Source organism: Corynebacterium minutissimum (genome assembly GCF_000805675.1).
Lineage (GTDB): Bacteria > Actinomycetota > Actinomycetes > Mycobacteriales > Mycobacteriaceae > Corynebacterium > Corynebacterium minutissimum.
Window position 1 is genome coordinate 55698 of the sequence record NZ_JSEF01000008.1, and the last position, 45122, is coordinate 100819.

The 45122-nt window shown below is 58.9% G+C and carries 43 protein-coding genes and 1 tRNA gene (1 of these 44 only partly in view); 21 read left to right on the plus strand and 23 right to left on the minus strand.

Annotated elements, in window-relative coordinates:
* Nucleotides 1-243, minus strand: partial view of an NAD-dependent epimerase/dehydratase family protein gene (locus NX84_RS05330; RefSeq protein ID WP_039674594.1) — the start only. 981 nt of this gene lie to the left of the window's left edge; the window shows 243 of its 1224 coding nt (coding positions 1-243); its start codon is at nucleotides 241-243; its stop codon lies beyond the left edge, outside the window.
* Nucleotides 244-444: 201 nt separating this feature from the next.
* Here NX84_RS05330 and NX84_RS05335 point away from each other — a divergent pair, with 201 nt between their 5' ends.
* Entirely contained in the window at nucleotides 445-1101 is a 657-nt protein-coding gene (locus NX84_RS05335; protein ID WP_039674596.1) for a sulfite exporter TauE/SafE family protein, read from the plus strand.
* A gap of 45 nt (nucleotides 1102-1146) precedes the next feature.
* Here NX84_RS05335 and NX84_RS05340 read toward each other — a convergent pair whose 3' ends face one another.
* A complete protein-coding gene (locus NX84_RS05340; protein WP_039674598.1) occupies nucleotides 1147-1692 on the minus strand; it encodes a gamma carbonic anhydrase family protein in 546 nt (181 codons plus the stop codon).
* Between the two features lie 4 nt (nucleotides 1693-1696).
* Nucleotides 1697-2092, minus strand: a complete 396-nt coding sequence (locus NX84_RS05345) for a hypothetical protein (RefSeq protein ID WP_039674599.1) — start codon at nucleotides 2090-2092, stop codon at nucleotides 1697-1699.
* A gap of 35 nt (nucleotides 2093-2127) precedes the next feature.
* Between NX84_RS05345 and NX84_RS05350 the strand changes: the two genes are divergently transcribed.
* Together NX84_RS05350 and NX84_RS05355 are read left to right on the plus strand one after the other, a co-directional pair.
* Nucleotides 2128-2997: a patatin-like phospholipase family protein gene (locus NX84_RS05350; RefSeq protein WP_039674602.1), complete on the plus strand. Its 870-nt coding sequence runs from the start codon at nucleotides 2128-2130 to the stop codon at nucleotides 2995-2997.
* A gap of 180 nt (nucleotides 2998-3177) precedes the next feature.
* Entirely contained in the window at nucleotides 3178-4743 is a 1566-nt protein-coding gene (locus NX84_RS05355) for an aspartate-alanine antiporter-like transporter (protein WP_039674604.1), read from the plus strand.
* A 14-nt stretch (nucleotides 4744-4757) separates the two neighbouring features.
* Here the strand turns inward: NX84_RS05355 and NX84_RS05360 are convergent, their stop codons facing one another.
* Genes NX84_RS05360 through pth (NX84_RS05370) form a run of 3 tightly spaced genes read right to left on the minus strand, consistent with a single transcriptional unit; the run spans nucleotide 4758 to nucleotide 7976 of the window.
* Nucleotides 4758-6401, minus strand: a complete 1644-nt coding sequence (locus NX84_RS05360) for a peptide chain release factor 3 (protein WP_039674605.1) — start codon at nucleotides 6399-6401, stop codon at nucleotides 4758-4760.
* Between the two features lie 24 nt (nucleotides 6402-6425).
* The gene (locus tag NX84_RS05365) at nucleotides 6426-7271 is read right to left on the minus strand and encodes an SDR family NAD(P)-dependent oxidoreductase (RefSeq protein WP_039674606.1); all 846 of its coding nucleotides are present in this window, start codon (nucleotides 7269-7271) and stop codon (nucleotides 6426-6428) included.
* 39 nt (nucleotides 7272-7310) lie between these two features.
* Complete coding sequence (pth, locus tag NX84_RS05370; protein ID WP_039674607.1) at nucleotides 7311-7976, minus strand: aminoacyl-tRNA hydrolase; 666 nt, start codon at nucleotides 7974-7976, stop codon at nucleotides 7311-7313.
* 37 nt (nucleotides 7977-8013) lie between these two features.
* On the opposite strand from pth (NX84_RS05370), the gene NX84_RS05375 reads away from it, so the two are divergent.
* The gene (locus NX84_RS05375; protein ID WP_039674608.1) at nucleotides 8014-8997 is read left to right on the plus strand and encodes a nitronate monooxygenase; all 984 of its coding nucleotides are present in this window, start codon (nucleotides 8014-8016) and stop codon (nucleotides 8995-8997) included.
* Between the two features lie 65 nt (nucleotides 8998-9062).
* A complete protein-coding gene (locus NX84_RS05380) occupies nucleotides 9063-10517 on the plus strand; it encodes a glyceraldehyde-3-phosphate dehydrogenase (RefSeq protein WP_039674609.1) in 1455 nt (484 codons plus the stop codon).
* Nucleotides 10518-10684: 167 nt separating this feature from the next.
* On the opposite strand, the gene NX84_RS05385 is transcribed toward NX84_RS05380, so the two are convergent.
* The 12 genes from NX84_RS05385 to NX84_RS05440 form a co-directional block, all read right to left on the minus strand.
* The gene (locus tag NX84_RS05385; protein ID WP_039674610.1) at nucleotides 10685-12208 is read right to left on the minus strand and encodes an ABC-2 family transporter permease; all 1524 of its coding nucleotides are present in this window, start codon (nucleotides 12206-12208) and stop codon (nucleotides 10685-10687) included.
* The gene (locus tag NX84_RS05390) at nucleotides 12201-12944 is read right to left on the minus strand and encodes an ATP-binding cassette domain-containing protein (protein ID WP_039674612.1); all 744 of its coding nucleotides are present in this window, start codon (nucleotides 12942-12944) and stop codon (nucleotides 12201-12203) included. Before NX84_RS05390 ends, NX84_RS05385 begins: the two co-directional genes overlap by 8 nt.
* Nucleotides 12945-13030: 86 nt before the next feature.
* Nucleotides 13031-13702 (minus strand): response regulator, encoded by a 672-nt coding sequence (locus NX84_RS05395; protein ID WP_039674614.1) that lies wholly within the window; start codon nucleotides 13700-13702, stop codon nucleotides 13031-13033.
* Nucleotides 13683-14888, minus strand: a complete 1206-nt coding sequence (locus tag NX84_RS05400) for a sensor histidine kinase (protein ID WP_039674616.1) — start codon at nucleotides 14886-14888, stop codon at nucleotides 13683-13685. The genes NX84_RS05395 and NX84_RS05400 overlap by 20 nt, the downstream gene beginning before the upstream one ends.
* Nucleotides 14889-14918: 30 nt before the next feature.
* Nucleotides 14919-15815: a polyphosphate kinase 2 gene (gene ppk2, locus NX84_RS05405; protein WP_039674619.1), complete on the minus strand. Its 897-nt coding sequence runs from the start codon at nucleotides 15813-15815 to the stop codon at nucleotides 14919-14921.
* A gap of 48 nt (nucleotides 15816-15863) precedes the next feature.
* The gene (locus tag NX84_RS05410) at nucleotides 15864-16286 is read right to left on the minus strand and encodes a PepSY domain-containing protein (protein WP_231913691.1); all 423 of its coding nucleotides are present in this window, start codon (nucleotides 16284-16286) and stop codon (nucleotides 15864-15866) included.
* 84 nt (nucleotides 16287-16370) lie between these two features.
* Entirely contained in the window at nucleotides 16371-17246 is an 876-nt protein-coding gene (locus tag NX84_RS05415; RefSeq protein WP_039674621.1) for a fumarylacetoacetate hydrolase family protein, read from the minus strand.
* Nucleotides 17247-17251: 5 nt separating this feature from the next.
* Nucleotides 17252-17791, minus strand: a complete 540-nt coding sequence (gene pth / locus NX84_RS05420; protein ID WP_111689397.1) for an aminoacyl-tRNA hydrolase — start codon at nucleotides 17789-17791, stop codon at nucleotides 17252-17254.
* Nucleotides 17792-17896: 105 nt separating this feature from the next.
* Nucleotides 17897-18556: a 50S ribosomal protein L25/general stress protein Ctc gene (locus NX84_RS05425; protein WP_039674625.1), complete on the minus strand. Its 660-nt coding sequence runs from the start codon at nucleotides 18554-18556 to the stop codon at nucleotides 17897-17899.
* A 209-nt stretch (nucleotides 18557-18765) separates the two neighbouring features.
* The gene (locus tag NX84_RS05430) at nucleotides 18766-19740 is read right to left on the minus strand and encodes a ribose-phosphate diphosphokinase (RefSeq protein ID WP_039674627.1); all 975 of its coding nucleotides are present in this window, start codon (nucleotides 19738-19740) and stop codon (nucleotides 18766-18768) included.
* 24 nt (nucleotides 19741-19764) lie between these two features.
* Nucleotides 19765-21228: a bifunctional UDP-N-acetylglucosamine diphosphorylase/glucosamine-1-phosphate N-acetyltransferase GlmU gene (glmU, locus tag NX84_RS05435; protein ID WP_039674629.1), complete on the minus strand. Its 1464-nt coding sequence runs from the start codon at nucleotides 21226-21228 to the stop codon at nucleotides 19765-19767.
* Between the two features lie 65 nt (nucleotides 21229-21293).
* Nucleotides 21294-22526 carry an MFS transporter gene (locus tag NX84_RS05440; RefSeq protein WP_039674631.1) on the minus strand — a complete coding sequence of 411 codons (1233 nt, stop codon included), beginning with the start codon at nucleotides 22524-22526 and terminating at the stop codon, nucleotides 21294-21296.
* A gap of 70 nt (nucleotides 22527-22596) precedes the next feature.
* Here NX84_RS05440 and NX84_RS05445 point away from each other — a divergent pair, with 70 nt between their 5' ends.
* From NX84_RS05445 to NX84_RS05465, 5 genes are all read left to right on the plus strand, one after another.
* A complete protein-coding gene (locus NX84_RS05445; protein WP_039674633.1) occupies nucleotides 22597-24213 on the plus strand; it encodes a multicopper oxidase family protein in 1617 nt (538 codons plus the stop codon).
* 273 nt (nucleotides 24214-24486) lie between these two features.
* On the plus strand, nucleotides 24487-25236 hold the full coding sequence (locus NX84_RS05450) for a trimeric intracellular cation channel family protein (RefSeq protein ID WP_231913918.1): 750 nt from the start codon (nucleotides 24487-24489) through the stop codon (nucleotides 25234-25236).
* 163 nt (nucleotides 25237-25399) lie between these two features.
* Nucleotides 25400-26008 (plus strand): TetR/AcrR family transcriptional regulator, encoded by a 609-nt coding sequence (locus NX84_RS05455; protein ID WP_039674638.1) that lies wholly within the window; start codon nucleotides 25400-25402, stop codon nucleotides 26006-26008.
* A 12-nt stretch (nucleotides 26009-26020) separates the two neighbouring features.
* Nucleotides 26021-29659: a transcription-repair coupling factor gene (mfd, locus tag NX84_RS05460; protein ID WP_039674640.1), complete on the plus strand. Its 3639-nt coding sequence runs from the start codon at nucleotides 26021-26023 to the stop codon at nucleotides 29657-29659.
* Entirely contained in the window at nucleotides 29659-30141 is a 483-nt protein-coding gene (locus NX84_RS05465; protein ID WP_039674642.1) for a hypothetical protein, read from the plus strand. Before mfd ends, NX84_RS05465 begins: the two co-directional genes overlap by 1 nt.
* Here NX84_RS05465 and NX84_RS05470 read toward each other — a convergent pair.
* Nucleotides 30138-31625 carry an amino acid permease gene (locus tag NX84_RS05470; RefSeq protein WP_039674644.1) on the minus strand — a complete coding sequence of 496 codons (1488 nt, stop codon included), beginning with the start codon at nucleotides 31623-31625 and terminating at the stop codon, nucleotides 30138-30140. The genes NX84_RS05465 and NX84_RS05470 overlap by 4 nt on opposite strands.
* Nucleotides 31626-31706: 81 nt before the next feature.
* Between NX84_RS05470 and NX84_RS05475 the strand changes: the two genes are divergently transcribed.
* Nucleotides 31707-32321 (plus strand): MazG nucleotide pyrophosphohydrolase domain-containing protein, encoded by a 615-nt coding sequence (locus tag NX84_RS05475; RefSeq protein WP_039674686.1) that lies wholly within the window; start codon nucleotides 31707-31709, stop codon nucleotides 32319-32321.
* 8 nt (nucleotides 32322-32329) lie between these two features.
* Here the strand turns inward: NX84_RS05475 and NX84_RS05480 are convergent, their stop codons facing one another.
* Nucleotides 32330-32752, minus strand: a complete 423-nt coding sequence (locus tag NX84_RS05480; protein WP_039674646.1) for a hypothetical protein — start codon at nucleotides 32750-32752, stop codon at nucleotides 32330-32332.
* Between the two features lie 167 nt (nucleotides 32753-32919).
* On the opposite strand from NX84_RS05480, the gene NX84_RS05485 reads away from it, so the two are divergent.
* From NX84_RS05485 to NX84_RS05530, 10 genes are all read left to right on the plus strand, one after another.
* Entirely contained in the window at nucleotides 32920-33711 is a 792-nt protein-coding gene (locus tag NX84_RS05485; RefSeq protein ID WP_039674648.1) for a lysozyme family protein, read from the plus strand.
* 131 nt (nucleotides 33712-33842) lie between these two features.
* Nucleotides 33843-35120: a phosphopyruvate hydratase gene (gene eno / locus NX84_RS05490; protein WP_039674650.1), complete on the plus strand. Its 1278-nt coding sequence runs from the start codon at nucleotides 33843-33845 to the stop codon at nucleotides 35118-35120.
* 156 nt (nucleotides 35121-35276) lie between these two features.
* Nucleotides 35277-35747, plus strand: coding sequence for a septum formation initiator family protein (locus tag NX84_RS05495; RefSeq protein WP_039674652.1), 471 nt, complete (start codon nucleotides 35277-35279; stop codon nucleotides 35745-35747).
* Nucleotides 35748-35781: 34 nt separating this feature from the next.
* Nucleotides 35782-36330 (plus strand): DUF501 domain-containing protein, encoded by a 549-nt coding sequence (locus tag NX84_RS05500; protein ID WP_039674688.1) that lies wholly within the window; start codon nucleotides 35782-35784, stop codon nucleotides 36328-36330.
* Nucleotides 36331-36346: 16 nt separating this feature from the next.
* Nucleotides 36347-37300, plus strand: coding sequence for a Ppx/GppA phosphatase family protein (locus NX84_RS05505; protein WP_039674654.1), 954 nt, complete (start codon nucleotides 36347-36349; stop codon nucleotides 37298-37300).
* 53 nt (nucleotides 37301-37353) lie between these two features.
* A tRNA-Leu gene (locus NX84_RS05510) sits at nucleotides 37354-37430 on the plus strand.
* 320 nt (nucleotides 37431-37750) lie between these two features.
* Nucleotides 37751-38557: a Bax inhibitor-1/YccA family protein gene (locus tag NX84_RS05515; protein ID WP_039674656.1), complete on the plus strand. Its 807-nt coding sequence runs from the start codon at nucleotides 37751-37753 to the stop codon at nucleotides 38555-38557.
* A 272-nt stretch (nucleotides 38558-38829) separates the two neighbouring features.
* A complete protein-coding gene (locus NX84_RS05520; RefSeq protein WP_039674658.1) occupies nucleotides 38830-40125 on the plus strand; it encodes an HNH endonuclease signature motif containing protein in 1296 nt (431 codons plus the stop codon).
* Between the two features lie 947 nt (nucleotides 40126-41072).
* Nucleotides 41073-41732, plus strand: a complete 660-nt coding sequence (locus NX84_RS05525; RefSeq protein WP_039674660.1) for a DUF3558 domain-containing protein — start codon at nucleotides 41073-41075, stop codon at nucleotides 41730-41732.
* A 276-nt stretch (nucleotides 41733-42008) separates the two neighbouring features.
* Nucleotides 42009-43553: a hypothetical protein gene (locus NX84_RS05530; RefSeq protein WP_231913690.1), complete on the plus strand. Its 1545-nt coding sequence runs from the start codon at nucleotides 42009-42011 to the stop codon at nucleotides 43551-43553.
* 63 nt (nucleotides 43554-43616) lie between these two features.
* On the opposite strand, the gene NX84_RS05535 is transcribed toward NX84_RS05530, so the two are convergent.
* From NX84_RS05535 to NX84_RS05545, 3 genes are all read right to left on the minus strand, one after another.
* A complete protein-coding gene (locus NX84_RS05535) occupies nucleotides 43617-43850 on the minus strand; it encodes a hypothetical protein (RefSeq protein WP_039674664.1) in 234 nt (77 codons plus the stop codon).
* Between the two features lie 47 nt (nucleotides 43851-43897).
* Nucleotides 43898-44419, minus strand: coding sequence for a transcription elongation factor GreA (gene greA / locus NX84_RS05540; protein ID WP_039674666.1), 522 nt, complete (start codon nucleotides 44417-44419; stop codon nucleotides 43898-43900).
* A 103-nt stretch (nucleotides 44420-44522) separates the two neighbouring features.
* Nucleotides 44523-45014, minus strand: coding sequence for a DUF4307 domain-containing protein (locus NX84_RS05545; RefSeq protein ID WP_039674669.1), 492 nt, complete (start codon nucleotides 45012-45014; stop codon nucleotides 44523-44525).
* Nucleotides 45015-45122: the final 108 nt, after the last annotated feature.

Here is a 45122-nt window from a genome sequence, read left to right on the forward strand (position 1 = left end):
GCCGTCATAGTCCTGAGCTACGTCGAGGTTGCGGAAGCCGATAGTCTTGCCGGAGACCTCAGTCCATGCGGCCAAGCGCTCTTCGACGGACACGATGGGAGTGAGCGACTCTGCACCGAGTTCCTCATCGATAGCGCGGCGAGAGAGATTGTCCACGATGATGACCTCGTGGCCCTGATCGGAGAGATAAAGTGAGGCTGGCCAGCCGCAGAAACCATCGCCGCCGAGAATCGCTACCTTCATGTTTTTCTCTCCACATCATGATTGGGGGCATTACCTATGGTGCCGCCGTCGACGGAAAGTTCCGGCGCGGCGGCACACACTTTTATCTACCTTACCGTTGACAGTGCTTACACGGAGGGCGTGCTGGGTAAACAGTGAGTGAATGTTTCCTAAGGCTGCACGATGAAGTTGCATTGAGAAGACGCTAGTAAACTAGCCCGCATGCTTGAAGCCGTGCTCAATGCCTTTGCCGATTCTGTCAACGCCCTGCTCATCGGCATCCTCGTGGCCATTGGCATCATGCTTCCGCGAGGTAGTTACCGCAAGATTGCTGCGCTTGTCATCGTCGGCGATTGGTTCGGTGTGCTCACCGCTGCCGCCGTGGTCATGTTCGTTTTTGTGGGGATTCAAGACAAGGTGGCCGCCGCCTTGGAGTCTCCGGCGATTGGCTGGGGCCTCATCGTCATAGGCGTGGGCCTCGGTGTTCTGGCGTGGCGCTCGAAGGGCGAGCCTAACGATATGGTGCACAAGCTCCTCGGCCCGCTGCGCACGCCCTCACCTAAGACCGTTGCGGTGGGCTTCCTTATGGGAGTCATCCAGTCGCTGACCTCCGTGCCCTTCTTCTATGGCCTTATGCACCTAGCAGCCGGGGATTTCAGTAATACCGTGAAATACGGCGGCCTTTTCTTCTATGCCAGCTTCGCACTCTCCTTGCCTACCGTGTGCGGGCTCTTCATTGCGCTCGTGCGTGCCAAACCTCATTCCTGGGCTGGTCGCGCCTTCGCGTGGGCGCGGGAGAACTCAGCCGCCGTTGCGCTGTGGAGCGGCTATGGCGTGGCGGCCTTCCTCGTCATTATGGGTATCGTCGCGCTGCTCTAGCAGTAGTGCGAAACACACGCGTATGGGCGCAGCGCGAAGGCTCATCTAGTCATACAGAACGGACTCAAGAGAGAGTTCGTTTTCTATCTGCGCTTGGCTTTTGGAGAGCTCAACATAACCTGCCGCATGGGGGATGAATGCGGCTGATTCTTCGTCACTGAGCTCACGGCGTATCTTCGCGGGTACTCCGGCCGCCAAACAGCCTCCGGGAATTTCCTGGCCCTCCAGCACGACGGCGCCAGCAGCAATAAGCGAGCCTGCGCCTACGGTGGAGCCGGACAACAGCGTTGCCTTCATGCCTACCAGCGTGCCGGCACCTACCTGTGTTCCGTGCAGCATAGCCATGTGTCCAACCGTGACGTCGTCCTCCAATATGCACGGGTTTGTTGACTCCACGTGGATAACGCAATTGTCCTGGACATTAACGCGTGCCCCGAGTCGGATAGTTCCCACATCACCGCGAAGCACACAGCCATAGAAGACGGAGGAGTCTGGGCCAATAGTCACATCACCGATGATGGTGGCATTCGGCGCAATCCAGGCGCTGCGGTGAATGCGCGGGGTCTTGCCTTGAAAGGGGAGGATAAGCATGGTTTTAGACTCCTTCAATCGCTATGGCCAGGGCCGTTGAGATTTCATAATCTCCAGGCTCCGTGCTGAGGTTTTCAAGAAGAGCGAGTTCTTCAGGCGAGAGTGGGATAACCCAGCCCTTCTGCGGATCATGCACTGGGCGTTCTTGCGCAGTCGTGGGGGACAGGTACACGGTAGTCTGTGCGCCAGTCCTTGGGCCGCGCAGTTGGGCGGCTTCGCCAGCCCGAGCCACTTCCGCCAGCACCTTAGCGCCGGATGGGGACGTCTCCACGATGATGAGTCCGTCCGCCGTGTGCACGGCAAGGCGGTCCAGCTCAACTTCAACGGCATGCGGATCGGGGGAGGCTAAACGCGCGCCGGGGGAGCCGACGAGATTCTTCAGTGCAGAAAAGAGACCCATGGCGCGATCCTAGCCTGCGGGTACCATCGGGCACTGTGATTGACGCGAAAGATACAGCACTCGTCATTGAAGGTGGCGGCATGCGCAATTCCTATACTGCGGCATGCATCGTCAAACTACTTCAGGAGGAGGTGGAATTCGGCTGGGTCGGTGGTGTTTCCGCAGGCTCGTCACACACCGTTAATTTCCTCTCGCGCGACGTGATTCGCTCCGAAGAATCCTTCGTAGATTTTGCCAAGAACCCCAGTTTCGGTGGCCTGGGGTCGCTTTTGCGCGGCAATGGCTATTTCAACGCTGAATATATCTATGAGAAATCAGCCGACAAAGATATGCCCTTCGATTGGGAGGCCTTCGAAGCTAATCCAGCCCAAATGCGTATCTCGGCCGCTCGGGCGGACACCGGTGAGAGCGTGTATTGGGGCCGCGAAGACATTGAGACCCAAGAGGATCTGATGGTGCGCGTTCGTGCGTCGTCGACCCTTCCCCTCATCATGCCCATGCGTGTCATTGATGGCGCACCTTATGTGGATGGAGCCATGGGCGAATCTGGCGGCATTCTTATTGACCAAGCAGAAAAGGCTGGGTTTGAGAAGTTCCTCTTTCTCGGCTCCAAGCCACGCGGCTATGTACGCCCCTCAGTCAGCCGCCCCACGGCGCTGCGCCGCGTCTTCCGCAAGTACCCGGCCGTGGCTGAAGCCATGATTGCCCGCCCACCGAAGTACAACCGCTCAAAAGACCGACTCCTGGAACTGGAGAAAGAGGGGCGCGCCCAGCTCTTCTTCCCCGAGGACATGCAGGTGACGTCTACCGAACACGATGTGGCCAAGTTGCGCGCAAACTTTGAGGCTGGTCGTGCTCAGACCTACGCGGAGTGGCCGGCCTGGAGGGAATTCCTCACCGCCTAGTTACCTAGCAGCAGCTTCCGGTGTTGATCACCGAGCACCTGCAGGTGTGAGACGTGCCTCGTTTGCGGCCACGGCAACATCATGGAAAAGCCGGTGCGCTGCATGGATGCAGTTACTGGGTGATCGCAGCACATGTCGGCCACATGGCTTTTTCTGTGCAGTTTCCTAGAATGACAGACCGTGTTGGCACTATTTGATGGAAATATTTGGCTGAGCATCTTCTTCATTGCATTGCTCGGCACACTGTTTGGCATGATTCCCTTCGGCCCGCTGCGCTTTGGTGCGGCGGGTACCTTGTTCGTTGGTTTGGCTTTCGGCGCCTTCATTGAGCTCGATGGCACAATCCTCAGCAGCTTGCAGGAGATGGGCCTTGGTCTCTTCATCTACATGCAAGGTTTGTCTGCCGGTGAGCGATTCTTCAAGGGATTCTCCGAACAGCTCAAGCACATGATCACCGCGGCGATCGCCGTGATTGCGGCCGCGGCTGTGGCACTGCTCGCAGGCGGTTGGCTTGGGCTGTCACCTTTGGCCTCTGTTGGCGTGTTCTCGGGTGCGACGACCTCGACCGCGTCACTGGCCGTTGCCCAGCAGCAGACAGGTGAAGAGCTGCCAGCCGTGGGCTATTCCCTGGGATATCCGGTCGGCGTTGCCGTCGCCATTCTGCTCGTGGCGGTACTGCTGAAACAGTCCTGGCCGGGGTCGAAAGACAAGGACAATTCTGCCGAGGAAATCTTCCGCTCCCGTACTATTCGCGTGACGAAGAACATCACCTACGACGAGTTATTGGAACGCTTCGAGGACCAATTCGTCATCGCCACGATTCGCCGCGGGAATACGAGGACTGTAGCCGGTGACCACCCGGAGATTCGCAAAGGCGATATCCTTCGCGTCCTCGTGACGAAGGCGAAGAAACATGAGCTTACGGCTGCCCTAGGTAAGCGCCAGCCGCAGGTTCCCTTCATCGATAAGCGTCTTGTCATTGAGAACGTCGTGGTATCGAACTCAGATATTGCCGGGCGCACCATCGAGGAACTTGACCTGTTTAAACGCTATGGTGGCCGCATTATCCGTATCCACCGCGGTGATGAGGAGTTCCTCGCCAGCTTTGATACACACCTCGATTCCGGCGACCGTATCGACATCATTGTGGACCAGGACCATCTGGGCGATATCCGCAACTATTTTGGCAACTCGGTTCAGGGCTATTCGGAGCTGAACTGGATCGCTGTGGGCGGCGGCCTGTTCTTGGGCTACCTTTTGGCACTCGTCGTTGTCCCGATGCCGGGCGGCGCGTCCTTTGAATTGGGCTTCGCGCTTGGCCCACTCATTACCGGTCTCATTCTTGGCGCACTGCACCGCACCCGTCGCGTGCCGTGGAAGGTTCCGGCCTCCATCAACACTGCCTTCCAGCAGTGGGGCCTCGTTATCTTCCTGGCCTCAGTGGGCCTTGCCTCCAGTGATGCTTTCCTCTCCACCGCATTCTCGTGGATGGGTGTGAAGTGCATGCTGCTGGCCGCCATCATCACTGTGGTTGCCATCGCGATTTTCGCCGTGGCGAACCGCTTCCTTGGCCAGTCGGAGACCCGCACCGCTGGTGGTATCTCGGGCATGTTCGGCCAGCCAGCCGTGGTCAACTACGCCACGGGGGTGAGCTCTGACTCCCGCATCATGACCGGCTACGCAGCGACCATCGTGGTGGCGCAGATAGTCAAGATTGCGGTCATCCCCATCATGCTGACTATCTAGTTAGCTATGGGCATTTAGTCCGCCACGAGCGTTTCGATGGTGAGCTCCGGGTGCTCCTTCTCAATGAAGGCCAGCTTCCACTTATCGCCAAACAGGGCGATGAGCTCACCGTCGGTGCGGGTGAAGATCTCTACGCCGCGCTGGCGGCCCAGCTCTGGTGCGGACTCGGCATCGGTGCGGCGCGCCACGGAGTAGGGGATGGGCTCCGTGACGGTCTCCACGTTGTATTCGACCTCCATGCGTGCTTGCATGACCTCAAACTGCATGGGGCCCACGGCAGCCATGACGGGGGCGGCGTCACCGCGGGTATCGTTGCGCAAGATTTGGACAACGCCCTCGGCCGCAAGCTGGTCCAAGCCCTTGCGGAAGGCCTTGTAATCACCCAAAGACTTTGCGCGCAGAATCTGGAATGACTCAGGGGCGAACTGCGGCATGGGCTTGAACTGGACCTTCTTGCCCGTATAGATGGTGTCACCCGGTGCCAAGGAACCGGCGTTGACCAAACCCACGATGTCACCCGGGAAGGCGGAGTCCACGGTGTCGCGGGTACGGCCAAAGACCGTCAAGGCGTATTTCGTGGAGAAGCTGCGCCCAGACTGGGCGTGGTGGACCTGCATGCCGCGTTCAAACTCACCGGAGACGACGCGCATGAAAGCCAGGTTATCGCGGTGCTTGCGGTCCATGCCTGCCTGCACCTTGAAGATGACGCCGGAGAATTCATCAGTAACCTCACGGACCTCATCGATGGCAGCCGCACCACCGGAGCCGGCAGCTTCGATGGCTTGAGGATCTGAATCGCGCGAGCGCGGAGCCGGGGCAATGGCGCACAGCGTATCGAGGATTTGGTGCACGCCGAAGTTCAGCATGGCGGAGGCGAAAATGAGCGGGGAGGTCACGCACTGCTCAAAGAGCTCTTGGTCGTGCAGGGCCCCGTCGGCGGCCAGCAATTCGGCTTCCTCCACGGCCGTTTCCCAGGCGTCTTCTTCCTTCTCCGCGGCTGCATCAGGCGCGTAGTGTTCTTCTGGGGCAATGGTGGAGCCACCTGCCGTGCGCAGGAAGTGGATATACTCGTCCACCTCACCATCGTCGGACACGTGGGCGAGACCGCGGAAGTCACCGGCAATGCCGACCGGCCAGTACAGCGGGGTGGGCTGCAGCTGGATTTCGTTGACGATTTCGTCGACAAGCTCCAGCGGTTCGCGGCCGACGCGGTCCCACTTGTTGATCACCGTAACAATCGGCAGGCCACGGGCCTTACACACGCGGAAGAGCTTGAGGGTCTGCGGCTCGAGGCCCTTGGCGGCGTCGATAAGCATCACAGCAGCATCCACTGCCGTGAGCACACGATAGGTATCCTCCGAGAAGTCCGCGTGGCCAGGCGTATCAACGAGGTTGATCATGTAGGGCTGGCCCTCATGGCCCTCCGGAGCGTACTCAAACTGCAGGGCCGAGGAGGCCACGGAAATACCGCGGTCCTTTTCCATCTCCATCCAGTCAGACACCGTGGACTTGCGGTTACCCTTACCGTGCACCGCGCCGGCCTCATTAATGACGTGGGCATGCAGTGCCAGCGCCTCCGTCAGCGTGGACTTACCAGCATCCGGGTGGGCGATGACGGCGAATGTGCGGCGGCGGGAAGCTTCGGAGGCAATACTCATGCGGGTTAGTTTAGCCGCTGGGTGCTACCACTCCACATCGAGCTGTCGGCCCAGATCATCAAAGATGCGCCGCGCCACCGAGAGCTTTTTTGCAATTGGGCGCCGCAATCCCGGCTTGCGCTTGTTGTTGTAGTACTCGCCGGACTCGAAATGGATGCCCGGGGTGCCAGTGAGGAAGAAAGCGAGGTTTTCGCCGCCCTGATCCGCCGTGCCAAAGCGCTTGCCCAGGGCGCTGGAGTATAGCGCGTTTGTTGTGCTCGTCGAGGTCTTCGCAAAATTCGTCTTGAGCACGCCTGGGTGGAAAGCCACGGCGGTCAGACCATGGGAGTCGAAGTAGCGGGTAAGCAGAATATCGCCGAGCTTGGCATTGCCATAGGCGCGCTCCGCGGTGAATTTCTCAAAAGTGTTCGGGTCACCAGGATCAAAGGAGGACATGAGCATGTTTGCTACCGAGGAAGTCTGCACCACCGTTGCATCGCTATCCCGCAAGATATCGCGCAACAAGGACGTCAGCAGGAATGGGGCCACCACATTGACCTGCCAGGTGCGCTCAAAGCCATCGGCGGTGGCAAAGGGGCCATCAAAAATTCCGCCGGCATTGTTGCCCAAGGCATGGATGTGTTCGTACTGGCGTAGTTCCTCCGCGAGGCGACGCACCTGACCCAAAGATTCGAAGTCCGCCACGTGGTAGTGCGCATCGATTTCTTCAGCCACTGCGTGTGTCTTCTGCGGGTTGCGGCCAACGAGTACGAGCGTGTCTTGCGGGCGGCGCTTGTGCAGAATGCGGGCGGCGGAGGCCCCCACTCCGTCTGAGGCGCCGGTAATGACGATGGTCCGTGGATCCTGGTTCGATGACAAGGCGTGGCTCATACTCCGCTAGTTTAGGGCGATCCACGCGGGCGCGCGGGTTTACTTCCCGCGCGAATGGATCTCGTTCTGTGCCTTGGGCATTCCTTCGGCCACGATGAGGCGTGCGGCTTCCGCAGCGGTGGCGATAGAGCTATCGAAGGCAGGGGAGGCGTCGACAGGCGCGAGTACCCAATCCGGAATCGAGCCACCTTTGGGCGGGCGGCCAATGCCTACGCGCACACGCAGATAATCACGGGTTCCTAGGCGCTCAGTCAGCGACTTCAAGCCGTTGTGTCCATTCTCATTGCCGCCCTTCTTGATACGCACGCTGCCGGCGGGCAAATCGAGCTCATCGTGGATGACAATAATGCGCTCCGCCGGCACTCCGAGGCGTGCAGCCAGGGGCGCAATCGGATCCCCGGAAAGATTCATGTACGTGTGCGAGCGCACGGCCAGCACCTGCGTGCCGTCCACGTCAACGGGCGCGGCGCTGAGCTTGTGTCCCGTGACCGGCTCAAGGACATCGCCTCCCTCAGCAAGGAGATCATCCACAGCCATGTAGCCCACATTGTGGCGAGTCGCCGCATACTTCGCGCCGGGATTGCCCAAGCCCACGATGAGCCATTCAGCGTCGAGCGCAGCCGGGTCCAGCCCAGCAACCGGCTGCGGCGACGGTGTATCGCTGTTGCCGAAAAGGCGGGCAAAGAAGTCACGGATGGAGGGCACAACTACTCCCTTCTGGGAAGTTCTTTATTCTGGGGCCATGAGTAAGCTTCTTGAGACTATCACTTGCCCGGTTTTATCTGCCCCGATGGCCGGTGGGCCCACCACACCGGCTCTGGTTCGCGCGGCCGCAGCCGCGGGTTCTTTTAGTGCATTAGGGCTGGGCAGTGCGTCCGTTAAAGCTGCGCAGGAGGCCATTGATGCCTGCGCTGGCACGTGCTTTGGTGTCAACCTCTTTACCCCACAGCGCGAGCTTACCGCCACTGAACGGGCTGCGGCGGAATCCCTGGCGGCGGAGGAGGACGCCGTGCTTGACGACGTCCCCCTGACCTTCGGGTGGCACGAGAAATTCACCGCCGCGCTGGACGGTGGGGCAGCGGTGCTGTGGTCTATGTTCGGCACCTTCAGCGACGAGGAAGTGCAGCGCATCCACGCAGTCGGCGCGGAAGCGTGGACCACGGTGACCACTCCGGAAGAATCCCTCGTTGCTGCCAGTCGGGGCGTCGACGTGCTGTGCGTGCAGGGCCCGGAAGCCGGTGGGCACCGCGGCACGTGGGACCCAGCTGCTGAACCAGATCAGCGCCCGCTGGCGGAACTTGTCGGCGCCGTCCACCAGGTCACCGACCTTCCGCTTATCGCCGCCGGAGGAGTGCGCACCGCTGCGGATGTTGCTGAAGCCCTCTCCTGGCCTGGTGTGGCTGCGGTCAGCTGCGGCTCGGCTTTCCTACTGAGCGAGGAAGCAGGTACGAGCGAGCATAACCGCGCATTGCTTCGGCGCGGTGGGCCCACCGTGACCACAAGAGCTTTCTCCGGGCGTTATGCCCGGGGACTCGCAACGGAGTACACCCGGACTCACCCCGACCTGCCCTTGGTGTATCCCTATCTCAACGCGTTGTTGAAGCCGCGCCGCGCCCGCCATGACGCGGAGGTTGGGTACTGTCTCGTCGGCACCGACGTGGAGAAACTGAGCGGGGGTAGTGTGGCACAGATCCTCGCGCAACTATGCCCAAACGGGCATCTTTAACAGTTAATATTTACGGTTGGACAGAGAAATACACCCCTCTTTGAGAAGTAAAGGATACAGAGCACGTGACTGCAAACGCGCACATTGGGCACGAGGACTGGAACGAACGTCTGGAGCTGGCCCAGGAGATGATCCCGCTCATCCACCAGCTGCACCGCAATAACAACGTCGTGACCTCCATTTACGGCCGCATGCTTATCGGCGTGACCGATATTGACATCATCAAGGCTCACCGTTACGCCCGCCGCATTGCTGAGCGTGAGCTCTCCACTGCTGAGACTCTGCCCATCCTCAAGGAACTGTGCACGATGAACCTGGGCACCGCCTCCATTGACCTGGGCCGCCTGGTCATGGGCTTTGAGGAGTCCGGCTCCGATAATCTGCGTAACTACCTCGAGGAGACTCTGGTAGACCTCGTCGGTGCCGGCGTGGACAAGGAATCCACTGACGTCGTGCTCTACGGCTTCGGCCGCATTGGCCGCCTGCTGGCCCGCATCCTCATCGCCCGCGAAGCTGCCTACGGCGGCGTGCGCCTACGCGCCATCGTTGTTCGCAAGAAGGGCGACATTGACATTCTCAAGCGCGCCTCCCTCCTGCGCCGCGATTCGGTCCACGGTGCCTTCAACGGCTCCATTGCTGTGGATGAGGAGAATGAGGTCATCTGGGCCAACGGCACCAAGATTCAGATGATTTACGCCAACAACCCGGCGGAGATCGATTACACCCAGTACGGCATCGACAACGCTATCGTCGTCGACAACACCGGAGTCTGGCGTGACCGCGACGGCCTATCCCAGCACCTGCAGTCCAAGGGCGTGGCCCGCGTGCTGCTTACTGCCCCGGGCAAAGGTGACCTCAAGAACATCGTGTACGGCATCAACCAGAGCGACATTGAAGAGTCTGACCAGATTCTCTCCGCCGCATCCTGCACCACCAATGGCATCACCCCGGTTCTTAAGGTCATCAATGACCGTTACGGTGTGGTCCACGGTCACGTGGAAACCGCGCACTCCTTTACCAATGACCAGAACCTCATCGACAACTTCCACAAGGGTGATCGCCGCGGCCGTGCAGCCGGCCTGAACATGGTCCTCACCGAAACTGGTGCGGCCAAGGCCGTGTCCAAGGCCCTTCCGGAGTTCGAGGGCAAGCTCACCGGCAACGCCATCCGCGTTCCTACCCCGGACGTGTCCATGGCTGTGCTCAACCTGGAGCTGGAGAAGGAAGTAGACCGCGACGAGGTCAACGATTTCCTGCGCAATGTTTCTCTGCACTCTGACTTGCGCCAGCAGATTTCCTACATTGCTTCCCCTGAGGTTGTGTCCTCCGACTTCGTCGGCTCTACCCACGCTGGTGTCGTTGATGGTCTGGCGACCATTGCCTCCGGCAAGCACCTCGTGCTCTACGTCTGGTACGACAACGAGTTCGGCTACTCCAACCAGGTCATCCGCATCGTAGAGGACATCGCCGGCGCTCGCCCGGTGGTGTACCCGAAGCGCGTTGACGTCTCTGAGCTCTAAGCTCTAGAACACGAACACCGCCCGCGCTGCATGGCGTGGGCGGTGTTTCGCTGTTTTAGGCTCCTGCTCGGCGTGAGCCCTAGCTTTGCCAGGATGCTTCAAGCGCGCAACTGCCCGATCTGCCAAAAGTAGGGCCTGAAAGAACCGGGCAACTTTCGTCAGATAGGTCAGTGCGCGCGGGGTGACAACGCACTCGTATGGAGTAGATGCCGTGCAAGCAAAACGGCAATCACACAGAGCACCGCAGTCAGGGCCACAGCGATGGCATAACGCATAGGTGAGAGCGCAATCAAGGGCCAAGCCGGGAAGGCAAGGAGCCAGAGGCCGGTTTCTGCCAAGACATCGCCGCCTAACGTGATGGAGACGATCGTGCCTACGATGGTGAGGGCGATAGCACTCACAATGCCGAGGCGAATCATCAGAATGAGTGACACAGCCGCGATGACAAAGCCCACCCCAACTGAAAGGGGGAATGCCGAAATCTGGGCAGTGACATCGCTACCTGCGAGTGCACTGGCCAGGTAAGCGGCAGCGCATACCGCCACGATGATGCACAGGAACCAGAGGAGAATCCCGGATGCGCCGAACCGTGTTTCCATATGTACCAACGGCCATGATCCAGCTACACGGGGCCAAACGAGGACCGGCAAGATACCTGTGCCGACCGGTAGCAGAAAGAAGTGAAAGAAGCCTTCGACGTAGTTAGCGGGATAAAGCAGTGCTACGAAACCGAGCGTGAAAACGCTGAGCAACAGGCAAGAGAACACCGCTGGGCTAAAAGCCGCATGGTGCAGCCCCAACAATGTGGACCACGGCGAGGACTGCGCTGCGGCACGGGAATGCTCCGTTGGTTTCCATGGTTGGGCTTCTTCCACGGTGGCATTAGTTCGCGTCACCGTAGACTGTGTGAAGGCGAAACGCAGCGGGAATACTGGCCGGTATCGACGCGGCGTGTAGACCGCGGCTAATGACCCAAGCACGGCGAGGATGACACACAATATGAGAGCTGGAAATGGACTGCTGGTCAATAGTGGGTCGTTTGGCTCAAGGGGCACCGAGTTCTGATGAATACGCAGTGCGGGCAGAAGAAGCCGTTGCGGCCATGCTGGTAGAAAGGCCCACCACCTGCCTGTTTCGACAGTGCTCGGAAGAATGCTGACAAGCTGCCACAGAACCGCTGCCACGAGTGCTAATGCGAAGCCCAGTCGACGGGTACAGGCCGCGGAAAGTCCGGCAATGCCAAGCGCGCCAAGGAAGGAGCAGAGCCCAGCTACGAGGATAAGTTCATGATTCTCGCGCCCCTGGGCAGCGACAACGAACCAGGAAACACCAAAGTTCAGAATATGGAAGACCGCAAGGCTGACAATGACGACGATAAAGCGGGCAGCATTCTCGAGACGCGGGTTGAGGTTTCTCCATTGCGTTCCGCCGCTGCGAGTGATGGTCTCGCGGCGTTCTGGAATGGCAGCGAACAGCCCAATAAGAGGGGCATACATTCCGGTAACAAACAAGGACTGCCAAGCCAAGACGCCCGTGGCATCAGTGTGTGCTGAGGCCATTGATGAGAAAATGATTGTCATGATGACCAGCGGTAGTGCCAGCAAAGGCAACCACTGTAAGGTACTTCCGCGGCTGCGTAGTAGTTCTGCAGAAAGGTAACTCGGGCGAGGTGCTGTGGTGTGCTTAGTCACGTGATTCCCCTTCCCGAGAGATAGATGCTTGGGAGGCACGGCTCGGTGACGTGAGCCGGAAGAATTCCTCTTCCAACTGGCCACGGGGTGCTAGCTCGTGTAGGGAACCGGAATATCGAATCGTGCCCTCGGCCAAGACCGTGATGTCATGTGCAAGATGCAGAACTTCACCAAGCTGGTGGGAGCTGACGATAACGGTGTGCCCAGCCGCGGCCAGTTGCTGTAGCAGCTTTCGCAATTCCATGATGCCTTGGGGATCGAGGCCATTCTGAGGCTCATCAAGGACAAGAATCTCTGGATCACCGAGGAGTGCTTGTGCCAAAGCCAAGCGTGCTTTCATACCGGTGGAAAAGGATTTCGCCTTCTTGGCGCCAACGCCGCGGAGCCCAGCGATGGAGAGGACGCGGTCAATCTCAGAGTCAGGAAGCCCCAGCAGCCGGGCATGAACACGAAGATTTGCCTCGGCGGACAGATGGCCATAAAAAGCCGGTCCGTTGACTGAAGCACCAATCTGGCGAAGCACATCGCGTGTCCATGGTTGGCCAGCCACGCTCATGGAGCCAGAGTCAGCCGGCACGAGGCCTAAAAGAATGGAAAAGAGTGTTGATTTTCCTGCCCCGTTGCGTCCGAGGAGCGCATGCACGCGGCCAGGAGTGATACGGAAAGAGAGGCCATCGAGGACTCGTTGCTGACCAAAAGTCTTCGTGATGTTCTCAAAAGAGATGTCGCAATTCATAGGTTGCAGTATCGCCGGGGTGCACCATAAAGTAATCCGACTGCAAGATGGTTTTCAGCGGGGAGATCTCCTACCGTGGTAGGAGATTAGGCAACCCCAGCGCGTTGGGCTAAGAGAACGAGGGCCACGCGGTCGCGTGCGGCGAGCTTCGACATGAGCGCGGAGACATGTGTTTTTACCGTGGTTTCCGCGATGACCATGTCGGAGGCTATCTCCGCATTCGTAGCACCACGGGCTAGCAATGAGAGTACTTCCATTTCGCGCCGCGTTACCAGGCTGAGTCCTTGGCGTTCCTGGGCGCTGAGGCTATCGTGCGTGAGCGCGGAGCGATAGGCCTCGAGCACAGGGCCGGTAACCTCGGCGGCCAATACCGATTCCCCCTGCGCCACATCGCGCACGGCGGTCACGAGAACCTCTGGGTCGGCATCCTTCAATAGGAAGCCGTTGGCACCAGTGGAGATGGACTGCGCTACGAGCTCTTCATCGTTAAAGGTGGTGAGCATGATGATGCGGCACTCTGGCTTTCGCTCGAGTATGGCTTGAGCCGCCGAAATGCCGTCCATGCCGGGCATGCGAATGTCGAGGATAGCCACATCGATGTGGTGAGCGAGTGCAGATTTTACGGCTTCCGCTCCCGAGGTAGCGGTAGCCGTTACTTCGATGTCTTCTTGCGCAGTGAGGATAGTAGACAGTGCTGAGAGCAGCATTGCTTGATCATCGGCCAACAAGACGCGGATTCTAGAGCTGCTGTGCGGCATTTTTGGTGTCCTTCATGGGTATTTGTGCGTGCAGGTTAAAGACATGAGCATCGCCGGAATAGTCGAGGCGACCGCCAAGGGAACGAGCACGTTCTCCTATCCCCACTAGGCCTACGCCGCTGCCCGAAACGTTGCTCGGTGAGGGGTGTTGATTGGTGGAGGTGAGGGTGAGCGAGGGGGCGTCGTCAAGCGCAAGCTCAACCGTGACATGCGTGCCGACGCCCTGATGGCGCAGGGCATTCGTCAATCCCTCCGTGATGATGCGCACCAGTGCCATCTGAACCAACGACGGTACGGCAAATGAAGCGGGGAGGTTTGCATCGATCTTCAGCCCTGCAACGCGGAAGCCTTCGAGGATTCCCTCGATGTGCTCGAGTTGTTGAGCAGGCTCCAGCGACGTGGGACCAGGCGAGCGTAAAGCAGCGACAATTCCCCGAACCTCGCCCAATGCGGAATCTGCGTTCTCCCGGATTGACAGAAGTGCGTCCTCAGCCGCGCCGGAATCCGATGTCGCTGCAACGATGCCCGCATTAGCCTGAACCTTAATCAGGGTGAGGGAATGGGCGAGGACATCGTGTAGCTCCCGTGCAATGAGGAGGCGTTCTTCTTCTTGTGCCTGGTGGAAGCGCTCGCGGGCCAGTGTCTCTCGTTGGCGATCACGGTCGAAATAGCGGGCAGCAATGAAGTATGTGCTTCCCAGTACCGCCCAGTGAGTCACAACCATAGCGAGGAAGTGGGTGTCCACCTCATAGCGGAGAAGATAGGATTCAACATCGATCCGCCACATGAAGGGGGAGATGAAGGTTCCGAGCGCGGTGATGAGGAGGATCGCCCGAGGAAGTAGCCTGTGGTTTATGTACCGCGAGGTGGTGTACACGGCCATCGGGGCGGTCAACGCCCAAGGCGGCAAGCCGCTATTAGCAGGAAGCTGGCTCATCCACGTGACTGCCCAGGCTGAAAGAAGAACTAAAAAGCCTGCCGCACTTAGGACTGGCTTCGAGCGCCACACGAGGAAGAACGGTATGAACAGCAGGGACAAGAGAGCTTCGATAACCTCTACTGTTCCGGCGGAGGAAGCCGCCAAGGCACAATAAAAGGCCGCTACGAGCCCCGCGACTCCTGAGAGTAGTGCGTCCCCCAAACGCACCGAGGTCAGGAAGGCGCGCGCGGTGCGGGAAAAGCTCATAGACGGCCATGGTAGTACATGCAGAGAGTACTACTTCTTCTTTTTGTCCTTCTTTGACTTGTTTTTCTTGCCCTGCTTCTTGCCGTCACCGTTGACCTTGGCACGCTCCAAGTCGGCAGCGACATCCGGAACGTAGGCAAAGTCGTTGCGCGGCGGGCGGACGTATTCGGCTTCGAGCTCAGGTCGGTTCGGGATCTCAGGTACGTCCTGCTCCACGTGCTGGTAGGGAACCGTCTTGAGGATGTGGTTGATCACGTTGATTCGTGAGCGCTTCTTGTCCTCAGACTCCACGGTGTACCACGGCGCGGAGGGGGTATCCGTGTGAACGAACATTTCATCCTTGGCCCGGGAGTAGTCCTCCCACCGAGTGATGGACTGCAAGTCCATGGGGGAGAGCTTCCAACGGCGCAGCGGGTCGTTGCGGCGAGACTTAAAGCGCGCGATCTGTTCTTCATCGGACACCGAGAACCAGTACTTCAGCAGGATAATGCCATCCTCGATGAGCATGTGCTCGAGCTGCGGTGCCTGGTGGAGGAAGCGCACGTACTCCTGCTGGGTGCAAAAGCCCATGACGCGTTCTACACCGGCGCGGTTGTACCAGGAACGGTCGAAGATGACGATCTCACCTGCTGTGGGCAGCTTTTCAATGTAGCGCTGGAAGTACCACTGGCCAGATTCACGGTCGGTGGGCTTGGGCAGTGCCTCAATTCGGCAGGTACGCGGATTGAGGTACTGCGTAATACGCTTGATAGCGGAGCCCTTACCAGCGGCATCGCGGCCTTCCATGATGATGACCACGCGGGCGCCGGTCTCAACCACCCATTGCTGCATTTCGACGAGCTCAGCTTGGAGGCGCTTGAGCTCGTCCTCATAAGCTTGCTTGTCGAGCTTCGGAGGTTTGGAGGGAGACTTCTTTGTTGAACTCATACCCTCAAATATACCCTTTAGCTGGGAAAATGCCTAAACGCGGGGAGTTTAGTCGACCTCGTGCTCGAGCACCGCGCCAGTGGCAGCGTCGACATCGTACTCATACTCCTGGCCGTTGGACGTGAACTCAATTTCCCAGTGCGGGCCCTTGCCATTGTCACCGTCATCGAGTTCAACTTCCTTGTCCGTGACGGTGCTGGCGTCCATACCGGCATGGGCATAAGCGGCAGCCAAGGCATCGTCACCGGTGAGTGAATCAGCGGATTCTGCCTGCTGGTCGTCGGTCTTGTCATCACGGTCATCGTCGTCCTGCTCGACCACTGTCGTCGCCAGCGTTTCGGTGACGGTCTCCATCGGGGGAGGAGTCGTTGCAGGAGCTGGGTCTGCCTCCTTGTCTGAAGAACAGGCGACCAGTGCTGCAGATGCAGACAAGGCAATGCTGGTGGCGATGACACGGGAGAGAAGAGTCATAAAAAGGCTCATCCTTAAGGGTCGGGGAAATATGCTTCCCTACAGTAGCGATACGTCGAGTAGCTCGCAGAATTAGTAAAAGGTCTAGCCCGAAGTGCAGGTGCATCCCTCACCACAGTTGTTGGTGGGCGGTTCCCCAAAACGCGTGGTGTTCTCGATCGAGCCCAGACCGTCGATGCTGATGCGGGTGACGGAACCATCGCCAAGCATTGCGTCCGCACCGCGCGCATAACCTACGCCTTCCGGTGTGCCAGTGGCAATGACATCACCGGGGTTGAGCGGGTACAAGGATGAACAAAAGGCAATGAGCTCGGCCACGGAGAAGATAAGGTCATCGGTGTTGTCGTCTTGGCGGACGTCGCCATCGACAGTCGTGGTGAGCTGCGCGCCACGCCCCGGTGCCCATTCATCGGCAGTGGTGAGCCACGGCCCGAAGCCGGCAGTGCGGTAGAAAGACTTGCCGGCGTGAAATTGCGAGGTGGCGCGCTGATAATCGCGCAACGTGTAGTCATTCATGATGGCATAGCCCGCCACGTGGTTCAGAGCCTCCGCCACGGACACGCGGTGTGCGCGAGTCCCTATCACCACGGCGAGTTCGCCTTCGTAATCCAGCTTCTTCGTGGCAAAGTCGGGCACATACACATCGTCGTAGGGGCCAGTGAGTGCCTCCGGAAACTTGATGAATAGCGTGGGCTGGGTAGGAAGCTCGCGGCCCATTTCCCGGGCATGCTTGGCGTAGTTGACGCCCACACAGATGATCTTGCCCGGGTTCGGAATGACGGGGGCAAGGTCGGCGGTGTCAAAAACGACGGGCTCTCCTGACAGCTGTGCCGCCTTGCGCCAGTCCGGGCTAGCGAGCAGGGCGCCGACGTCCTCGTAGTCCAACTCCGTGCCCACATTCGGGCCGTCGATGCGAATAGCGCAGGTACCGAAACTGGTGCGGAGAGTAGCGAGCTTCATAGCCGCTAGTCTAACGCGCGGAGAATCTCATCCACCGCGTCGGCGCACATGATGGGAACCTCCTGGGCCTCCTGCTTGCTCCACGGCTTGAGCACGAAGGCGGCAGGATCCATGCGTCCAGGCGGGCGCCCAATTCCTACGGAAAGGCGCTGGTAGTCCTTCGTGCCCAAAGATTTCGTCGTGGAACGCAGACCATTGTGGCCATGGTCCCCGCCGCCGAGGCGCAACTTGATCTGGCCAAAGTCCAGCTCAAGTTCATCGTGTACCACAATGATGCGTGCAGGGGAGACGTTGAAGTATTGCGCGAGGGCCTTGATGGGCCCGCCGGAGAGATTCATGAAGCTGCGCGGCTTGGCGACGATCACCTTGGTGTCCCCACGCCGTGCCTCGGCAATATCCGTGTTCGTCTTCTTGTGAACAGAAAAAGAAGCGAAGAGCTCGTGGGCCAGTTCATCAGCCACGTCAAAACCGATGTTATGGCGGGTACCGGCGTACTTCGGACCGGGGTTGCCCAGCCCCACGACGAGGAAAGAAGAAGTAGTCACGCTGCCTATTCTAAACAGCGCGTGGGCGAAAACGGCGAACCGCGCCTGCCTCCCACAAGCAGGGAAGCGGGCGCGGTGCGCTAGCTAGGCGAGGGGATGGAGGATTTACTCCTCGTCCTTCTTCTCCTCGGAAGCCTCAGCGCCTTCCTCGGAGTCGGCGCCAGCCTCAGCGCCGCCTTCCTCAGCAGCCTCAGCGGCAGCCTCGACGTCCTCATCAACCTCCGGCTCGGAGATGGAGACGATGACGGTGTCTTCCTCGGCCACGAGGGTGGTGCCCTCCGGCAGGGTGATGTCGCCAGCGGTGACCACGGTGCCATCCTCGAGACCCTCGATGGACACGGCGATCTCTTCCGGAATGTTGAGTACGTCGGACTCGACGAGGAGGACGTCGGCATCCTGGATGAACATGAGGCCCGGGGCCGGCTCGCCCTCGATGGTGAGCGGAACCTCAACCTCAACCTTCTCGCCACGCTTAATGGAGAGCAGGTCGATGTGGTCGATGTCGAAGGTCAGGACGTTCTGGTCGATGTGCTTGACCATGACCAGGTGCTGCTCGCCCTCGAGCTCCAGCTCGAACACAGCGTTGACACCGTTGGCACGGATCAGAGCGGTCAGCTCGAGGCGGTCGACCGAGAAGTGCAGAACGTCAACGGCGTGGCCGTAGACAACACCCGGAACGCGGCCGGCTACGCGCAGGCGACGGGCAAAGCCCTTGCCAAATTCAGAGCGGACTTCACCTTTGAGTACGGGGCGCTCAGAAGCCATAAGTAAATCTCCTTAAAGTATCGTTGTGCGGCAAGGTCTGATGAAGGACCGTATAGATACGACAAAAGCCTGCCGATGGACGTCTTGGACGAGTCATCGCAGGCTTAATTCTAGATTCACTGCTTAACTTGTGCTATCGCGTCGATAACGGATTTCTCCCTCGCCGAGACGCACAAGATTTTAACAGCAGCGCTGTCGTCGAACCAAATTTAGTGGGTTTCGAAGAGCGTGGTAACGGAACCGTTCTCGAAAATCTCATGAATGGTGCGCGCCAGTAGTGGGGCAATGGACAGCACCGTGAGGTTGTCCCAGCCCTCGGTGGACTGCGGCAGGGTGTCGGTGGTGATGACTTCCTCAGCGCCGCACTGCGAGAGGCGCTCGCGGGCCGGATCGGAGAAGACACCGTGGGTGCAGGCGATGATGACGGACTTAGCGCCAGCTTCCTTGAGGACGCGAACCGCGCCGGCGATGGTGCCGCCGGTGTCAATCATGTCGTCGAGAAGCACGCAGTCCTTGCCCTCCACGTCACCGACAACACGGTTGGACACCGTCTTGTTGGCCTCGGTGTTAGAACGGGTCTTGTGGACGAAGGACAGTGGGGCGTCACCTAGCTCGTGGGCCCACTTCTCTGCCACCTTGACGCGGCCGGCATCGGGGGAAACCACTGCGAGGTTATCCAGCGAGTAGTTCTTCTTGATGTGGTCCGTCAAGATCGGCATGGCGTGCATGTGATCGACCGGGCCGTCGAAGAAGCCCTGGATCTGGTCAGTGTGCAGGTCCACGGACACAATGCGGTCAGCGCCAGCAGCAGCCAGCAGGTCAGCAACGAGGCGAGCGGAAATGGGCTCGCGGCCAAGGTGCTTCTTGTCCTGGCGGGCATAAGGGTAGAACGGCAGGATGGCGGTGATGCGCTTGGCGGAACCGCGTTTGAGCGCATCAATCATGATGAGCTGCTCCACGAGCCACTTGTTGAGCGGTTGGGAGTGGGACTGCATCACGAAACAGTCGGCACCACGTACCGACTCCTCGAAGCGGATGAAGATTTCGCCGTTGGCGAAGTCGCGGGCGGTGGTCGGAACCAGTTCAGTCTTGAGCTCCTTGGCCACAGCTTCTGCCAACGCCGGGTGCGCACGCCCGGTGAAGAGCTTCATGTTCTTGCTGCTGCCGGTAACCTTGCCAGTCATCAGAAAATATCCCTTTACGTGTTGTTAGTTAGTGGTCTGGTCATCAGCCGGAGCGTCCTGAGCCTGTGCCGCGGCCTCAGCCGCTGGCGTGCCCGGGCGCTTCTTCTGGACCCAGCCCTCGATGTTGCGCTGCTTGCCGCCGGAGACGGCGAGTGCTCCTGGGGGAACGTCGTCCTTAATCACTGTACCCGCCCCAGAGTAGGCACCGTCACCCACGGTGACAGGAGCGATAAACATGGTGTCGGAGCCCGTACGTACGTGGCTGCCGATGGTGGTGTGGTGCTTATTGACTCCGTCGTAGTTCACGAAGACAGAGGAGGCGCCGATGTTGGAGTAGTCACCGACGGTGGCATCACCGATGTAGGTGAGGTGCGGGACCTTGGTGCCACGACCGATCTGTGCCTTCTTGGCCTCTACGAAGCCGCCCAGCTTGCCCTCCTGGCCCACGATGACACCGGGGCGGATGTAGGTGAAGGGGCCAACCGTGGCGTCTGTACCAATAACGGAGTCAAAGCCGTGCGTGCGCACGACACTTGCGCCGGCACCAACCTGCATGTTTGTCAGGGTGGTATCGGGGCCCACTTCGGCGCCATCGGCGATGGTGGTTGCGCCCCACAGCTGGGTGTTGGGGTGGATGGTGACATCCTGGCCAATGGTGACGTTTACCCCAATCCAGGTGGTTTCCGGGTCAACGATGGTGGTGCCGCCACGCATGGCCTTTTCCACCATGCGGCGGTTGAGCAGGCGGCCAGCCGCAGCCAGCTGTACGCGGTCGTTGACACCAGAAAGCTCATCGGGGTCAGCAGCCACGTGAGCACCAACGCGGTGGCCAGCCTCGCGGGCAATCTCCAGCACGTCGGTGATGTAGAGCTCGCCCTGGGCGTTGTCAGAGTTGAGCTTGGTGAGGGCGTCGCGCAGCACGGCGCCATCAAACGCGAACACTCCAGAGTTCACCTCGCGCACCGCGCGCTGTTCCTCGGAGGCATCCTTCTGTTCCACGATGGCGGTCACGGAGTCATCCTCAGCGCGCAGGACACGGCCGTAGCCGGTTGGATCCTCCAGGGTCATGGACAGTACAGTCACGGCATTGCTTTGGCTGGTGTGGCTCTCATGCAGCTCGCGGAGGGTTTCCGGGCACAGGAGCGGAACGTCACCGTTGGTGACGATAACGGTGCCGGTGAAATCCGGCAGGGCACTCAGACCACACTGCACAGCATGGCCGGTACCATTCTGTTCTTCCTGGACGGCCTGGGATACCTCGCAGTCAAGCTCCTCCGCAATGGAATCGACGGCGGGGGAGACCTGGTCTCGCTGGTGGCCTACGACGACCACAAGGTGCTCCGGGTGTACCCCGGCTGCAGCATGGAGTGCATGGCCGAGCAGTGACCGCCCGCCAATCTCATGCAAAGTCTTCTGGGTTGAGGATTTCATGCGGGTGCCCGCGCCGGCAGCAAGGACGATGGCGGCGCAGTCGGTTGTTTCAGCCACGAGTGTGTGCGTCTCCTGTGTTTGGGGTGTCAGGACTTACTGCGATTCATCATAACGCGCCCGCGCTACTTTCCGTCAGAAACCTCCGGAAGAGCGCGCGCCCGCCACGCACCGAGCAGACCAACGATAGCTAGGAAGAGGATAGCCGCGGACGGTCCCGCCAGCGCAATGACGGCTGAGATGCCACCGACGATGAGGAGAATGACACCCATCATCGTGTTCGCAGCACCGACGTAGCGGGTGCGCTTGTCCTCGCCAGCCATGTCCACAACATACGTCTTACGGGCCACGCGAATACCGGCGTGCGCCAGGTTTACCAGGAAGAATCCGATGGGTAGAGCCCACGCGCTTATCGACGCCGGCGCCCACGCCGCGCAGGCCACAATCGCCAGCAGAATCACCGCGGCACATCCCGCGGACCAGGACATGACCAGTCGGGAAGACTTATCTGAGAGGACACCCGATACGCGCCCACCCACCAGGCTGGCTAAACCGGAGGCGAGGACGAAGCCACCGAGTCCGCTTAGTGCTTGGGAGCCGACGCTGTGGGAGAGCACGACAATAAAGGACGTCGACAACGCTGAAACCAACAGCAGTGCACGGACGTTGACGAAGCTGCGGAAGCGGGCGTCCTGGGTGTAGAGCTGCCACGTGTCCTTCCACCAGCTGGTGTTCATGCCCTGCTGGGCGGTGTTGTCTGGCACGGGTTCCTCAATGGTGCGAAAGACCGCTGCGGCCATAAACCACGTGGCCGCACCAATGGCCAAGAGAACGGCGAGCCCCCAGCGCGGTAGCTCACCCAGGAAGGCCAGGATTCCACCCGTGATGAGCGTGACTGCACCACCTAGCTGCGTTGCGCGGCCGGTGACTAGACCGCGGCTGCCCTTCGAAATGGTGCGGCCCTGGACGTCTTTGCCGGTGAGGGAACACAGTGCACGCAGAAGCGCGAGCACAGCCAGGGCGAGGCAGACGACGAGGCCGAGGAGGGGGCCGTCGAGAAGCACGGCGGCCGCCGCAATGATCGCTGCACACACGCCTTGGCCCACTGAGCCCAGCAGCCATAGGCGCTTGCGTGCTGGATGCGAGGTGACCCACGGAGTAAGCGCGGCCTGCGGAAGCATCGAGCCGGACTCCCGCAACGGCACGAGGAGACCAGTGAAAAATCCCGGTACACCAGCAGCGCTAAAGAGCCAGGGCAGGACGGTCTTACCAGACAGGAGCTGATCACCCACGCCCTGGAGGCCGTTAGACCACACAAACTTCCGGGCATTGGCGGATTCTTTCGCGGGGAGAGACATGACTGTGATCTTATGCCCGGCCAGGCCAATACGAAGGTTAAGGTGTGCCTGACCACCTATCCTGGGATGCATGCCTGTCTCTGTGTCTCGTCGCGTCTTTGTCCAGGGAACTGTCCTTACCATCGCTGGTGCCTCCGTCGCCGGGCTTAGTGCCTGCTCCACGTCGTCTGACCAACCCGCGCCGCTCGGCTACGACGGCGAACCCCGCGCACTTCCCATCCCGCCCGTAGAAGAGGGCACGATGGAAGGCGACACCCGAGTCATCAAGCTCACGGCCCAAGACGGCCACTCGGAGGTACTTCCCGGAAAGGACCGCACGCGCACGTGGGGCTTCAATGGGCCCTTCTTGGGGCCGACGTTGCGTGCCCACCGTGGGGATAAAATCCGTGCCGAAATCACCAATGACCTCATTGAGATGACCACCGTGCACTGGCACGGCATGCAGCTTCCGGCGTACTCCGATGGCGGCCCACACTCGCCGATTCAGGTCGGTGACACGTGGAAGCCGGAATGGGACATCATCCAACCTGCTGCCACGGTGTGGTACCACCCGCACCCGCACCTGGCGACGGCCACGCATGCCTACCGCGGTTTGGCAGGAATGTTCATCATTGACGATGACGTCTCTGACGGCCTCGACTTGCCGCACGAGTATGGCGTGGACGATATCCCCGTGGTCATCATGGATGCCAAGTTCACCGAGGATGACCAGTTCGATGAGAAAAGCGACAACACCCTGGGCCTTTTGGGCACGACGCCCCTAGTCAACGGTATTACTAACGCCCGCTTTGAGGCCACGACGCGCCGGGTTCGACTGCGCCTGCTCAACGGTGCCTCCATGCGCTTTTACACGCTGGAGGTAGGGGAAAAGCCCTTCCACGTGATTGCGACGGACGCCGGGCTTCTCGACGCCCCCGTCGAAGTCGACTCCCTCCTCCTCGGCCCCGGCGAGCGTGCCGAGGTCATCGTGGACCTGGAGCCCGGCAAGGATATCCAGCTGCGCTCGGTTCCCCGCAAGGACAACTTTGGTGTGCCTACTGACGATAACGCCGCTGACTTCGGCTTCCGGGATTCCTTCGATCTGCTCACCATTGTCGGTCCCGAAGAGTCCGCTCCGGAACCGGCGGCGCTGCCAGCTACGCTCGATCCCGCTGCGGGGGAGACCCCATCCACCGCGGGCCTGACGGAGCGCGAGTTCATCCTTAACACCTTCATGATCAACGGTGAGCAGATGGACATGGCCCGCGTCGATACCGTCATCGACGAGGACGCACGAGAACTGTGGACCGTCACCAACGAAAATTCCGACTGGCCGCACAACTTCCACATCCACAACGCCCGCTTCAAAGTCGTGGACTGGGACGGCGATGAGAAGATGAAAGTCTTCAATTCCGGGTGGAAGGACATTGTCAACCTCCCGCCGAAGGCCACCGCCCGCCTGCTGGTGGAGTTTGGCCACTTCCCGGACAAGACCATCCCGTACATGTACCACTGCCACATGCTCCTGCATGAGGACCAAGGCATGATGGGGCAGTACGTCATTGTGGACAAAGGCGAGAAACCCGACGTGCGCGTGAAACCGGGCGCACTTGTCTTTGACAAGGACGCTGCCGGCCACGCTGGGCACGCCAGCCAGGTCGTGGACTCTTCGCGCAGCCCCTATGCGTCGCCGGAGGCTACGTCCTAGCGCCCCATTTTCTTTCACGCGGCACGGCCTGCCCGCTGCAGGCTGTGGCGAGGGGTCTCCACGAGATTGTCGTTGGTATCGGTTTGTGCTCGGTGTTTTTCAGGTGTGTGCGCTGTTATCAGAAGGGCAACCCTAAAAGCCGAACCACGCTGGTCACGAAAAACCGATGATTCACGGTCAGGATCAGCGACCAGCGTGAGTCGCCTTTCATCTCTGACTAAATAGGAAAGCCATCATCAGGCTTCTCGCCTTACGCTAGGGTCGGTATGTGTGATTCAGGACATCGACCCGCTCATCCAATCCCTGTACCAAGTCTTTGACCTCATCGGAGTGGTACTCAACGGCATCATCGGCGGCACGATTGCGCGCCGCAGGGAATTCGACATCATTGGTTTTGTCTTCCTCGCGCTCTTTTCGGCGCTGGCGGGCGGCATGATTCGTGACATGCTCATTGCTAGTGGCCCAGCCGCGGCGATCTCCGATCCGCTGTATCTCACGCTCGCGTGGGTAGGCGCTCTCATTGCGTTCTTGATTGACTTGAAGGGCAAGGCTTGGGAAATTTTCCGTGAGCACGCGGATGCTGTCATTTTGGGAGTGTGGTGCACGACCGGCTGTGTGAAGGCACTGGCGTATGGAATGCCTTTTATCGCCTGCGTTTTCTTAGGTGTCCTGACCGCAGTAGGCGGTGGCATGGTGCGCGATGTTGCCTCCGGAATGATTCCTTCAGTCTTTGGCGGAAGCCCGCTCTATGCAGTGCCAGCAGTGCTTACCGGAATAGTGATGGCGTCTTTCGCGCACTTCGACAAGTTTGCCCTCGGCATGATTATTTCGCCCTTTGTTGGATGCGGCTTGGCCATCCTAGCCTACTGGCGTGGATGGGTACTTCCGCGAGCCGGGATAGCTCCTCTCAACTACACCGCCGCACAGGTGGCGACGATTGCGAAAAAGGCTGAGCTGAAGGGCTTTCGCCGTGGCCGTAGAAAACACAAAAAGCTTCCCCACCAGGACTCGAACCTAGAATGACGGTACCAAAAACCGTAGTGTTGCCGATTACACCATGGGGAAACAGCGCGCACGTTATGAGCGCTGGAGGACATGTTACCTGACGGGGTCCGAGAGTCCTAAACACATGCCAGCTTTAGCCGGGAGTGCGGGTCATGTCCGGCGGGGGAGATAGAGTAGGGGCATGGTTCGACAAAGGATGACCGGCCGTGAACGCCGTGAACAGTTGATTTCCATTGGCCGGGCGGCCTTCGCGGAGCTTGGCTTCGATGGCGCCAGCGTAGAGGAGATCGCCGCGCGCGCAGGTGTGTCCAAGCCGGTGGTGTACGAGCACTTCGGTGGCAAGGAAGGCCTTTACGCAGTGGTCATTGACCGTGAGCTGGTGGCCTTGGAAAAGGTGGTCACTGAGTCCTTGCAAGAAGGCTCCTGGCGTGAGCGTATTGAGCGCGGCGTGGTGGCGCTGTTGACCTATGTGGACGAGGAGACTGATGGCTTCCTCATCCTGGTGCGTGATTCCAAGCCGGGCGATGAGCGGAGTTTCTCCACGCTGCTGAACACCGCAGTGAATCAGATTGCCCACATTTTGGGAGAGGCCTTTGAACACCGTGGGCTCGACCCCGAGCTTGCTGTGCTCTACGGCCAGGCGTTGGTGGGCATGGTGGCGACCACGGCCCAATGGTGGTTGGATGAGCGCGAGCCTTCCCGCGAGACGGTTGCCGCGCACATCGTGAACTTGTGCTGGAATGGCTTGGCCGGAATGGAAGCTGCACCGAAGTTGAAGGGAGATGAGTAGGTGGCAACTCCGATGCTGGGAGGACTGCTCAAGGTAGCCGCCTCCGATCCCAAACTCAAAGGCCTTGCCGCCCAGGTAGGTACGCAATCTCTACATATCACGGGCATCGATCAGGCCCGGCCCTGGGCCATCGGCACCTTGGCCCACCATGCGCCCGTCCTTGTTGTGGCAGCGTCGGGACGCGAGGCCGAGGATCTCAGTGCGGAGCTCACCGCGTTGCTAGGAGACAAGGTTGCCTATTTCCCCGCGTGGGAAACGCTGCCTCATGAGCGGCTCTCGCCGGCCCCGGATATCGTCGGCAAGCGCGCCCAAGTCCTCGACCTAGTTGGTGCGGGCAAGGCCCAAGTCGTGGTGACCTCAGCGCGCGGATACTGCCAGCCCATCCTCAGTAAGGTGGAGGGCCGTGCGCCGATTTTCCTCAAAGAAGAGGAAGAACACGAGTTCTCAACTATCGTCTCTGAACTGGAGTTTCGCGCGTATAGGCACGTAGACATGGTGGCGAAGCGCGGAGAGTACGCGACGCGTGGCGGCATCCTCGATATTTTTCCCACGACGTCCGACTATCCGGTACGTGTCGAGTTTTGGGGCGATGAGATTACGGATATCCGCCAGTTCTCCGTAGCGGACCAGCGAGCTATTCAGGAGATTGAGGTCGGGGAAGTTGCCATCTACCCTGCGCGCGAGCTTCCCATCACCAATGAGGTGGCCGCACGGGCTCGCGACCTAGCGCAAAAGTTTGGCGGCAATGCGGCACTGGCTGAGCTGCTTACAAAGGTCGGTGAACACATCCCGGCTGAAGGTATGGAGGCGCTGTTGGCCGTGCTTGCCGACGCCCCCTTTGTCACCCTCCCCGAACTCCTCCCGACCGGAACACACGTGCTCCTCGTGGCACCGGAGAAGATCCGTACTCGTATCGCAGACTTGGAATCCACTGACGCCGAGTTCCTGGCTGCCGGCTGGGAAGCCGCTGCCATGGGTGCAGATGGCCCGTTGGCTGCGGAGGGACTGGACACGGAGGCGTCGAGTTATCGCTCCTATGAGTCCTTGGAGGCCACGTGCGCGCAGATTGAGGCTCCCCTGTGGACCTTTGCGCCCCCAGGTATGTTTGCCGCTGCGGAATCGGAGACCTTGCCGCTCGACTATGAACCTGGCCCCACACCGCGTGGCGATATTGAGCAGATCGATGCCATGATGGCGCAGCTGTTGGCCCACACCACCGCGGGCGGGCGGGCAGCTTTCATCGCTCCTGCCCAGGGCGCTATCAAGCGCATGGTGGAGCGTTTTGCAGAGAAGGGGATTCCCACCAAGGTCGCTACTCCTGGATGGGAGCCTAGCCCCGGTGAAGTCACGCTCTATCAAGCACTGAGCCATGCTGGCCTGGTTTTCCCCAAGGTACGCAAGCTTAAGGACGCTGAAGCGCTTCCGCTCGTCGTGGTCACAGAAACGGACCTGACGGGTAACCGCGTGGGCGATATTGCGGGCGCGAAACGTCGCCCAGCAAAGCGTCGCAACCGCGTCGATCCGCTGGCACTTAAGCAGGGCGACTACGTGGTGCATGAAACACATGGCATCGGCAAATTCCTCAAGATGGCCGAGCGCACCATCCAGACCGGTGACGAGACCTCGCGCCGCGAGTACATCGTTCTCGAATATGCCGCCTCCAAGCGTGGTCAGCCCGCCGACCAGCTGTGGGTTCCCATGGACTCGCTGGACCTGCTGAGCAAGTACACCGGTGGTGAGGCACCAACGCTGTCTAAAATGGGCGGCTCGGATTGGAAGAACACCAAGAAGAAGGCGCGCGCTGCCGTCCGCGAAATCGCTGGTGAGCTGGTAGAGCTCTACGCCAAGCGCCAAGCCGCACCCGGTCACCAATTTGGGCCCGATACTCCTTGGCAGGCGGAGATGGAGGATAACTTCCCCTTCGTCGAAACCGAAGACCAGATGCTGGCTATTGATGCCGTCAAGGAAGACATGGAATCCTCAGTGCCGATGGACCGCGTCGTCGTCGGTGACGTGGGTTATGGCAAGACTGAGGTGGCGGTGCGCGCTGCCTTCAAGGCGGTACAAGACGGCAAGCAGGTCGCAGTGCTCGTACCTACCACGCTGCTGGCGCAGCAGCACGCCGATACGTTCCGTGAGCGCATGCAAGGATTCCCCGTAGACATCGAGGTGCTCTCGCGCTTTACCTCGGCCAAGGAATCCAAGGAGATCCTGGCTGGCTTGGCGGATGGTTCCGTGGACATCGTCATCGGTACTCACCGCCTGCTGCAGACAGGCGTGCAGTGGAAGAACTTAGGCCTCATCGTGGTGGATGAGGAGCAGCGCTTCGGCGTGGAGCACAAGGAACACATCAAGGCGCTCAAGGCGAGTGTGGACGTCCTCACCATGTCCGCAACTCCGATTCCCCGTACCTTGGAGATGTCCATGGCGGGTATCCGCGAGATGTCCACCATCTTGACGCCACCGGAGGACCGCCATCCGGTCTTGACCTATGTGGGGGCCTACGAAGATAAGCAGGTTGCAGCTGCAATCCGCCGCGAGTTACTGCGTGACGGTCAGGTCTTCTTCATCCACAACAAGGTTGCGGACATTGAGAAAAAAGCCCGTGAACTGCGTGATCTCGTGCCAGAAGCCCGCATCGTGGTGGCCCACGGCCAGATGAACGAGGAAGTTCTCGAGCAGACCGTCCAAGGCTTCTGGGATCGCGAGTTCGACGTACTGGTTTGTACCACCATCGTGGAAACAGGCCTAGACATCGCTAATGCGAATACCCTCATCGTGGAAAACGCCCACCACATGGGTCTGTCCCAGCTGCACCAGCTGCGCGGGCGCGTGGGCCGCTCCCGTGAGCGTGGCTACGCCTATTTCCTCTACCCGAAGGGCGCCACGCTCACAGAAACTTCCTACGACCGCCTGGCCACCATTGCCCAGAACAACGACCTCGGCGCCGGTATGGCCGTGGCCATGAAGGACCTGGAGATGCGAGGAGCCGGCAACGTGCTCGGCGCTGAGCAATCCGGCCACATCGCTGGCGTGGGCTTTGATCTCTACGTCCGCCTCGTGGGCGAGGCTGTGGAGACCTTCAAGGCGCTTGCTAGGGGAGAGGCCCCTATCGTTACGGACGAGGGGCCGAAGGAGATCCGTATCGACTTGCCTGTCGACGCCCACATTCCAGAAAGCTACATCAACTCCGAACGCCTGCGCCTCGAGGTCTACCGCAAACTCGCAGCCTCCAAGGACAATGCGGACCTCCAGAACACTGTGGAGGAGATGGAGGATCGCTACGGTCCTGTCCCGGAGCCGGTGCAACGCCTTCTGGCTGTGGCCCGCTTGCGCCACCAGGCGCGCCGGGCTGGTGTCGCCGACATCACCGTGCAGGGAACACGCATCAAGGTCCACCCGGTGGAGCTCACGGATTCCAAGCAGGTGCGCCTCAAGCGCCTCTTCCCAGGCTCAAACTACCGTGCGGCCGCCAAGGCCATCCAGCTCAACTTCCCCAAGGCCGGGCGCAACGTCACGGACCCCAAGCTGCGTGACGTTGAACTTCTCCAGTGGATGGCAGATTTCCTAGCATCGATGTTTGAACTCGAGCGAGTCGACGTCAGCGGTGCTAAGACGAAGAAGAACGTCATTAGCGTAGGAGAAAAGTAGTGGATGCCACCAACAGCCCTAGTGTGAAGCCGCGCTCTAACTCACGAATAGCTCTGTTGGTGGTGTGGATTGTCGCGGCGCTGGTGAGCATTCCTGTGGTGTTGGCGCTGAAGTTTGTGAGCGGGAATGCAGGCTGGTACGCCGTCATGCTGATGTTGGGTGGGGTGGTGCCCCTAGGAGTGTGGATGCTCATCGGCTTTCTCCCGCTGTTTATTCTCAGGGACTACGACAGCAACCTGGCGTGGGCATGGACCGGGCTAGCCATGGTTTTCACCGGATTTATCATCGGCTGCGCCAATCTTCCGGATTTTGGCGATATTGGCCCTAGCGCTGTCCCCGCTTGGTGGTTCGGCAACGAGGACGCAGCCACGATTACCGGCATGCTATTTCTCGGCATCAGTGCTGTTGGCCACGTGCTGTGGCTAGTGAGCTGCATTGTTTATGCGGTGAAATCTCACCGCCAACAGCCGCCGGTGTTTTAGAGAACGAGCTTGCCGGTGCTCAATCCCCACACGGCAGCAATGGCGCCGATAATCACGATCGCCACCACACACCACTCGAAGGTATTGAACACGCGCTCCTTCTTGTACAAGCGGGTAGCCACGTACGGGATCATGCTTGGAACAACGGCAAGCGCGCCGAGGAGTACGTAGACCGGATCGGCAGCGTAGATGAGCCACAGGGAGTAGATGAAGGCAACGAGGCCGATGAAGAAGTGACGGCGATTATCGCGGCGTCCTACCTCAGGCCCGGAAAGATCGAACTTCACACCAGCATGTGGGTGGGTAAGCCCCTTTCCGCGCACGGTGAGAAGAACCAAGTACAGCGAGGAGAAAATGTAGGGCAGCAGGTACATGATGGTGGCCAGCTGCACCATGGCGTTATACGAGGTTTCGTTGAGGAAGAAGACGATGACAAAGAGCTGAATCGCCAAAGTAGAAATCAGCTGCGCGACCCACGGCGCGCCGGCAACGTTGACGGTGCCAATCTTGCGGGGGATGAGGCCGTCGACAGCCATGAGAACAATCGGCTCCGCGCACAGCATCTGCCAGGACACATACGCGCCCAGCACGGACAGGCATAGGCCCAGGGAGACGAGCGCGCCGCCCCATGGTCCCACCGCAGCGGTGAGGACGGAGGCCATGGAGTTATCCGGCAGTGCTGCCAGCTCCTCCTGAGTAAGCACGCCGAAACTCAAGGTGGAGACGGACACCAGAAGTGCCAGAACGCTGACAAAGCCAATCACTGTCGCGCGGCCGACGTCCTTGCGGGTACGGGCTTGCTTGGAGTACACCGAAGCGCCCTCTACACCGATAAAGACCCACACGGTAAAGAGCATGATGCCCTGTACCTGCTCAAAGACGGACTTATCGGAGCGCTCGCCCCAGAAGTCCAGAGTGAACTTATCCCAGCTAAAGCCCACGAAGACCAGGATGACGATAAAGGCAAGGATAGGCACAATCTTGGCCACCGAGGTCACCATGTTCATGATGGCTGCTTGCTTAATACCGCGGGCCAGAACGGCGAAGATGCCCCATGACAACAGCGACACCGCGATGGCGGAGACCCACTGATGGTCCGCATCGAAGAAGGGCACGTAGTGGCCGATGGTGTTGAAGAATAGGGTGGCGTAGCCTACCTGCGCCATCACGGAACCTAGCCAGTAGCCCCAGCCAGATGTAAAGCCAATGAAGTCACCCAAGCCGGCGCGGACGTAGGAGTACACACCGGAGTCGAGGTGTGGCTTGCGGTGAGCAAGAATCTGGAACACGAAAGCTACAGAGAGCATGCCGATGCCCGCGATGAGCCAACCCAGCAGCATGGCGCCGGGTCCGGCCACGGAGGCAATGTTTTGCGGCAGAGAGAAGATGCCGGCGCCCACCGTGGAACCGATGATGAGCGCAACGAGCGTCCACAGCGTCACGGAGTGCGTGCGCGGCGATTCGGTGAGTGATGAAGAGGTCATTGGTCAAAAGTACCCCTTATGGCGGGTTTATGCGCAACTGTGGCGATTATCCATTCAGGTCGAGCTCTATACTCGGTGCTTATGACTGTCCTGTTGCTCGATCCGCGTTGGCCCACAATGATCCCCATGGAAGCCCATGGAAAGCTGTTTGGACCTGCTGCTTTTACCGATGAAGTGCCGGTAAAGGTGCGCTGGAACTTCGACGAGCTACTGTGCGGTGAGGATCCAGAAGGCAAAGGTGTGCTGGTAAGCACGAATGCGTCTGACCCCGAGGTGCGGGCGCTTCTCGACGCCTCCCATGACCTCATCCTCGCCCCTTCCCTCGACGACCCTCTGTGGCAGGCGCGGGAGGTCATGTCGAGGGCTCGCAGCATCGGTGAGTGGGAGCGCGATCAAACCCATGACACCTTATTGCCCTACCTGGCTGAAGAATCCGCAGAGTTTGCTGACGCGGTGAGGGAAGGCGCGTCTGACGCTGAGCTTCTCAAAGAACTAGGAGACGTTTTTCTCCAAGTTCTTTTTCACGCAGAGATTGCCGCGCGAAGAGGTGCTTTCACCTTGGATGATGTCGCAGCGTCCTTTGTGACAAAAATGCGCTCCCGCGCGCCCTACCTGTTTGACGGTACAGAGGACGTCGTTGGGGTAGAGGAGCAGGAGCGCCTGTGGGCTGAGGGGAAAGCCCGCGAGAACCGTTAAGTGAGCTTCTAGCTCTGCTTCAGAACGGAGGACAGCAGCGGGGCGTAGTCCGCAATCTTGGAGGACAGGCCAGTGCCACCGGTGACGAGGGTGTCTTCCTTAACGATCTTGCACTCGAGGGCGCGGTCAGCGGTCTGGCCGGCGTACTTCACAGCGACGAGCGCCAGCGGGCCGAGGTCCTCGGAAGCGCCGAGGGCGGTGAGATTCTTGGACAGCTGGTTGCGGGTGGTGTTTTCAGTGAGCAGATCGCCCTCGGTGGTCTTATCAATGAGGGTCAGGGTGTTGCGCAGGGTGTCGCAGTCAGCGGTCTGGATGCCCTGGGACAGGAAGCCGCCGAGCTCCTCGAGGGAAGCAGCGGATGCGGTGGCAGGAACAGCAGCACCGAGGGTGACAACAGCGGCAGCGGTGGCGGCAATACGGCGGATGGACATGGATCTCCTTGAATTGTGAATAGAGAACAGCACTTTTCCCGGCTCGGCGAGCCGTTCAATGGCGTAGTGTAGCGCACAATGTTACGCATGGGAACACTGTGACATAATTTTTACCGTTCTGTGTCGTTCCGGGCTGACCGTAAAGGTGCGCTGTAGTATCCCTGCCTATGACCAAGGGGCTGAGGAGAATCGGGGGCTGCGGCCTCGGTATCGTCTTGGCCATCATTCTTATTATTTCCCTCGTGGGCTGGAGTTTGTCCTTTCTGGACAAACCTTCGCCCTTCCGTCAGCTCGAGCCTGTTCCCCAAGACTTGCCGCCTATTGGCGGGGCAGAGGTGCCAGCGATTGATGTTGAGGCGCCTGGGCGCACATCCGATAAATTGACGTGGTGGTCGGACCAGCTGAAGGACTCCACGAGCATCCCCGAACAGGCCTTGCGCGCCTATGGCAACGCCGAACTTATTGCGAAGACGGCTTGGCCTAACTGTCACCTGCGCTGGAACACCCTTGCTGGCATCGGTTGGGTAGAAACCCGCCATGGCACGTATAACGGCAATGTGTTTCATCGGTCTTCTCTGGATGAGAATGGCTATCCTGACCCACCCATTGTGGGCATTCCTCTGGATGGGACTAACAACACCACGCTGGTACCGGACAGTGATGGTGGGGCGATTGATGGCGATGTCGAGTTTGATCGCGCGGTAGGCCCCATGCAGTTCATCGCCTCCTCGTGGAATCATCTGGGGCGTGATGCCAACGGCGATGGCGTGGCAGACCCCAATCAAATCGACGACGCCGCCCTCGGTGCCGCCGCCCTGTTGTGTCATGGTGATCGGGACCTTGCTACCCCGGAAGGGTGGCGCTCGGCGATTCTCAACTACAACCAATCCGAGGATTATTTGCGTAAAGTGGCGGGTGCTGCCAATTCTTACGCGATCGAGCAGCCGGCAACCTCCTAGATCTTTGTCACGTTGTCCGGTTATGCCCGACATGTTCCGAACTTTTCTGGAACAATGGGCAGCAGGTGATTTGGGAGCCCTCCCGAAGCACAAAACCACACTCAATTTGGTTCTATAGGAGTGAAAGCAGCATGGCTGACATCATCCACGTAATGGCACGCGAAATTCTTGATTCCCGCGGTAACCCGACTGTTGAGGCTGAGGTTTTCCTCGACGATGGTGCGCGCGGTGTCGCCGGTGTTCCATCTGGCGCATCCACCGGTGTTCACGAGGCACACGAGCTGCGTGACGGCGGTGAGCGCTACCTGGGCAAGGGTGTGCTCAAGGCAGTTGAAAACGTCAACGAAGAAATCACCGACGAGATCGCTGGCTTCGAGGCTGATGACCAGCGTCTCATCGACGAAGCGCTCATCAAGCTTGACGGTACGGAGAACAAGTCCCGCCTTGGCGCTAACGCTATCCTCGGCGTTTCCATTGCTGTAGCCAAGGCTGCCGCTGAGTCTGCCGGCCTGCCGCTCTACCGCTACATTGGTGGCCCGAACGCTCACGTTCTGCCTGTCCCGATGATGAACATCCTCAACGGTGGCTCCCACGCGGACTCCGGCGTTGACGTCCAGGAGTTCATGATTGCTCCGATCGGCGCGGAGTCCTTCGGCGAGGCACTGCGTGAAGGTGCCGAGGTTTACCATGCGCTCAAGTCCGTCATCAAGGACAAGGGCCTGTCCACCGGCCTGGGTGACGAGGGTGGTTTCGCGCCGTCTGTGGAGTCCACCAAGGCCGCACTCGACCTCATCGTTGAGGCCATCAAGAAGGCTGGCTTCGAGCCGGGTAAGGACATTGCCTTGGCACTGGACGTGGCTTCCTCCGAGTTCTACAAGGATGGCAAGTACCACTTCGAGGGCGGCGAGCACACCGCTGAAGAGATGGCCAAGGTTTACGAGGACCTCATTGTCAACTACCCGATCGTCTCCATCGAGGACCCGCTGCAGGAGGATGACTGGGAGGGCTACACCAAGCTCACCGAGACCATCGGCGACAAGGTCCAGATCGTTGGTGATGACTTCTTCGTCACCAACCCGGCACGTCTCCAGGAGGGCATCGACAAGAAGGCAGCTAACGCCCTGCTCGTGAAGGTCAACCAGATCGGTACCCTCACCGAGACTTTCGATGCTGTCGAGCTGGCTCACCGCAACGGCTACCGCACCATGATGTCCCACCGCTCCGGCGAAACCGAGGACACCACCATTGCTGACCTTGCAGTTGCACTGAACTGTGGCCAGATCAAGACTGGTGCTCCGGCTCGTTCCGAGCGCGTTGCCAAGTACAACCAGCTTCTGCGCATCGAGCAGGAACTGGGCAGCGCCGCCGTCTACGCCGGCCGCTCCGCATTCCCGCGCTTCCAGGGTTAATCACCTCTCCGAAGCTTCATTGTGCCCCGTGATTGTGGGCCACGTTTAAAGGCGTCACAGGAAACTGTGGCGCCTTTGGCGTGACACCTGTTATTTTTGTGACTCCCACGCGCGCCGTCCCGAACCCTGGCGGTTGATAGCTAGACTTACTCTCCGATGGCACGCACTACCCCTACCCGCACGAAGCGCCGGAACACTGTTCCGGTCCACACGCGTGCCCGCGATGCCCACAAAACCCCGAAGCGCCCGAAGAAACCAAAGGGCCTCGATATTCTTGGGGTAGGCGTTATCATCGCGGTGGTACTCGTCGTCTTGCTCACCATCGCCGTGCCGCTGCGCAACTACTACAACGGCCAGTCCGAAATTGCCCGCCTGGAAAGCTCCATCGCAGCCAAGCAAGAGCACAAGGACAAGCTCTTGGCGGAAATCGATAAGTATCGTTCGGACGAGTACATCAAACAAGAGGCCCGCCGCCGCTTCGGCGTCATGGACGAAGGCGAAACCGCCTTCCGAATCATGGATCCGCGCATGGATTCCGGTGACACCGTGACCTCAGAGCACCGCGAAGACATTGATGAGCGCGAGTGGTACACCGTGCTGTGGGACTCCGTTGCCGAATCGGAATAGGACTCATCACAGTCGCCGTGTCACAATGGTTGCCATGACCGTGACCGATGCTGATCTTGACGTTGTCCGCGAACAACTTGGCCGCACCCCGCGCGGCGTCGTAGACATTGCTTACCGCACCCCCGACGGAGCGCCCGCAGTGATTAAAACTGCGCCCAAGCTTCCCGACGGCACCCCGTTCCCCACTCTCTACTACCTCACCGACCCGCGCCTGACGGCCGAAGCTTCGCGCCTGGAAGTCGCCCACGTCATGAAGTGGATGGAACAGCGCCTCGCAGACGATGAGACCCTGCAGAAGGACTATCTGGCTGCTCACGAGCACTACCTGGCCACTCGCAACGAGATGGAAGATCTCGGTACGCAATTCTCCGGTGGCGGTATGCCAGAGCGTGTGAAGTGCCTCCACGTGCTGATTGCGTATGCCTTGGCTGAAGGCCCGGACCGCGTACGTTTCGGCACGGAAGCCGTCGCAATGGCAGCCGAGCACGGTAAACTTCGTGGCAGCGCCATTCCTGATGAGTGGCCTACCGTGGGGGATTTGGGCATTGATATGGCCCAGTTTGATTTTTCTAACGCCGGTTAACAGAAAGGCTTGACCTATGACTCGCGTCGCTGCTGTCGACTGCGGAACCAACTCCATTCGTCTGCTCATCAGTGAGATTCAAGACGATGGAAAGATTCGGGACATTTCCCGCACGATGGAAATTGTTCGCCTTGGTCAAGGCGTCGATGCTACCGGCGAGTTCGCTCCGGAGGCCCTCGCGCGTACTCGCGCTGCCTTGGAGGAGTACGTCAAGCAGATGAAGTTCGAAAAGGTTGAGCGCGTGCGCATGGTGGCTACCTCGGCCACGCGTGATGCCAAGAACCACCGCGATTTCTTTGACATGACGGCGGAGCTTCTCGGCCAGATCCAGCCAGGCGCCCGCGCGGAAATTATCTCCGGTGAGGAGGAAGCCCTGTTGTCCTTTAGCGGCGCTGTGGCGGACCTCAGCTCGGAGAAGGGCCCTTATTGCGTCATTGATTTGGGCGGCGGCTCAACCGAGTTCGTCGTCGGCACTATCGACGGTGAGATCCTTGGCTCTCACTCCGCCCAGATGGGCTGTGTTCGTCTCACCGAGCGCATGATGCGCAGCGATCCGCCAACTGAAGCAGAAATCGAGATCGCCACCGACTACGTCGCTGAGCGCATGGCCGATGTGGAGAAAATCGTGCCCATCGACAAGGCCGTCACCTTCGTCGGCTGTGCCGGAACGTTCACCACGTTGTCCGCCCTTGCCCAGGGAATGGAGCGTTATGACGCCGACTCCATCCATGGCTCTGAGCTGCGCTTCGACGCTCTGCGCGTGCTGACCCGTCAAATGATTGGTCTGGCCTCGGACGTGCGCGCCCTCAATCCGGTCATTCACCCAGGCCGCGCGGATGTCATCGGTGGTGGATGTGTCGCTGTCGAAGGCATCATGACCATGATTGAGCGCAACAGTAGCGCCCGCTCCTTCTTCATCAGCGAGAAGGATATTCTTGACGGAATTATTGCCGGCCTCGCTACAGCCTGACCCAATATCTAGTGTGCGAGGACCCGTGCCCTAAAATAAATGGGCACGGTTAGGCCCCCATAGCCCAATCGGCAGAGGCAGTCGACTTAAAATCGATTCAGTGTGGGTTCGAGTCCCACTGGGGGCACCACTGGGGGCGCCATGACCAGCGGAAACGTTGGCGAAAGTGGCCAATTTGGCGCAAGAGTGTCCAAAAAGTGTCCATTTAAAAGTGCTGAGCTATACGTTGTTATCAGTGCAGGCTACGAGGTGTGTGGCCGATGTGCGGTAGGGGAGGCGTCGACAAGCACAGTGCTTCGCGACGCCTCTCTTTAAGAATATTTTGCAAAGTTTGGGATTTTTGGGAACTTCCTAGCAATCGAGTGCGTTGGAACTAGTGAGAACATGAACATGGCGGCCCTTATGGGGCCGTCTTTATTGAGCAAGACTGTGAAAGGAATCGGGATTCACGTGCGTTCTAGCAACCCCGTCATGAGTTCCCTCTCATCCAGCCAAAACCAGAACCAGACTCAGAGCAACCCGTTTGGTCAGAGCGACAACCCGTTTAACGAAGCTACCCGTAGTGCCGACCGCCCGCTGACTGTTGATGACGTGGTGACCAAGACTGGTATCACCTTGGCCGTCATCATCGTGATGGCTGTCCTTAACTTCTGCATCGGTGAGCTGTTTAACCCGGGCTTGGCCATGATTCTGACTTTGGTTGGTGCCATCGGTGGTTTAATTACCGTCCTGGTGTCGACGTTTGGCAAGAAGTTCGGTTCTGCCGCCGTGACTCTGATTTACGCCGTATTCGAGGGCCTCTTTGTCGGTGGTTTCTCGCTATTGTTCGCTGGCGTATCCTTTGGCAATTCTGATGGTATGGCTCTCATTGGCCAAGCCATTATGGGTACAGTCGGCGTCTTCATCGGCATGCTCATGGTCTACAAGACCGGTGCAGTGAAGGTGACCCCGAAGTTCAACAAGATTATGTTCGGACTCATTGCCGGTGTTGCCGTCTTGGCATTGGGAAATTTCCTGGGCGCTATCTTCTTCGGCTTCAATCCGCTCCGTGACGGTGGCGCTTTGGCCATCATTTTCTCCCTGGTCTGCATCGTCCTGGCATCCCTGTCCTTCATGACCGACTTTGACCAGGCTGACCGTCTCATTCGTCAGGGTGCTCCGGCACAGTACGCCTGGGGTATCGCCCTTGGCCTGGCCGTGACCCTGGTCTGGCTTTACACCGAGATTCTGCGTCTGCTGAGCTACTTCAGGGATTAGTTCTTAACCAACGCCTTATATAGCCGGCGGCTGGCACCATAACTGGTGTTGGCCGCCGGTTCCTTTTGTGGTGTTTGTCACAGTGTGGTGTGGGGTGTTTGATAATTCGCCGTCTATATGTGGTGTTGGCAAGAGTGTGTTCGAATGGGTGTGTTGTTTTGGTCTAGGTTTGGTGGTGTGTTGTGGGGTCTGGTGTGGTGTCGGGGCGGTTGGGTAGTGTTGGTGCTAGAAAGCATGTTCGTATTTTCTAGTATTTAGGGGGTGGGTCACTTATGGTGGCAACCACAACAACAACAACTACTTCTTCTTCTTCTGTTCCGTTGGCGTATTTTTCTCATTCGAATCCTGATGATCCGATATGTGTTGCGGGGATGTTTCTGCGGCGCGCGGAGTACGAGTTTTGGTTACATAATCTTCCGGCTTTGGAGGCTGATTCTGATAGTGAGGTGATGAAGCTTTCGGTCAAGACTGCTAAGACGGCTAGGCAGGTGGCGAAGAATGTGATGGGGGTTCTGCGGCTTGAGGAGTTACCGAAGGTCAAGCAGTTGCAGGATTCTAAAGCGTTGTTGGATATGGCGTCGTTGGTGGCTATTGATGAGGTGATGTCCAAGCTGGGGCATCCGACCAGGAGAGTGGTGGCAGAAATTGATGAGAAGCTTTCGCGCTGGTTTGTACCGAAGCGGCCTAATCAGGTGTTTCCCACAGCGAGTCAGATTCGGCGCCGGGTGCGCGATATCGCCAAAGTATTAGATGATTCAGTAGCATTTCGTGATACGCGTAAGAAGAACCGGTATTCCATCCTCACTCGGGGCCAGCGGGCTTTTCTTGAGCTAGAGGTTGATTCCACTGTGGGTGTGGTCATCCATGAGCTGATTAAAGAAACCGCCAGAAAACATGAGGTCTCCATGGCAGATGCCATGGTGCTGTTGCTATCAGGCGCAGTGGAGCCGGAGGTTGGAAAAGTGGTAGTGCATACCTATAAGGCATCTGATGTGGAGGGGGTACCGGTCTTTGTGCAGGGCCATGGGTGGCGTGGTGAGGATATACCAGCAGCCAAGGTGGTTGAGCGGGATTTAAGCCAGGTGCCTAACGCGTCTGATTCTTATCGTCCGTCGGATTTTGTGCGTAAGTATGTTGAAGGCCGTGATGGGACGTGTCGGGCTGGGGGGTGTGATGTGCCAGCGTGGATGTGTCAGTTGGATCATCGGATTAATTATGCCGAGGGTGGGCCAACGCATCCGGATAATTTGGTGTGTTTGTGCCAGCGTCATCACAATATGAAGACCGAGGGCAGGGCCTTTTATATTTTGGATCCGGTCACCGGTGATGTGGTGTGGTTGCTAGCTGATGGCAGTTGGGTGACCACGCAAGCTACAGGACCGCTTGCACCCTCGATGCGCAGGTGGGCTCGGAGTATTGCTGAGGATGTTATGGCACACCGAGCAAAGATGCATGAAGATGCCAGGGCGTTGAAGGTGGAGTTGGACAACGGTGAAATCGTGGAAGTCTTTGATATGACCGACCCCGCAGACCGCGACAATACTAACGGTGACGATATTCCCTTCTAGAGGGAGTATGGCAACAGGGGACTTGTTCGTCGAACTAAACGACGACGAAGATGAGTAGCTAGGAATCCGGCGACATTGTCAGAGGCATGGGGTGTCGGCGTTCTGCCCGTCGTCGTTAGAAACGACGACGACGAAACGATTGACTGCCCCAGTACAAAGCTTCTTCGTCGCCATAGAGGACGAGACTCGGCGGTGCGATTGCTTGTCGCAATAATGAGTTTCATTCGTCGTCGCAGACGACGAGATAGGGTGAGCGCATTTTGGGGAAGGGAGCACGAATCGTCGTTCCACACGACGACAGACACCGGCGTGTAGCTCAGAGTGAGGCGAAGTTTCCCAATCAGCAATGCTCAGGTGGACATTGGCTTGTCGCCTAGTCGTGGCGGCAGAGTTCTTCAGTTTCGTCGAAAACTCCGACGAGTAGAAGGGTGGCCCGTATAGATGCCGAATTGGATATTTTTAGGCTGATTAATGGTCATTTAAGTCGATGCGCGGGCGATTTTTCCGTAATCGTTTAGTGAACATTTTCGATAATTTGCTTGGCATAAACCACGAATCTCCCGGCCGCTGACAGTGAATGACATTGCGTGCAGTAAGCCCCGTCCCGGGGAAAATGTATGTATAGAATTCTTACCGAAAAATCCCAGGTCATCTACTTTCATTATTGTAATTCGGGGGTACCCGATCCAAATTTTTCAAATTAGATCTAGCTTATTCTTCTGACAACAAGGTTGCCTGCGTCACAGTGTCTGGCCAGTATCTATTTGCCAAACTTCTAATAGCATTTGTTGATAAGTCTTGCCGATTAAGCAAAATCTTAAATTAGTCACAAGTTTCGTCGAGACAGCCCGTGGCTTTTCGTGCATCCTTGTTTCCGAAGCCGCTCACGGAGCCCGCTCCGGAAGGTGGCTTCGAAAAGTCAGAGAGATTGGTTGAGAAGGGAAACCATGAAGCGAATCGGGGGCCTTGTGCTGGTCACAGCTTGTGTAGGGGTGCTATCAAGCTGTGTATCGCTGCAGGGTCTGAGTGTTCGTTCTCATGGCGACGGCACCGGGGGTTCTCACAATTTCTCTGATGTTAGGGACGGCGGTGGCTCAGTGGACTCGGGGGTCGCTGATGCCACCGCCATGGGGGAGAGGGAAAGTGAGGCTGCCGACGGGGTGTTGCCGCCGTTAGGAAATTTTGACAAAGCTTCTCCCGATTTTGACTTGTTTGATCCGTGCTCTGAAATTCCGGCATCATATTTACATGCTTTTGGGTTTCGTGAGCGAATGCCGTCACGCATCCGCGAAACAGGGATATCTCACTGTGGATTTCAGTTCGAAACAGAGAGTGGCGGCAAGAGTTTTGTTGGTTTGGGGGTAACGGACCGTACGATTGGGGATATTGAGAATCGGCAGGAATTTGGTCGTATTTACGAGGGGAACGAGATTGCCGCTATCGCATTTGGCGACCCAACTTACGGGAAGTTGTTTTGCACCTTGTATTTGGAGACAAGAGGGGGAACCATCATCTTGAATGCAAGTGGGGGAGCCTCGGTTTCGAGAGAAGTCCAGCGGTGTGAATTTGGTGAAATGATTTTAGTTCGACTAATTAAAGGAAGATGAAATATGCAAATTAATCAGATTAATTTATTGGCCCAGGTGTCGGGTATAAAGACTTTATCCGAGCAGCTTAATTCAGCAGTGGGAACTGCTAATTCGCCTTTGAATAGTGGGTTTTCTCCCGTTATCGGTGTGCGGGATGTTGGCGGTATCCATGAGCGGGTTCTAACAAACGATCCGGGGTCAGCCCAGAACTCGTTGCAGGGCTTTAACTCTCAGGTTGCGTGGCTGGCTGACACACTTCAAACCGAGCTAGCTGGCTTCGAATCGCAGGATGAATTGAATAGTCGTGGGCTCGACGTTCCGGACGCTGGAGGTGGCGGTGGGGCAGAAGCCATGCCCATCGTGGAGCAGCCGGACCCGGGGTACAGCCCATTCGGGTTCACGATGCCGGTCGTCGACCCAGGTGCTTCGATTATGGGGTTGGCCTCGGATTTGTTTACAACGAGATTCTGGGATGTATCGGAAGCACAAGCGCGCTGGAGGACGTTAAGTGTGGAAGTCGGGGACATCGTTGAGGGGCTCCATGCTTCGGCGGCGTCGTTGGAGTCGGAGAATGACAGTGAACCAACGACAAGAGCAGCAGCCAAGATCCGCGAGGTAGCGCAAGCTGGTACCCACTTCATTGCGAATTCCGAAGTGATGCAGCAGAAGCTCTTCGGATTGCAAGCCCGCATTATGAGTACCCAGGCAGAGGCGGTCGCGCTTGCCTTCGAGGTGATGGCTATTCCGGAGCCTGCTACTCGCGCAGCGGCGGAAAGGGCAGCATTGCTTCATATGCAAGGGCTGCTGCAAGAAGGTGTTGTAATGGCGATGCCGTACCAACACGCGCTGATGGATGCAGCCCCGCCCAGTGGTGGTGGCGATGTGAGCACGGAATTCGGAGCGGTGGCTGGGGATGGAACCCAGTACAACACTGACGGAGTTACGTGGCCGAAGCAGATTGCAGAGGCGATTGAGAGCGGTGAGGTTGGTCCGGGATCCTTTGACGCGGCGAATGGACAGATGAAGGGGCTTTCGGAACTTGGAATGGACGCGGCAGAGATTGCACAGTTCCAGTCGGATTTGCGCAATCGTGGTCGCAGTATCTTGAGCGAGCTGGGGTTCGGTGAGGCGCTTGAGCCAATCGACGCCTCCCAGATGAACACCTCAGCAGCCACCGCAGGGGTTAGTTCCGTGAATCCTGTGGGTGGCGTTCAAGCGGCAAACGGGCAAGCCCTGTCGGCCGCCGGACTGGGCAGTGGCGCGGGTGCGGGCGCATCCGGCATGGGAGCCTTGGGGCTGCCGGGAGGCCGTGGCAGTACAGCGGGTTCGCTGACAGGCGGTATGCCGAGGGGCATCAACAGCGGCATGAACAGCGGAATAAACAGAGCGCTTGGTCGTATTCCTGAAAACCCGCTGACCTCGGCAGCGGGCCTTGGCGGAGCGGGGGCGTCTGCTTCCGCGCCGCAGACGGGAACGCATCCCGTCATTGGCGGACTACCAGGAGCGGCGGCGTCTGGTGGAGTGAGGGATGGAAGGGCGTCGGCAAGCGCGGGCGGTGCTGGTGGATCCGTCGCTGGCCCTATTGGGGGCGCGGTTGGAGGCGCCGGAAATAACGGTGCCAGTGTGGTAGCCAAGTCCGGGGCAAACGTGACGAAAGGTGCTGCTGGCATCCGTATGATGCCCATGATGGGCGGCGCTGGGCGTGGAGGAGAGAATGAGAAGCGGATTAAATCCGTGACTACGCAGGTTGAGCGGGATCCGAACAAACGTGACCTGCTGGGAGAATCACCGGCGGTACTTCCAGGCGTGATTGGGGAATGGGCCCGAGACGGGGATTAAGACCGGAGGACTAAAACGCGAAAAGCGGCACCACAACAATCGTGGTGCCGCTTCATCGTGAATCTAGTTGGTCACGACCTCGGAGGCGGTTGCAGGGGCAACTTCGGTGGCAACCTCGGTCACGGTTTCAGTTGCGGTTTCCTCGGAAGCGCCGGCGCCCGGAGCTTCACCTTCGAAGGTGGCAGCGGTGTCGACCTTTTCATCGGAATCCTGCTCGCTCGGCGGGTGGCAGGCGGCGAGAGTAAGGCCAGCGGTGACGGCCAGACCGGCAGCGGCGAAACGAGTGAACTTCTTCATGGGATAGAACTCTTTCTCAGAAAAACGGTGATGTAGAGCAGTATAAGTTAGGACTGGCGCGGCGTGGCAGCCTTTGCAGAATCATACGGTGCTGCAGAGACCACGGTGACCGACAACGTCTTGCCATTCGGAGCGGTGTACTCGCGGGTCTCGCCCTCGGCGGCGCCCAGCAAAGCGGCGCCCAGCGGGGACTGCTCGGAGTAGGTCTCCAGATCCTTGTTATCGGAGGCAGCAGCGCGGGTACCGATGAGGAAGGTCTCGCGGTCTTCCTCATCGCCGTTGTAGTAGACGTGAACAACGGAACCGATGTGGGCTACGCCCTCCTGAACGGCGGTGCGCTCGGTGGTGGAGTTAGCCAGAACCTCAGAAATCTGCTTGATGCGGGCCTCTTCCTGGTCCTGCATCTCACGCGCGGCATCGTAACCGGCGTTTTCCTTAAGGTCACCCTCCTCGCGGCGCTCGTTAATCTCGGCAGCGACGACCGGGCGGTGGTCAATGAGGGCCTGCAGTTCAGCCTCGAGCTTGGCCTTGGTTTCCGGGGTGATGTATTGCTTCTGCTGCTCAGCCATGGTGCAACCTTCCGTTTACGGATAATTTCTCAAAAGAATGGGTGCAAAAGCGCAGGTGGCGCGGCCCATTCAGAACGCTCAACATACTAGCATAGCTGGGCTTTTAGCTATCTGTTGCCTCACCCGTGAATTCGACAGAATCCATGGTGCTGATGTCCAGGTAAGAAGGGATATTGACGGAGCAGCCGTAGGCGCCGCCGGCTACCGCGCGGTGGTTCGTAGGAACGTCGATAGCCACGCGCTGGGCTTCCTCACCGCCAGCGGGGACGGCGATTTCGCGGCGGCCGACCTCGGCCTTGGAGTAATCGAAGGCCTGGACAATGCAGTATGCGGGTTCTTCCACGCGGTTGCGGGTAATGTCGACCCAGATTCGGGCCGTGTCATCAGAAAGAATCTCGTGCGAGACATAGGAAATATTCGCATTGACCTTTTGCTGAGTACGGAAATACTGCACGCCGAAGACAACCATGGCAATGAAGGCAGCCAAGAAGACAAGGACGATGGCGCGGTTCGTCCACGAGCCCGTGCTCTTAGGGGACGAGCCATAACGGGACTGGGAACGGGAGGCAGGACGAGCAGAACCAGCGGAAGACATGAGTTTGATTCTAGCCAACCTTCGAGCAGAACAAACTTGTTATGTCCATAGGGTTTTTGGACATGGAGTCCGGTGTCTTTTTGGACACGGAATCCATGGAGGTCTTGG

What these genes read in the sequence shown, in the direction of transcription:
- NX84_RS05335 (WP_039674596.1), top strand. Translation starts at nt 445, where the DNA reads ATGCTTGAAGCCGTGCTCAATGCCTTTGCCGATTCTGTCAACGCCCTG.
- NX84_RS05340 (WP_039674598.1), bottom strand. Translation starts at nt 1,692, where the DNA reads ATGCTTATCCTCCCCTTTCAAGGCAAGACCCCGCGCATTCACCGCAGC.
- NX84_RS05345 (WP_039674599.1), bottom strand. Translation starts at nt 2,092, where the DNA reads ATGGGTCTCTTTTCTGCACTGAAGAATCTCGTCGGCTCCCCCGGCGCG.
- NX84_RS05360 (WP_039674605.1), bottom strand. Translation starts at nt 6,401, where the DNA reads ATGAGTATTGCCTCCGAAGCTTCCCGCCGCCGCACATTCGCCGTCATC.
- NX84_RS05365 (WP_039674606.1), bottom strand. Translation starts at nt 7,271, where the DNA reads ATGAGCCACGCCTTGTCATCGAACCAGGATCCACGGACCATCGTCATT.
- NX84_RS05375 (WP_039674608.1), top strand. Translation starts at nt 8,014, where the DNA reads ATGAGTAAGCTTCTTGAGACTATCACTTGCCCGGTTTTATCTGCCCCG.
- NX84_RS05390 (WP_039674612.1), bottom strand. Translation starts at nt 12,944, where the DNA reads ATGAATTGCGACATCTCTTTTGAGAACATCACGAAGACTTTTGGTCAG.
- NX84_RS05395 (WP_039674614.1), bottom strand. Translation starts at nt 13,702, where the DNA reads ATGCCGCACAGCAGCTCTAGAATCCGCGTCTTGTTGGCCGATGATCAA.
- NX84_RS05400 (WP_039674616.1), bottom strand. Translation starts at nt 14,888, where the DNA reads ATGAGCTTTTCCCGCACCGCGCGCGCCTTCCTGACCTCGGTGCGTTTG.
- ppk2 (WP_039674619.1), bottom strand. Translation starts at nt 15,815, where the DNA reads ATGAGTTCAACAAAGAAGTCTCCCTCCAAACCTCCGAAGCTCGACAAG.
- NX84_RS05410 (WP_231913691.1), bottom strand. Translation starts at nt 16,286, where the DNA reads ATGACTCTTCTCTCCCGTGTCATCGCCACCAGCATTGCCTTGTCTGCA.
- NX84_RS05415 (WP_039674621.1), bottom strand. Translation starts at nt 17,246, where the DNA reads ATGAAGCTCGCTACTCTCCGCACCAGTTTCGGTACCTGCGCTATTCGC.
- NX84_RS05425 (WP_039674625.1), bottom strand. Translation starts at nt 18,556, where the DNA reads ATGGCTTCTGAGCGCCCCGTACTCAAAGGTGAAGTCCGCTCTGAATTT.
- NX84_RS05430 (WP_039674627.1), bottom strand. Translation starts at nt 19,740, where the DNA reads ATGACTGGCAAGGTTACCGGCAGCAGCAAGAACATGAAGCTCTTCACC.
- NX84_RS05440 (WP_039674631.1), bottom strand. Translation starts at nt 22,526, where the DNA reads ATGTCTCTCCCCGCGAAAGAATCCGCCAATGCCCGGAAGTTTGTGTGG.
- NX84_RS05445 (WP_039674633.1), top strand. Translation starts at nt 22,597, where the DNA reads ATGCCTGTCTCTGTGTCTCGTCGCGTCTTTGTCCAGGGAACTGTCCTT.
- NX84_RS05455 (WP_039674638.1), top strand. Translation starts at nt 25,400, where the DNA reads ATGGTTCGACAAAGGATGACCGGCCGTGAACGCCGTGAACAGTTGATT.
- mfd (WP_039674640.1), top strand. Translation starts at nt 26,021, where the DNA reads ATGCTGGGAGGACTGCTCAAGGTAGCCGCCTCCGATCCCAAACTCAAA.
- NX84_RS05470 (WP_039674644.1), bottom strand. Translation starts at nt 31,625, where the DNA reads ATGACCTCTTCATCACTCACCGAATCGCCGCGCACGCACTCCGTGACG.
- NX84_RS05475 (WP_039674686.1), top strand. Translation starts at nt 31,707, where the DNA reads ATGACTGTCCTGTTGCTCGATCCGCGTTGGCCCACAATGATCCCCATG.
- NX84_RS05480 (WP_039674646.1), bottom strand. Translation starts at nt 32,752, where the DNA reads ATGTCCATCCGCCGTATTGCCGCCACCGCTGCCGCTGTTGTCACCCTC.
- NX84_RS05485 (WP_039674648.1), top strand. Translation starts at nt 32,920, where the DNA reads ATGACCAAGGGGCTGAGGAGAATCGGGGGCTGCGGCCTCGGTATCGTC.
- eno (WP_039674650.1), top strand. Translation starts at nt 33,843, where the DNA reads ATGGCTGACATCATCCACGTAATGGCACGCGAAATTCTTGATTCCCGC.
- NX84_RS05495 (WP_039674652.1), top strand. Translation starts at nt 35,277, where the DNA reads ATGGCACGCACTACCCCTACCCGCACGAAGCGCCGGAACACTGTTCCG.
- NX84_RS05500 (WP_039674688.1), top strand. Translation starts at nt 35,782, where the DNA reads ATGACCGTGACCGATGCTGATCTTGACGTTGTCCGCGAACAACTTGGC.
- NX84_RS05505 (WP_039674654.1), top strand. Translation starts at nt 36,347, where the DNA reads ATGACTCGCGTCGCTGCTGTCGACTGCGGAACCAACTCCATTCGTCTG.
- NX84_RS05520 (WP_039674658.1), top strand. Translation starts at nt 38,830, where the DNA reads ATGGTGGCAACCACAACAACAACAACTACTTCTTCTTCTTCTGTTCCG.
- NX84_RS05525 (WP_039674660.1), top strand. Translation starts at nt 41,073, where the DNA reads ATGAAGCGAATCGGGGGCCTTGTGCTGGTCACAGCTTGTGTAGGGGTG.
- NX84_RS05535 (WP_039674664.1), bottom strand. Translation starts at nt 43,850, where the DNA reads ATGAAGAAGTTCACTCGTTTCGCCGCTGCCGGTCTGGCCGTCACCGCT.
- greA (WP_039674666.1), bottom strand. Translation starts at nt 44,419, where the DNA reads ATGGCTGAGCAGCAGAAGCAATACATCACCCCGGAAACCAAGGCCAAG.
- NX84_RS05545 (WP_039674669.1), bottom strand. Translation starts at nt 45,014, where the DNA reads ATGTCTTCCGCTGGTTCTGCTCGTCCTGCCTCCCGTTCCCAGTCCCGT.